The following is a 57,671-nucleotide window of genomic DNA, read 5'->3' on the forward strand; positions in this document are numbered from 1 at the left end:
CTCGGTGCTGTCGGCGTCCTACGGTTACACGAAGCCCTTCGTCATCGACACCAGCCGCAACGGCAACGACTCCAACGGCGAGTGGTGCAACCCCGCCGGGCGGAGGATCGGCGCCCTCAGCCAGACAGGCGGCGGAGCCGAGATGCTGCTGTGGCTGAAGACCCCCGGCGAGTCCGACGGCAACTGCGGAGTCGGCGCAGGCTCCGTGGCCGGTCAGTTCCTCCCGGAAGTCGCCTACAAGATGATCTACGGATACTGAAACCCGGCCGATGCGTCACTGTGGGCTGCTTCCTCCAGGTCGCAGCCCACAGCGCACAGCCCACAGTCATCGATCCCGTCCCGAGCTCGGCCGACGCGGCCCGATAAGTTGTGGCTCAGCTGGGGTTCTTGACCTTGTCGAGTTGGAAGTAGTCGAGGTTGAAGTTCTGGTACGCCTCGGAATCCAGGGTGAAGGTCATGTGGTGCCGACCGGCCTTGAAGTACTGCTTGATGCCCGAGGGCTGCAAGAAGAAGGCACTGTGGCTTGTGGTGTTCTGTACCGCGACGCCGTCGCTCGGGCTCCCGCCGTCGAAGGCCAGCCGATAGGTGCCTGCCGGCTGGTAGGGGGACGAGACGCGCGCGGACACCTCGTAGTATCCGGACTTGCGGATGTCGATGTCGTACGTGATCCACTCTCCACCGCGTATCCAGCACACGTCGACGGCGCCGTCCTGGTCGCACACATCGACGCCCTCGCTGAGCCGGGCGACATTGCCGCCCCGGTTCTGCGCGTCGAGGTCGTGGTAGGCGACGCCTTCCCCGCCCTGGCGGAAGTCCTCGCCCTGGACCCGGACACTGTCCGCGGGAAGTTTCTCCGCGCGGCCTGTCCTCAGCCAGGACTCAAGCGTCTCGACGTTGTCGGTCTGCAGCATGGAGGCGCCGAACGTGTCGACGAGGGCGCCCCAGCCCCGGGCGGGGTCGATCAGGGACCGCTCGTCGGTGTAGTGGTCGGCCAGGCCGAACCACATCGAATTGATCCACACGCGTCCGGTGGAGCGCATCCGGTCGAGGACCGGCTTGCGCACAATGGCGTCCTCGTCGCTGTCGAAGATGACCTCGTAGGCGACGGGCTGGTCGTCTCCGAATCCGTCGAGGTGGTCGATGTTGTCGTCCGAGACGACGTGCATGTAGAGGGCGTCAGGGTGCTTCGCCCGGAATGCCTGAACCTCCTCAACAGGCGCGCTGCTCTTGAACAGTCCGTTGCGGACGGTACGGGTCTCGGTGAGGACCTGGTACAGCTCCTCACGGATGTTCCAGCCCTTGTCCAGGTTGGCCAGGCCTCGGTTCTTGATGAGCGGCATGGCCTCGGCAAGGGTGGGGACGCGCTCGTCGGTGAGTGGGGCCTGAGCGCCGCCCAGTCCCTTCTTCAGGCGCAGTTCCTTGATCTGCGCCAGGGTGAGGTCGGCGACCTTGCCGCTGCCGCTGGTGGTGCGGTCCACCGTGTCGTCATGCATGAGGACGGGATGGCCGTCCTTGGTCAACTGGAGGTCGATCTCGACGACTTCGGCGCCGTGGTCGAAGGCGGCGGTGATGGCGGGGAGGCTGTTCTCAGGTGCCTCGCGCCACTGTGCGCGGTGGGCCACGGTCATGACCTTGGCGTCCGGGCCGTGATCCATCAGGTCCCGGTAGGCCCGGTCGGCCGCGGACACGTGCTGTGCGGCCACCGGCTGTGTGGCCACCACCTGTGCGGCCACCGGCTGTGCGGCGCCAACGCTTCCTGTCGCGAGGGTGAGTGCCAGGGCCGTCACGACGGGGCTGAGAAGGAGTTTTTTCACGAACCGAACGTGACGTTCCGGCATGACCAATGACTCCGCGATTCATGTATAGCGTCTGAACTATGAGCCTGGACCTGACTTCCAGGAGCCGGGGCAGCACTTGTCAGCGCAGTGTGATGTCGATCAGTCGCGCGCCCCGGTCGTCCCTCGCGTCGGTCGCCAGGGCGACGTAGCGCGCGGTGAAGTCCGTGGTGAGACGGCGGCTGCGCCCGTGCCCGCCGAGGTCCCCGGCGGTTACGTAGGTAAGGCCGTCGGTGCTGTACTCCAGTCGCAGTCCCGGCACGTGACCCCCCGTCCATTCGGTGCGGACGTCACGGACGCGGTGCTGGGCGCCGAGGTCCACGACGATGCGGCCGCGGGGACCGGGCGTCCACGCGGTGTCCGGGTCGCCGTCGACGGCTGCCGCGGGATTCACCATGCCGCGTGGGAGGGGGTTGGTCGGGAACACCACGCGGCCGAGCGCGAGGTTGTGCAAGGGGTGGGCAGTCGCACCGGGCAGGGTGATGGTCGTCGTACGGCCGGAGCGGACGACCGCCACTTCGCCGCGGCCCTGCCCGTCCACCCGGATACGGCAAGACGGGCCGGAGAGCCGGACGTTCGCGCCGTCGATCACCTCCACCGTCAGCCCGGTGGGCAGCCGCTCCCCGGTGAGGGGGCGCAGGGTCATCCGGGGCGGGAGCAAGCGTGCCGCCGCCGCGTCGAGGTGGGCCTCGTAGGAACTGCCCTGCCCCGTGAACACCTGGCGGCCTTCGAACACGACTGCCGTGGGGCCGGGTTGAGGGATGTCGACCGTGGTGGACACGGGGTCGGCGGACAGGTTGAACAGGCTGAGGTGGCTGTCGGTGAGCGCGGCGCGGACGGTGTCCGCGTCGGCGTGCGGCACGTCGGCGCCGGCCATGGCGCGCAGTGTGTCGGCGGTCGTGTCGGCGAAGCCCTCGACCAGGAGCGGCGCGGCTGGGCCGTCGGCCAGTACGACGGCGTCGCCGGACACGGTGATCGGCTGCTCGGAGCCGGTGACGCGCAGCCCGGCCCGGCCGTCGATCTCCAGCCAGTTGCCCCGGCTGGAGACATCGGGCGCCGGCCAGGCGACGAGGGTGTTCCAGGTCTGTCCGTCGGCCGACCCCTGCACGAGGTAGGCGCGGCCCGCCGCCGCCTCCCAGCGCAGGGTCACTCGGTCGACGGACTGGGCCGTACCGAGGTCGACGGCGAGCCAGCTGTCCGCCCTCGGGCGGTCGGTCCGCGACACGGCCCACCGTGACGTGTCGTCGCCGTCCACGGCGAGCGCCGGCTCTCTGCCGGTGTCGTACGAGGAGGCTGTCGCGGTGCGCCCCCGGGCGAGGTCGGTGCCATCCGCCCCGTCCCGGACCTGGAGGCTGAAGAGGGAGTATCCGTACGTCGGGTTCGGACGGACACCGAGCATGCGTATGTGGCGGACCTCGGTGCGTGCGAATGCCACCTCGTCGACGCGAGGGGTCGGAGCGGGCGGCCGGGAGTCCTGGGCGGTGACGGTGGTGCTGCCCTCGGCGTATCGGTAGGTCCGCGAGCCCGTCAGACCAGCGATGCCCGGCATGGTCAGATTGTGGACCTCCAGGCGCCCTTCACGCGCCGCGACGCCGGTCGAGGCGTAGACGACGGCTCCGGTCGGGAGGGTCGTCAGGCCGGCGTAGCCCGATGCCAGCCGCAACACGGTGGCGCTGCCGTCGAATCCGTCGCGGCGCCGGTCGTAGGCCCGAACGTACCGCCCTGTCACCTCGGTTGCGGTGCTGGGCAGGAACATGGGGGTGGATCCGCTGACCCGGAACAGCCAGTCGTCGTGGGCCGGCTGCCAGGCGAACTTCACCAGCCCCGGCTTGGTGACAACTCCTGCCCAGGCGGCCGTGGATTGGTGCGACAGCAGTCCTGGACCGGTTCCGAAGTCGGTCACTCCGGCGGCGTGGGCGAAGAGTTCGGCCTCGGTGAAGGGCCGGACGACGCGGCCGTTGCCGCTCGCCCAGCGGTGCAGCAGGTAGCTGATCGCCAGTTCGGCGCGCGCCTCGGGCTCGTACTTCGGCTCACCGGAGAACTTCGCGAGCCGGTACTGCGGCGGGTAGGCCTGATACGCCTCCAGCCGCTCGGCGAGTGCTGTCTCCGCGCGGGCAGCCGCGCGGTCGCCGCAGACCTGGGCGAGGAACGCGAGGGGGATGACATCGCGCCCGTAGAGATGCTCGCGGTCGTTGACCATGGGCATCAGCGGCTCGCCCGCGTCGCTCATCACGCTGAGGAGCGTGCGCCACAGGGCGTCGGCGTTGGGCTGATTCGTGAGGACCTCGGGCAGTGCACGGCCCGCGGTGATGAAGTGGGCGGCGTTGCGGCCGGACGTGCGCCACAGCTCTTGCTGGTAGTGCGGTCCGAACGAACCGTGGTTCTCGACGATGAAGGTGTCGTAGACGTTGTGGGCGGTGTTCTCGGAGACGCGGACGCCGTCCACGAGAGCCGGGTTCGCGAGGTCGGCCTGTGGCAGGCCCCCTTCGTTGCGGGACCAGGCGCCGAACGCCCGCGCCCACGTCGCGTGCCGCGCGTCGCCTGTGCCCCAGGCCAGCGCGGGGGCCAGAGCCTGTGCGTAGACACCCATCTCCTCCAGTTTGGTGTCCTCCTGGTGGCCTCCGAGCTGTCCGTTCGGTGTCCATCCGCCGGAGGCGGGGTCGTTGCCGGTGCCCAGGCCGGCTGTGTACGCGGCCTGCTCGCGGGTGATGGTGTCGATGTGCGCGCGGGTCGTGTCGTCGAGGTCGTCCCACAACAGCCGGGAAGCCAGCAGGAAGTAGAGCTGGAACGTGGTGTCGAAGAACAGCGTCCGGCCCCACTCGCTGCCGCCCACGAGCCGGTTGGTCGCGGCGAAGTGTCTGATCGTGGCGAGGGTTCGTGTCTTCAGGGTCCCCGCGTCCGTGCCGGCCCTGTCGCTGTCGTAGGTGCCGTGCGTGAGCAGAACAGCGTTGCCGAGTACAACGGCGAAGCCGAAGTCCTTGTTGGTGTAGTACCCGCGGGCCGCGTCCCACTGAGTCTCCGACCATCGGGTGTGGCTGAGCAGGACGCGGTAGTACGTCTCGGCCACGGGGTCCGGTGCCGCCGCGCCGGCCGCTTCCTGGGCCTGGACCACGCTGCCACCCGCGGTGACAGGGAGGGCCGCCAGACCGACGGCGGCGCCGAGAAGCTGGACGAAGCGGCGGCGGTCGACCTGATGTCTCGGGACCATTCGCGGGTGCCTCTCTCGGCTAGACAACGTTGTCAGCTGGAACGGCGCAATTCTTCGGGCTCGTTCCCGGGAGAGTCAAGAGCGTTGACGACCACGGCCACTGATTCACAGGAAAAAAATCCGGCCATGCGGAGGTGTTGACTCGAAGGCTCATTTGCCCGAGGCTGCATGGCACAGAACGCAAACCGGTTTGCAACAAGGGAGTCCACCGTGCCGAGGTCAAGGGAGCCGCGAAATGACTCTGGTGAGCAAACCGAGTTGCGTCCCGGAGAAGTCCGTTCCCCGGCGACGATCTCGGACGTGGCCCGTGTGGCCGGGGTGAGCAAGACGACCGTCTCGCACGTCCTCTCGGGCCGACGGCCGGTGTCCGACGCTACGCGGGCCAAGGTCAACCGGGTCATAGAGGAACTCAGCTTCCAGCAAAACTTCTTTGCCACCGGCTTGACCGGGCAGCGGACGAAAACGATCGCCCTGGTTGTCCAGGACCTGACCAACCCGTTCTATCCCGCCCTCGCGCGCGGGCTTCAGCAGGCGGTCGCGGAGCAGGGGTATGTCGTCCTGTTGGCCGATGTGGGGACGGGAGTCCCTCCGGTCGAGGCGTTCCTCAACGAGGCGGTTCAGCGCAGAGTCGACGGAGTCGTCGTGGCCGCGGTCGACGTGTCGGAGAACCAGCTCGAACCGCTTCGGGCGGCCGGGATCAGTGTCGTCACAGTGGGTGACCCCCACCACCGGACGTCCACTGACGTGATCTCCTCCGACGACGAGCAGATCGCCGAGGACGCCGTGCGGTACCTGTACAACCAGGGCCATCGCCGCTTCGGCGTCGTGTCCGGGCCGACGCACACCGCTCCCGGCGCACCCAGGCTCCACGGCTACCGCAACGCCCTGCGAGCCCGGGACCTGCCTGCGCTCAAGGCCGCGGAGCAGGTAGGTGACTGGACCCGTGAGTCGGGGACCAAGGCGATGACCGCTTTGATGGATCAGGCCGGCCGGCCGACGGCGGTGCTCTGCGCCAATGACCTCATGGCGATCGGCGCCCTCGACGCCGCGCGTGCACTGGGCCTCGCCGTGCCGGGTGATGTCGCCGTGGTCGGTGTGGACGACATCGACGCGGCGAGTCTGGTCAGCCCGGCCCTCACCACTGTCCGCGTGCCGGCACAGGACATCGGACTGGTCGCCGGTGAACAGCTGCTGGCCCGGATCAGCAACCCTGCCGGCCCTGCTCGCCGGGTGCTGGTCCAGCACAGCCTCGTTGTCCGTGAATCGGCCTGACGGCCCGGTTCTGAAGCGAACGTTCTAGGAGCACCACCGTGCACGACGTACTCGATCCCCGAGACCTCGTCCCCGACGAGGCGGAACAGCTGGTTCACTCCGGCTTCCCCGCGCGGGATCTGCTGGCCGAGGCGCGCAAGGCGTCACTTCTGTCCGACTTGGACACTCTCGCCGTGATCCGTGACCGGCTCGCCGCTCTCCAGCGCCCGGCGACATGGCCGTACGACGAGCCGTCCGCACCGCAGGACGTGTGGAACGCGATCCCGGCCGGTGCGGATCCCACGACCGTCGTGCCGGAGAGTGTGTCGGCCCGGATCAGCGGGGCCTGGCTGGGGCGCTGCGTCGGGAACACCATGGGCAAGCCCGTCGAGGGACTGACGCCTGCCGAGGTCGGGAAGTACCTCGAAGCGGTCGGCCAGCGGCCCCAGACCGGCTACCTGCCCCTGCTCGATCCGCTGCCCGAGGGTGTCAGCCATCTGCACGAGTCGGCGCCCTTCGCCTCCGCCGGACTCTTCGACGCGGTCCCTCGTGACGACGACATCGACTGGACGATTCTCGGGCTGCACATGCTGGAGACCTACGGCTCGGCCCTGTCCACGGCGGACATCGCCCGGGAGTGGCTGGACCGGATCCCCTTCACGCAGACCTTCACCGCCGAACGCGCGGCCTACCGCAACCTCGTCAGTGGTCTGAAGCCCCCGGCCACCGCCACCGCGAACAACCCCTACCGTGAGTGGATCGGCGCCCTGATCCGCACCGACATATACGGATACGTCCATCCCGGCCGCCCTCGGGCAGCGGCGCGCATGGCTCTGACCGATGCCGTACTCTCCCACACGGCAAACGGCATCTACGGTGCCATGTGGGCCGCCGCGCTGGTCTCCGAGGCCCTCGTCGCCTCCAGCGCCCCCCAGGCCCTGGAGGCCGCATCGCAAGTCCTGCCCCGGACCTCCCGGCTCTACGAATCGCAACAGCGTCTGCTCACCCTCGCCGACAGCGGCGCCGCGGCCGAGGACGCCCTGCAATGGATCGACACGGAGCTCGGTCACTACAACTGGGTCCACACCGTCAACAACGCGGCGATCATCACCACGGCACTGCTGTGGGGCGGGGGCGACTTCGTACGCAGTATCCGCCTCGCCGTCAGGGCCGGTAACGACACCGACTCCACGGCGGCGACGACCGGCAGCGTCATAGGTGCTCTGCACGGCGCCTCCGCCGTGCCCGAGCGTCTCGTCGAGCCCACCCACGGGCTCGTGCGCAGCGCGGTGCGCGGCTTCGACCGGATTGCCGTCACCGAGCTCGCCCAGCGCACCGACGCGGTCCGCCGGTCCCTTGAATCCGGTCTTTCCTCCACCCACACGACACCAGAACCGGAGGTGGCCTCGTGACTGCCGCCCGCCGCATCGTCATCGACACCGACCCCGGGCTCGGTGAGCCGGGATCCGACATCGACGACGGACTCGCCATCGCCCTCGCCCTGCGCTCGCCCGAACTGCACGTGGAGGCTCTCACTGTCGTCAACGGCAACGTCGACGTCGACGCGGGGGTGGACGTCGCCCGCCGCCTCACCGAGCGTATGGGGTATCCGGATCTGCCCGTGCTGCGCGGTGCGGACCGCCCTCTTCTGCGGGACATGGCGCCCGTGCGTGCCCTCTTCGACGATGTCATCCCCGACCGTCCCGTCGTCCAGGGGAATCTGTCCGAGCGCCGGGGGCCCACCGAGGCCCGGCACGCGGCGCAGTACCTCGTCGACATCACGGCCGCGCATCCCGGCGAGATCAGCGTGGTCGCCATCGGCCCGATGACCAACCTCGCTCTCGCCCTGCGCCTGGATCCGGCCTTCGCCCAGAACGTCGGCGAGATCATCATGATGGCCGGCTCGGCGACCGGCTACGCCCAGAACATCACCGTGGTCGGCGACTTCAACGCCTACGTCGACCCCGAAGCCCTCGCCATGGTTCTCGACAGCGGAGCGCGCCTGCGGATGGTCGGGATCGACCAGACCTCACAGGTGCGTCTCACCCGTGCCGACGCCGCCGTGCTCCAGAGCGGGGACGCGTTCGGGAAGTGGGCCGGAGAATGCGCCTTCGCGTGGATCGACTTCCTCGGCAACGCGTTTCCGCAGCGCGAGGAGCACCGTGACGCGTGTTTCCTCCATGACCCCCTGGTCGTGGCTGCGGTCATCGACCCCGACTTGCTGACCTGGGCCGACGCCCATGTCGCCACGGATCCGGGCAGTGAACTCGCCCGCGGTCTCGTCGTCGCGGACCGGGGCCTTGCGCTGGCCCGGCCGGCTCCGGCGAACGCCACGGTGGCCATCGCCACCGACACCGACGGTTTCGGCCGTCTCTTCCTCGACCGTGTGACCGGAGCCCCGGCCGCCGGATGACTCGTACCACCCATGACCGTCAGAGAGGACCGTCATGAAGAACTTCCCCACCACCCGAAGGCACCGCCTTCGGCCCGTCGCCGCCGCGGCGGTGACGGCCGCCCTCCTGGTCCTGACAGGCTGCGGATCCGGCTCCGACCCGGGCTCGGCCACGCCCTCCGGGCTCGTCCCCGAGAGCCGGCTCAAGGATCCCACCTCACCCGTGACCATCACCTACGCCGGCGCCGCGTACTCCGCCGACGACATGAAGCCGGTCCTGGACGCCTTCCACAAGGCCCACCCCAACATCACCGTGGAATACCAGGCGGTCCCCTTCGACCAGTTCAACAGCGTGCTCAGCACGCGCCTGAGCCGCAAGGACTCGACGCTGGACCTCTTCGACGTCGACATGCCGCGTACCGACGCCTATCAGGCCCGCGGATGGCTCACCGACCTCAGCTCCGCCTTCCCGGACACGTCCGGGAAGGTCGACAAGGCGTCGCTGGAGGCAGCGACCAGTGACGGCAAGCTCGTCACCATGCCCTACCAGACGTCCAGCCAGCTGCTCTACTACAACAAGGACCTGCTGAAGAAGGCCGGTATACCGTTCCCGTCCGCGGCGCCGGCGGCCCGTATGACCTGGGAACAGGTCACCGCCGACGGCAAGAAGGCCCAGAAGGCCGGAGCCGACTGGGGCCTGCTGTTCGACCAGGTCAACCGCTACTACCAGCTCCAGCCCCTGGCCGAGAGCCTGGGCGGTGGATCCGGTGTGACCGGCAAGGACAACCTGACCGCCGACGTGGAGAACGCGGGCTGGACCAAGGCCATGGACTGGTACGGCTCCCTGTACAAGGACAAGGTCTCACCTCGCGGCGTGCCGGTCGCCCAGACTCCTGACACGTTCGCCTCCGGACAGGTCGCGTTCTTCGCGGGCGGACCATGGTGGGCACCTCAGTTCACTGGCGAGAAGAAGCTCGACTTCGGGGTCGCCGCCTACCCGTACTTCGAAGGCGGAAAGGCCGTGACGCCCACGGGTGGCTGGTCCCTCGGCCTGAATCCTGCCGGCGAGCACGCGCAGGCCGCGGAGATCTTCATGAAGTTCATGGCGCTCGACAACGGCGGGTACGCCCAGTACATGTCCGGCCTTGCTGTGCCCCCTTCCAACATCGAGGGCGCCGAGACCTTCTACCAGCAGGCGGTCTTCCAGGATCCACGGATGGCGGGAGCCGCCGAGCTCACCAAGGACGAACTCAGGAACACGGCCGTCCTTCGCGCACGCACCGTGGGGTACGTCGAGTTCGAGGACGCGCTCGGCCGCGCCTTCGAGGACATCGCCAACGGGACGGCGCCTTCCAAAGCGCTCTCTTCCGCCACGAAGGACATCGACCAAGCGTGGGCCAAGTACAAGTAGCCGGCCCCGTAGCACTCCGGCGTGGACTTCGTCCCCGCTCCTCAGCCTGTAACGCCGACCGGTCCGGAAGGACGCTCCGGAAGGACCTCCGGACCGGTGGAGGGACATCAACCCCATGAGTATCACCCCAGCCAGGCCGGCCTCGGCGGCCCTGTCAGCCGGGCATGACGCGGACAGCACGCAGGGTCCGGCCGTCGCGGCGCGGCGGCAGGCCCTCGGCAAGGCCCGCCGGTCCAGGAAGCATCGCCGGGGGCCGCGCAATCTCATGGCAGCCGCCCTGTTCCTGCTGCCCGCGCTCACCCTCATCGTCATCCTGCGTCTGGTGCCGGTCATCCAGGCGGTCTCCGATGGCACGCACACGAGCCTGCCGGGGAGCGCGCTCGCACCGACGTGGGCGGGCCTCGACAACTTCACCGCTCTGTGGCATTCCGACACGTTCTGGACCTCGGTCCAGCAGACGCTGCTGTTCAACGTGATCGTCAACCCGCTCCAGGTCGTCATCGCCCTGGCTCTTGCGGTACTGCTGACCCAGAACCTGCCCGCCTCCGGGGTGTGGCGCACGCTGATCTTCCTGCCTGCCGCCGTTCCCATGACCGGCTCCGCGGTCGTCTGGGGTATCGCGCTCAGGCCCGACGGGCCGGCCAACGCTCTTCTCGGCAGTGCCGGCATCGACCCGCAGCCCTTCCTGACCGGTCCTCACCAAGTCGTCGCCAGCCTCATCCTGATCGCGAGCTGGATCGGCGTCGGCTATTGGATGATCTTCCTGATCGCAGGGCTCAACGACATTCCCCAGGTGTACTACGAGGCCGCGAAAGTGGACGGCGCCGGCCCGCTGCGGCGCTTCTGGTCCGTCACACTGCCCCAGCTCAAGCGCCCTCTGCTGTTCGTACTCGTGGCGGACACGGTCTCCAACTTCGTGCTCTTCGCGCCCATGCAGATCCTCACCAACGGAGGACCCGAGCAGAAGTCCAACTTCCTTATGTACGACATCTTCCACAACAGCTTCGAACTGTCCGACCCGCACACGGCCGCAGCCGAACTTCTCGTGCTCCTGGTCATCATGATCGTTATTGTCGCGGTCCAGTTCCGGCTGCTGGGCGAGGCGGAGGACTGACCCATGAGCCACACCACTACCACTGGCACCACTGGCACCACTGGTTCCTCGCGCATCCGTCGCGTGCTTCTCACAACGATCGCCGTCGTCGTCGCGGTCGCCTTCCTGCTGCCGGTCCTGTGGCTGCTCGCCAGCACCTTCCGTTCGTCCACGCAGACCTTCAGCGACAGCAGCTCACTCAACTGGCACATGTTCTGGCCGCGTGACTTCACCACCCGTAATCTCCAGGCCGCGTGGGACAACGAGTTCGCCCGCAACCTCGCCAACTCCGTGATCGTTGCCGCCGTGACGGTGGTCGTCGGTATCGTCATCTCCGCGATGGCCGCCTTCGCTCTCGCCGTCATCGACTTCCCGGGACGCAAGCTCGTCTTCGGTCTCGTGGTCCTGAGCTTCCTCGTCCCCTTCGAGGCCATCGCCATCCCGCTCGCCCGCACCTTCAGCGACTGGAACCTCACCAACAGCATCACCGCCCTCGTACTGCCCGGCCTGGGCAACGGACTCGCGGTGTTCATCCTCCGGCAGTTCTTCCTCGGCATCCCCGGCGAACTGGTCGAGGCCGCCCGTGTGGACGGGGCCGGGTGGCCGCGCATCTTCACGCGGATCTATCTGCCGCTGGCCCGGCCGGCCCTGATCGGCACCGGCCTCATCCTGTTCCTCTTCCAGTGGCAGGCCTACCTCTGGCCCATTCTCGTGACCACCAACGACCGCGACGACGTCGCCCCCGTCGCCATCGCCAAGACCTTCAACGCGTTCAGCAGCGACTACGGCCGCGTCTTCGCGGAGACCGCGGTCCTCGCCGTCATCCCGGCCGTGATCCTGCTCGCGCTCCAGCGGTACTTCGTCGCCTCGGTGGCCTCCACCGGAAGCAAGAACTGAGCCGGACGCCGCCCTCGGGCGACGGCGCTCCTTGGCAGTCCCATGAACTCCGTGCCGCGCAGAAGGGCTCACTCAGGCCCCGGCGCGCGGAACGGCCGCCCCCACCGATGTACGGAGTGATCCCACCGATCACGCGACCTGACAGAAGAGGAGCTTCGCCTTGCATCGCCATGCCCATGCCCATGCTCCACGACGCGTCATCCTCAGCCGCGCTACGAGACAGCTGTCGGCAGCCGTCGCCCTGCTTCTGGCCGCGACGGCCGTGAACCTCGCCGGAGGCACCGAGCCGGCCGCGGCCAAGACCCAGAGGAGCAACGCGGGACACGCATTCTACGTGGACACGCAGAACGGCAACGACCAAGCCGCCGGCACCAGCACCACGACCGCGTGGAAGAGCCTGAACAAACTCAGCTCGGTCACCTTCCAGGCCGGCGACACCATCTCGCTGCGCCGGGGCCAGACCTTCACGGGTCAGGCCGTCATCAACGGCACGGCAACGACCTCGTCACCCATCACCATCACCGCCTACGGCACGGGCAACGCTCCCACCCTGTCCAACCCGGGCGGCTTGAACATGCTCCAGGTGCAGGCGCCGAATGTGACGGTGGAGAACCTCCGATTCGCCGACGGCGTTGAGTTCGACGACGACGGCGGTGGCATCACCGGCGACAACTACAGGCTCAGCGGTGCCGTCGCGGTGACTGCCGCAGGCACCGGCGCCATCGTCCGCGACAACGAATTCACCCAGGTCGGCGTAGGAGTGAAGACCTACGCCACCGACTCCCTGGTCGAGAACAACAACTTCCACGACCTCCAGATCGCCTTCCGCGGCATGGACTCCGGCAGCGAGACGTCCTACGGAGCGATCGGAGTCTCCGTCAACAACAGCGACGTGCGGGTGACCGGCAACCGGTTCACCAACTGCCGTTCCACCGACAGCCCCTACGGCGCCGACGGCGGTGCCGTCGAGATCGAGGGCTTCGACCACGACAAGAACAACATCACCATCGACCACAACATCTCGACCGGGTCCCAGGGCTTCCTGGAGGTCACCGAGACCACCACGGCCGACGTCGACCTCCTCTACAACGTCAGCGACGACTACCAGCAGTTCCTCGCGTTCGACACCACCACCCATCCCGAGAACTACCTCGTCGCGCACAACACCATCCTGCGCAACCGCGGCGACGACCAGAAGCTCTTCGCCATCTACTTCTACCGGGAAGAGGGACCCGCACCGCAGGACTCCTGGCTCACGATCAGCGGAAACGTCATCGAGATGGACTCCGGGGTCGTCCTGTACGACTACCTCTGGCCTCACGACCACAACCTGATCAACGCCCCTCTGGGCGACGCTCCGGGCGTCGGCGACCTCCTGGCCGACCCGAAGCTGACCAATGCGGCCGGCGGCGACTACACACCTCAGGCCACCAGTCCCGCGGTCGACAACGGCGGGCCGGCCAACGCCACCACCGACCTGTTGGGCAACCCGTCCAACCGGGCCCTGGGGCCGGACATCGGGGCCGTCGAACGCCAGGACCAGCCCACCGCCGGGACCAACATCGTCCAGAACGGCGGATTCGAGCAGGCCACCACTCTCACCAGCACATCCACACCCTGGTACTCCGAAGGATCGCTGGCCTACGGCGTCGACAACGGCACCGGAACCGCGCACACCGGAACACGCGATGCCTGGATCAGCTCGACGCAGTCGGGTGTCTGGGGCGCAATCAAGCAGACGGTGACGGTCACCCCGAACAAGCGTTACCGCCTCACTGCCTGGGTGGAGAACTCAGGCAGCATCGAACAGGGCTGGCTCGGGGCAAAGACGACCGGTGGAACGGTGGTCGGCGAAGTCCACCATGGAACGGCCCCCACCTACGGTCGCGTCGTCCTCACTCTGGACAGCGGCAGCAACAGCACACTCGTCCTGCACAGCGGGTACTACTCACCAACCGGCGCCGCCTGGCAGCGCATCGACGACGTCTCTCTGCAACAGCTGTCCTGACGAAGACCGAACGAAGCGACTTCTCAATCCCTGACCTTGAGGAAGCGCATCCGGGTTGCGCCATTGCTGTCGGTGCCGCCGGCCTCGGCGTTGGAGATCTTGCCGCCGGTGAGGACGAACATCAGGTGCAGGCGGACCGTCCGGGGGCCGGAGGCGACCGCGTACTCGGTCATGATGTGTGTGGTTCCGCCTTGCTGCTCCTGCCTCGCCGCGTTGATCGCCGCGATCTGGGTGTAGCTCGTCAGGAGGGTGTCCGTGGTCTCGTCCCTGAGCCAGCCGATGATGTAGCCGCTGCCGCCGGTGGCGGAACCGAGCGCGTACCGTACATCGCTGTCGATGTGGTACACCCCGGCTTCCGGGAGCACGATGTCGGACTCGGGGATCGGCACGTCGGTACCTGCCCGGGCCAGGAGGTTGGCGTGCTGCGCCTCGGCGTTGAGGAACGCGCTCACCGGCGTGAGCCGGGCGCCGATCTCCCACCTTTCGGGGCAGCCGGTCGTCCCGGTGACGTCGATGTCCACCGACCGTTCGGTGCTGCTGTTGCCGCCGGGAGCGATACCCGTCAGATCGATCCGCGGCACGAGCAGCCCACCGGTCGTGTTCCGTGCGGCATTGCACGGGGACGGGTCCAGAGCAGGCGTGTCGGGCGCGTACAGACACCCGTCGCTGCCCCGGGTGATGGCGTTGCCCCGGTCCGTGGAGACGCACGGAGGGCGGGCGGTGGCGCATCCGTCCTGGCAGGAGGCGACCGGGATGACGGGCGGTACCGCGGCGTAGGGAGTCGAGCCGTCGAGGGTGTCGGTCGTGCAGGTGACCGCGCCGTCGCAGTTGCGGCAGGTCGTACGGAGGAACGGCCTGCCGCAGCCCGGGGCGGACGCCTGGACGGTGAGGACGAAGCTGTCGACGGTCCACTGCTTGGGGCCGACTCGGCAGGTGTCGTCGTTGCCTGTTTCCAGGTTGAGCTCGACGACGATCTTTCCCGCGAGGACGTCCGCGAGGGACACGGTGGTCGGTGGGATGACGCCGTTGTCGTCACCGCCCGCCGGCAGATCGGGTGGGCCCAGGAGATCGGTGCGGATCGGGGTCGTCCCGTTCCACAGGGCGAAGCGGCCGTAGAGCTGACAGGCCGTGTTCCTGCCGTCGTTGTGTACATGGACCGAGGCGCTGATGGTGACACTGGTGGGGTTGCCGCGCAGTGACGTGGGGTCGATGTGCACGACGCCGGCGAGCCAGGTGTGCTGGCCGTTGTGCGTCCCGTCGTCGGCCGGGAACGTGCCCGTGCCGCTGTTCAGGATGGTCTGGGCGACGACAGGGTCAAGTGCGGCATGGGTGTTGGCGATGGTGTAGTACGGCGTCGGGTCGGTGCTGCTCGCGGTCGCCGCGACCCGGTACGGCGCGGAGTCGCGCAGTGGCGTGGTCTCGCAGTGCTCGCACGGCTTGGAGCCGGAACAAGCAACGGGGGGACAGGCCGGCTTGGAGGGCTGACAGCCGCCGATGGCGATGGGGGACTGCCCGCAGCCGCATCCACTCATGGATCAACTCCTTTTGTGAGGTGGAGTGGTGGCAATGGCGGTGTGGTGTGCCCTGTGCGACGTTGGCGCGGTTGGGGCACGAGGGGGTGGTGGGGCGCCGGATCATCGGCCGAAACGGATGAAAGTCGAGAGGGCAGGCGGCGCGTTGAGGGATACCGGCGGACCGCTCGCCGGGTCCTGGCTGACATGACGTCGATCGTCATCCAGCTACGTGTTCCCGCAGCCGGCCATGTCCTTGGGGTGGGAATCAGAAGCGGCCGTGTCGGCCCCTCTTCGCGATTCTGCTACTGGCACTGGTACTGGGCTAACCGCGTTGGACGCTCGCGCAGAGGAACACCTGAAGCTCAGTCACTTGTCTTCTTCTGTCTTCTTCGCTGCCATTTCCAATGTACTGTCCCCTGACCCATCGGGCATTACCCCGTTAGGGTGGCCGACCGGCGCCGGGCCGAGAAGGTCCTGGACACCCTGCCGTCGCGCCCGTGGACGAGCGTCGCGGTCACCGAGCGCCTCGGAGTCATCGGTGGCGTCGACCACGCTGAAAGTAAGCCGAGTTGACAAATTTGCCAGGAGGGCGAGCGGCGACCCGCCGATCCGGCGCCCCGCACCACCCCTCTCAACTGCCACTCTTGTCAAGAACCTTGACCCGCCCGGCCCGTGCTCTTAATTTGTCCATCGACTCGCCAAATTACCCCGGCCGGCGGTTCGGACACCTTCGGCCACCGGATGTGCGGCGCCGTGGGACCCCGGACGGGGGTCTCGCGGAGCCATCACGGAACAGCACGGCGCCACCCCCGAACGCAGCACGCAGACGCGTATCCCTGTTCGCCAACTTGAGGTGCCCATGCCGTATTTGCCCCTTTCCGATCCCCACCGCTTCCAGCGTCTCCACCGGTTCCAGCGCTTGCGAAGAAGCGCCGCGCGCGTGGTGGCGGCCGTCCTGGCGCTGCTGCTGGTGACCGCCGGGGCAGCCGCCGCGCAGCCCGCGGCCCAGCCCGCGACCCAGCCCACCGCGCGGCCCGCCGCCAAGAAGACCGAGCCGTTCGACGCGCTGGTCTTCAGCAAGACCGCCGGATACCGGCACGGCGCCATCCCGGCCGGGATCGCCGCGATCGAGAAGCTCGGCGAGAAGAACGGCTTCTCCGTCACCGCCACTGAGGACGCGAGCGTCTTCACCGACGAGACGCTCGCCACGTACGAGGTGGTCGTCTTCCTGTCGACCACGGGCGATGTCCTGAACGCCGACCAGCAGGCCGCGTTCGAGCGCTACATCGAGGCCGGCGGCGGCTACGCCGGGGTCCACGCGGCCTCCGACACCGAGTACGACTGGGCCTGGTACGGCGATCTCGTCGGCGCCTACTTCAAGACCCACCCGGCGCCGCAGAGCGCGAGCGTCAAGGTGGAGGACCCCGCACACCCGTCCACGGCGAAACTGCCGGTGCGCTGGGAACGCACCGACGAGTGGTACGACTTCCGGGCGAACCCGCGCGGCAACGTGCACGTCCTGGCCTCGCTGGACGAGACCTCGTACACCGGCGGCACGATGGGCGCCGAGCACCCGATCGCCTGGTGCCAGAACTACGAGGGCGGCCGGTCCTGGTACACCGGCATGGGCCACGAGGTCGCCTCGTACACGGACGCGAAGTTCCTCTCGCATCTGCTGGGCGGCCTGCGGACCGCCGCGGGCGTGCTGCCCGCCGACTGCACGGCGTCGCTGACCAGCGGCTTCCAGAAGGTGCCGGTGGACGAGAACACCAGCAACCCGATGGAGCTGGTGATCTCCGAGGACGGCCGCGTCTTCTACATCGACCGGGGCGGCGAGATCCGCGTGGTCCGCACCGACGGCACGGTGGTCTCCGCGGGCAAGCTGGGGGTCTACACCGGCCAGGAGTTCGGCCTGCTGGGCATCGCGCTCGACCCGGACTTCGACAAGAACGGCTGGGTCTACCTCTACTACTCCCCCGCCGGAACCGAATCCGTCGACCGAGTCTCCCGCTTCGAGGTCAAGGACGACGACACCCTCGACCTGGCCGGTGAGAAGGTCCTCCTGAAGGTGGACGTGCAGCGCGAGCAGTGCTGCCACGCGGGCGGCGCGATGGAGTTCGACGGCGACGGCAACCTGTACATCGCCATCGGGGACAACACCAACCCCTTCGCCTCCGACGGCTACACCCCGATCGACGAGAGCGCGGGCCGCACGGCGTGGGACGCCCAGGCGACCTCCGCCAACAGCGCCGTCCTGAACGGCAAGGTGCTGCGCATCAAGCCGCGCAAGAACGGCACCTACAGCATCCCCAAGGGCAACCTCTTCCGCCCGGGGACCCCGGACACCCGTCCCGAGATCTACGCGATGGGCTTCCGCAACCCCTTCCGCATCGGCATCGACCCGGCCACCGACAATCTGTTCGTCGCCGACTACGGCCCCGACGCGGGCAGCGTCAGCCCGACCCGCGGCCCCGACGGCCGGATCGAGTGGAACATCGTCGACAAGCCCGGCTTCTACGGCTGGCCCTACTGCGTCGGCGCCAACACCCCCTATAACGACCACGACTTCGCGACCGGTACCTCGGGCGCCGCCTTCGACTGCTCCGCGCCGGTCAACGACTCCCCCAACAACACCGGCATCGAGCAGCTGCCCGCCGCCCAGCCCGCCGAGCTGTGGATGGGCAAGTCCACCACCGGCGTCCCGGAGATCGGCACCAGCGGAGCACCGCTGACCAGCGGGGCGTACGACTACGAGGCCAAGCTGGACTCCGAGCGCAAGTGGCCGGCGTACTTCGACGGCAAGGCGATCTACGGCGACTGGAACAACGGCCGGCTCTTCACCGTGCAGCCGGACCAGCGGCGCACCGGCGTATCGGATGTGAACGCCCTGCTGGACGGCATGGACTTCACCCGGCCGCATGCCATGCAGTTCGGTCCCGACGGGGCGCTGTACGTCATCGACTGGGGCAGCGGCTTCGGCGGCAACAACGCCGACTCCGGGGTCTACCGGGTGGACTACGTCCAGGGCAACCGCTCGCCCATCGCGCGTTTCACGCAGGACCGGACGTCGGGCCCGGCGCCGCTCACGGTCGCCTTCGACGCGGGTGAGTCCAACGACCCGGACGGCACGCCGATCTCGTACTCCTGGGACTTCGACGGTGACGGCACACAGGACAGCACGGCGCGGACGCCGTCGTTCACCTACACCGAGCCCGGCCTCTTCACCGCGCAGCTGACGGTGACCGATCCCGACGGGCGCACGGCGGTGGCCGGGGTGGACATCACCGCGGGCAACACCGCTCCCACCATCGAGGTCAAGGCGCCCGTGGACGGTGGGCTGTTCACCTTCGGGGACACCATCGCCTACGAGGTGACGGTCACCGACCCGGAGGACGGGCCGGTCGACTGCGAGGAGGTGATCGTGCAGCCTGGGCTCGGCCATGACGAACACGGGCACGGCTACGAGCAGCACCGCGGCTGCTCGGGCACCTTCCCGCTGCCCGGCGACGCCGGGCACACCGGCGCCAATATCTTCGGCACGGTGACGGTCACCTACACCGACCACGGCAACGGTGACGTGCCCGCGCTGACCAGCCAGGAGGTGCTGGTGCTCCAGACCAAGCACCGCGAGGCCGAGCACTTCGACAGCACCGGCCGGGTGCCGTCCGCGCCCGCCGGCGGCGACATCGGCGTGGGCGTCGGGCCCACCGGGGACACCGCGGGCGGCGGCCAGAACATCGGCTGGATCGAGAACGGCGACTACTGGTCCTGGGACCCGGTCAACCTCACCAACATCGACGAGATCAGCCTGCGGGCCGCCTCACCGACCTACGGCGCCACCGTCGAGGTCCGCACCGGTAACCCCGAAGGTCCGACCGTCGCCACCATCAAGACCACCCCGACCGGCGGCTGGCAGACGTACCAGAACTTCAAGGCCCCGGTCAGTGGTGCCAGTGCGACGGACAGCGGTCCGCTGTACTTCGTCAAGACCACCGGCGAACTCAATGTGAACTGGGTCGATTTCATCGGCCAGGGCATCACGGAGGAGGCGCCTTCGGCGTGACATCGCCCGATGTCTCGCGGCGCGTCTTCATCGCCGGTACCGCCGCCCTCGGCGCGGTACCGGCGGTGACCGGCCGGGCTCACGCCGCTCCGAGCGGCGTGGGCCCGGCCCCCGTCAAGGCCCCCCGCACGTACAGATGAGCAAGCGCGTCATCCTGTACGGGTGTCCAGCGATCTTGCGCGCGTCGGGACGCCAAGGCACCGCCCTCGCCCTGCCGCCCGCCTCAGCGGGGCGACGATGTCCTGGCGTGGAGGACCTCGTCGAGAGATTCCGCACGCCAGTGCCCGAGCAGTTCATGGAAGGCGGACGCGCTGTGGGGGTAGACGTATCCGTTGGGGCGGCCACGGCCCTCCCTGTTGTAGTAGCCGGGTGTGCATTCCGCATGGAACCACTCGTGGTCCGGGGCCTCCTCGGCCATGGTTTTGATCCAGACGTCCTCGGCCTCACGGGTGGGTTCGATGAGGGCGTCCTTGGCCTCGGCGGCCTCGATCAGGGCGGCGGCGTGAACAGCCTGTTCATCCAGGATGTGGGTGAAATTGACACTGACCGCGCCGTACGGGCCGCCCACCTGGATCAGGTTGGGGAAGCCGTTGCTGGTGAAGCCGTGCAGGGTGCGCGGGCCCTGCCGCCACGCGGTCAACAGATCGACGCCACCGCGGCCGCGCACCGGCAGCCGCCCTGACAGGACACCCGAGACACCGACGGAGAATCCCGTGGCGAAGATCAGGCAGTCGAGTGCGTATGCGGTGCCGGCGACGACGACTCCATGCTCGGTGATCCGCTCGATGCCGTGGGTGTCGGCCGTGTCCACCAAGGTGACGTTGTCCCGGTTGAACGCCGGGTAGTACAGGTCGGAGAAGGCGGGCCGCTTGCAGGCGTAGCGATACCAGGGTTTGAGCCGCTCGGCCGTCTCCGGGTCGGCGACGATGTCCTCGACCCGGGCGCGCAGTTCGTTCATCTTGGCGGCGTCGGCTGCTTCATAGGCGGCTTCGTACGTCCGGCGCGCGTCGGCATCGGTGCCCTGGCCGTCGATGGCCCGGCCGTCGCGGCGGTAGCTGGGCAGGAGCTTCTCCAGCAGCGGAGCCGACCGCGTCCAGCCGTCCGCCACGAAGTCGGTCTCCGAGCCGGCCTCCCCCGCCGCTCGCTCACCCGCGACGATGCGCAGGAAGTTCTCGCGGCGCTCGCGGGCCCAGCCGTCGCGGTGGGCGCCCACGTCCTCCGCGGTGGTGGGGCGGTTGCCGCGTACGTCCACGCTGGAGGGGGTGCGCTGGAAAACGTAGAGGTGCGCGGCGTCCTCGGCCAGCATCGGTATCGCCTGGATGCCGGTGGCGCCGGTGCCCACGATGCCTACGCGCTTGTCCGCCAGCCCGGTCAGGCCGCCGTCCGGGGTGCCGCCGGTATAGGCGTAGTCCCAGCGCGAGGTGTGGAAGGCATGCCCCTTGAAGTCCTCGATGCCCGGGATCCCGGGCAGCTTCGGGTCCGACAGCGTGCCGGTCGCGGTCACGACGTAGGTGGCACGGAAGGCATCCCCGCGGTCGGTGGCCACGGCCCAGGTCTCGGATGCCTCGTCCCAGGCCAGGGACGTGACCGTGGTGGAGAACAGCGCGTCCGCGTCGAGACCGAACTTCCGCGCGATGCGCATCGCGTGGTGGCGGATCTCCTCGCCGGGGGCGTACTTCCAGCGCGGCACATAACCCGTCTCGTCGAGCATCGGCAGATAGACGTGTGCCTCGACGTCGCAGTGGACTCCGGGGTATCGGTTCCAGTACCAGGTCCCGCCGAAGTCCCCGCCCCGTTCGACGATCCGGACGCGGCGCACCCCGCGCTGCCGCAACCGCGCACCGGCGAGAATTCCGCCGAACCCGCCACCGACGACGGCGACATCGACCCGGTCGCGCAGCGGTTCACGCTTCAGGGGCCCCTCGACGTACGGGTCGGCGGCGTAGGACGAGCCCGGCTCGGTCTCGGCGGCGCGGTACTGACGTATCCCATCGGGACGCACCCGCCGCTCGCGTTCCACGTGATAGCGGTCCCTGAGTGCGGCGAGTTCCTCGCCGGAGGGGTGACCGTCGTTCATGCCGGGGCCTCGATCCTGTCGCTGAAAGGTGAGCACGGCGGTGCGGATCGGGAGCCTTTCTCGCCGTGCATGTGCGAACGGTCCCTCCACACGAGCCTTCTGCGGTAGCGTAGCAACAACCGGACAGTGTTGTCCGGTTGCCTCCGGGGCGGCGCACGATGCCTGCGTCACAGCCGGCCGGGAGGACACCGCGGTGCCTCGGGCACCGCTCCGGGGCGCCCGAGGTTCGCGCCCGACGACCTGCAAACAGCGGAAAAGGAGATCGCCGCCATGCGACGACGGCCGACTCGACACCTCACCGTGCTCACCGCGATCGGTGCGCTGATGCTCGCCGGGTGCGGTACGACCCCCGGCGAACGCGACGACCCCGACGACCGGGGAGCCTCCGGCGCCGGCGGGAACGTCGTCGCGCGGGAGGTGATGCGTCTGACGACCGAGCACGAGGAGACGGGGATGACGCTGCTGGAGGGCCCCGTCTTCGACGAGGACGGTCATCTCCTCGTGGTGGACGTCACCGCCCCCGCCGACGAGCCGAAGGTGCTGCGCGTCGATGTCCGGAAGAAGACGTCGCGCCCCTTCTTCACCGACGAGCGGGGGGCCTACACATCGGCCCAGTTCAGCCCGTACGACGGACGCCTGTATCTGACCGACTTCGCCAATGGCGACATCGTCAGCCTCGACTCCGACGGCGGCGACCGGCGGACCTTCTTCGGCGGCGAGGTCGACGGTACACGGATGCATCCCGACGACATCGCGTTCGACCAGGACGGCAATCTGTACATCAGCGACTCGGGCACATACGGCCAGGAGAACCCTGAAGGACGGGTCATACGCATCGACCGTACCGGCGACCACGCCGCCGTCCTGGCGGACGAACTGGCCTCGGCCAACGGGATCTCCTTCGACGCCGACTACGACGGGCTCTGGTTCAGCGAACTCACCGAGAACCGGATCTCATACCTCCTGCTCGACGGCGACGGAAAGGTGGCATCACGGCACACCGCCATCCATGTCAACGGCGGCACGGCCCAGACGGACTCCATCGCCGTGGACGCCGACGGCAACCTCTACCAGGGGCTGCACGGCCGCCCCGGCATCGTCGTCTACAGCGCGAGCGGCGAGTTGCTGACCACCGTCGACGTTCCGTCCGCCCGGGCCGAAGGGCTGACCTCGGCGACGAATGTCGCGATCACGCCCGGTGGGACCAAGGCGTATATGACCGTCAGCGGACCGGCGGGCGGATATCTGTACGCCTTCGACGCCTTGGCGGAGGGGATCCGCCAGTCCAACGGGGGCTGAACCTCCGATCGTCAGCCGACCGGGTGGGGCGGCCGGACTCCGAACAACCGCACCGCTCCCACCTCGACGCCGAGCAGCCGCCAGGCGGCCAGTGCACGACGCTCCCGTACCTCATGGGTGGGGCCGACAGCGGCACCCGAGACCATGGCCACGGCAAGGACGAGGTCCTCCGCCGTGCCCAGTCGATGCCCGGGCGGCAGGTGCTGCTCCAGTGCCCGTCCGACCCTGCTGCCCAGATCCTCGACGTAGGCACGTCCGGTGTGGTGCTCTCCCACCCATTCGACTCGGAGCAGCGCGGTGAACGCGTCCGACTGCGCCACATGCCAGGTCAGCACACCGAGAAGCCCCTCCAGCGTCGCGCCCTCAGCCGCCGCGGCCTCCTCGATGTCCCGTACGTTCTCCTCCAGAACCGCGGACACGAGCGCGTCCCGGTTGGGAAAGTGCCGGTAGAGGACCCCTTGACCGACCCCGGCCCGGCGCGCGATCCCGGACAGGGCGACATCCAGGCCGCGTTCCGCGTAGATCTCCCGAGCCGCCGCGATGAGCGCGGCACGGTTACCCGCGGCGGCCCGGGGCCCCTCGTTCGCCCGGCGCGCGTCCGGTCTGTCTGCTTCGGTCATCCCGCCAGCGTATCGAGACCCCTGGGCGAACATAAGGCGAGGCTCCCCGCGCACGGATCGAGGCGGGGGCGTCCGCCCGGACGCCCCCGCCTCCACGGGGGATGACCGGTCGATCTTCGCGGGGCGAAGATCGACCGGCCAGGTCCTAGGCGTAGAAGGCGCCCCCGCCGTCGACGGACATGGTGGTTCCGGTGACGTAGGACGCGTCCGGCCCGGCGAGGAAGACCGCGGTGCGGCCCACGTCGCTCTCGGCGTCACCGGACCGGGGGATGGAGAGTGCCGCGGTGACGCCCTGATAGTCGTCCGGGTGCGCTTTGAAGTGGGCGTCGGCGGCCGGAGTGAGGACGAAGGGGGCGAGACAGTTCACCGTGATGCCGTCTTTGCCCCACTCACGGGCGGCCGAGCGCGTGAGGGCTCCGATCGCCCCCTTGGCCGCCACATAGGCCGAGTATCCCGCCATGCCCGTCAGCTCCGAGGCCGAGCGCAGGTTGATCACGCGTCCATAGCCGTCCTTCAGATACGGGTAGCACGCGCGCATGAAGAAGAAGGAGGCCAGCGGGCCGGTGCCGAACGCCAGGGCCAAGTCCTCGTCGGTGACCTCGGCCAGTGGGACGCCCGCACGTGCAGCCTGCGCGTTGTTGACCAGGATGTCGACCGTGCCGTAACGCTCGACGGCGGCAGCCACCGCGACCTCGACCGCGGCGGAGTCGCGGATGTCGGCAGTCAGGGCCAGACCGGACGCGCCGGCGGCTTCGATGGCAGCCACGGTCTCTTGTGCGGCGTCGCCGTTGATGTCGACGACGGCGACCGAGGCGCCTTCCTTGGCCAAGGCCAGGGAGATGCCGCGGCCCACCCCACCTCCCGCGCCGGTGACGATCGCGATCTTCCCGTCGAGTGTTCCCCCCTGAGCTGCGAAAATATCCGACATCACTGTCGGGACGACAGGATTTGAACCTGCGACCCCTTTGACCCCCAGAAGCGTGGGCCACCCGAATTATCTGCACATAAAAGACTTAATCCGGGTGCACATCGTGCGCGGAAGATCCTGCCGTGTGCTATCGCGCGCACCGTGTGGTCCCCAACTGGTCCCCAGGCGTTGCCCCTGCCGAAAACCTCATCCACCCTGAGGACGGCTCCACGGGCCGGGCGGGATGTCCCGTGACGTGCAGCAGGCGGGTCACGGCCTCTTGGCGGGCTTCGGCGGTGCCTCCATGGGCAGGCCCCGCGAGTTCATCATGGCTGATCACGGTCACCGCCGGGTGCCGCGCCAGCCATTGGCAGCGGCGGGCCTCCTCCATGCCGGGGAAGGCGAGGTCGGTCAGGGCGAGGGTGATTCTGCCGTCCATGGTGGGCAGGGCGCCGACGATGTCCCGGTAGATGAGGTGGTCGGGCAGGGATCCGACACGCTCCGCGGGTCCGGAGAGCAGTTGGATCTGGCTGATGATCCGGTCGCGTACGTCGCGGTGATGAAAGATGATCGGCGGCTGCCCATCCGCGTGCCAGGCGCGCAGGAGGCCGGCCTCAACCCGCTGGAGGTCGAGGGCGGTAACGTACCAGCAGCCCCGGCCCAGCAGAAGACGGTGCGGTTCGCCGCCCGGCACCCGGGCCAACCGTCCTTCGAGTGCGGGATCCACAAGTGAGGCGAGGGTGACCGGCTGGCTCAGGTGAGTCCACCACACCCGCCACACGGCGCTGACCGCTTCCTGGAACGCCGAGTTCAGCCCGTTCCGCTCTCCGTCCCGTCTGCGCAGCAGCTGTACGGCCCGGTCCTGACCGAAGGCGGCCGCCAGCAGGTGCTCCTGGGCTCCCCCGACCACCGCCCGCTCCCCAGCATCCGGGGCGTCGCAGGTCCGACAGGGGTACTGGATCAAGCTGGCGGTGGTCAGGACCGCGACGGCATCGCTCCTGCCCGGACAGAAGGCCGGCCTTGCTGTCCCGGGCAATCACGGACAACGGTCACCGGGCCGCACCGTTCCGGCGGCCGTCGCGGTCCCACGGTCCTGCTGTCAGGCCCAGGGGTCGAAGGGGATGCCGGACGGCTTGGAGGCGTTCAGGAGGTTCCGGAAGCGGTCGTCCTTGTCCGTGGTCTTGATGGTGGCCGACCCGAAGTCCGCGTTCATCAGACGGTCCCGCAGAGCGGTGCTGGGCCACCCGTTCCAGTCCACGATGGCGGGCTGGCGCCAGTTGTGGTAGTGGTTCTCCGGCGGCTCGTCGTTGCTGTTGGCGAGCCGGAAGAAGTGGGTGCCCAGACCCTCCTTGTGGTAGACGACCTTGGGGTGGGAACCGTCGAAGCGCACCTGCGAACGCGGGTAGGTCACCTGGCTGGAGTGCTGCGTGGTCGTGACGTACTCCACCTGGTTGGACGCCTGGCTGATCCAGGAGATCACGTGCTCGAAGTCATGGCGGTGACCACCGAGTCCGCTGCCGGGGAGGGCCTGGTCCTTCTCGAAGTAGCTGGCGTATACGACCGCGCACCACCCGTTGTTGCACTTCGAGCGGGCGTAGGTCTGGGTCCGGTCCAGGTCGGACTGGTCACGGCAGTTGCCGTTGACCGCGCCCGAGGTGTTCAGACCGGGATTGAGCGTTCCGTCGGGTGCGATGGCGGCGACGGGGTAGCAGCCGTCGCCGTCGTAGTCGTACGCGGGCGAGAAGGACGCCTCGTAACCCCCGGCGTTCTGGGGCAGGTTCGGCAGATTGTCGGCGTGAGCCACCGACGTCGGCAGTACCACACTCAGGACCGTGGCGCCGACCAGCGCCCCCAGCCAGGACCGCTTCCGCTTGAAGTACGCCGGAGTCGCCTTACCTGCTGCGGGCGATGACATTTTGTCCATGTCCGTCCTCTCGGATGACTCAGCGAGCAGCCGACGCGGTGCCGACGCGGCCGAGTGATGGCTGCCGAGAGCATCCCCTACGGGAGTGTCCATGACAGGCTCTTCTGAAGAGCACTCCGGTGAACCGCTCCTGAACAAGATCGATCCCCCCGCGACAGCCCCGATCCTCATACATCCAGGTACGGCTGGGCGGAACGAACTGCGTTACACCGCGGGACAGTCCCGCTCCCCGCGCCCGCGGGCACGGCACTTGGGTCGTCGTCTGCCTTGGAGCGTGGAGGGAGACGGATCAACTCGGCCGACTTCCGGACAGGTTGGGTGCCACGCTCCACCGCGTGACCGCGATTCGAACCCTGGCCGAGTTCGGCTCCACGGCGGCCATCGGCCCGCTCCACTGCGGCGCGGCCATCAACGACATCGCGGCGGCGCCCGGGCCGCCGTGGGACATCCGCCGGGTGAGCAAGCGGCGGCGCTGGCCGCATCTGTTCTCCTACGGAGACGTTGAGCTCTGCGTGTGCCGCTGCCGCCGCGTCACGCTGATCAGCGTGCAGACCTGGCGGGACGTCATCGAGCTTCCCGTCCCGGGGACAGGGACACTCGCCACGTTCACGGGGCCTCTCACGTACACGCGGGTCACGGCCGAGCTCAGCGCGATCGGCTGCCCCTTCACTTCCTTGACGCTCCCCCAACCTCCCGGACAGCTGACGGTGCAGGTCGATTCGACAGGCGTCACCTTCGCCTTCCGGGCCGACGCCGGCTCCGAGCCGCTCCTGGACAGCGCAGGCCACTGGATCAGCACGCACGAGTGCGCACCGCCGGAAGCCGGCGCCCCGGACGACGGCTTCGGCGCCTGATCGCACACGTCCGACGTCCCGATGAGCAACCGGACAAGCGACCTCGCCGCCGGCAAGGCGGACGGAGTCCTCTTCACCGACGACATCCGGTGCCCCGTGCACGTCGCCGACCTGGCCGCCGCCCTCCTGGAGCTCGGGTACTCCAGCGCGCACGGGATTCACCATCTCGCCGGAGCCGACGCTGTCAGTCGGCACACCCTCGGCGTCCTCATCGCTGAGCGTGACGGACTCGACGCTGCACGGCTGCCGACGGGCCTTCGGACCGAGAGCACGCTCCCTGGGCCGGTCGACGTCCGTCTCGACAGCAGCACCACCCAGCGCCACCTCACCACCAGGTTGCGCGGTGCTCGTCAGTTCCTTGCCGTCGGGGACTGAAGCAACGGCGCTCGCCGGCCCCGACCTGCCGGCCTCACGACCGCGGCCTCGGCCTCAGTCGACCATGGGCGGTCGGCGCCCCGCCCTGCGCCATCTCCGCCGGGCCGGACGGCCGGAACGCGCACCGCCCTCGTCGACACCTGCCCGTCCGACGGCGAACCCTCCGGACGCGCACTTCGCCGACGGCCGAGGCAGCTCGCCGTGCTGCGCTCACCCGTCGGCGGCCCGGCGCCTGGACGCGGGCCACCACCAGCGGCGTGCACGAGACGGCTGCGGCGCGGCGGCAAGGGCTCGCGCGGCGCGGCTGCGCGGTCGGGCACGAGGCCGATCTTGTCCGGGGGAACGCGGGTCGGCTCTCCAGCGCGGGTGTAGCGGTGGCCGTCGACCGGATCGAACGGCGCCTCCCGGCACGGCCGGTCGAAGACCACGAAGCGCTCGCGCGGCAGTCTCAGCGCGGGGCAGATCCCGCACAGGCCGTGTTCCGACTCAGGGTCGGTGTGGGGCGGCGGGCCCGTCATGCCCGGAGCGTCAACCGGTGAGCGGGGCGATCCGGCGTCCGAAAATGAGGTGGGTGGGCGGCGCGGCCACCATGTGTAGGGGCGCGCGGGCCCTGGGATGAAGGGGCGTTCCGCATGCCCACCCACCTCTTCCGTCCGGGCCGGGGGCGGGGGCCTTCACCGCGGCATCGCTCCCGGAGCGTGTGGCCTACCCGAACGGGGTGTTCGCGTCGGTGAGGTCTTCGACCACGCCGGGGTCGAGCTCTGCGGCACGATGCAGCAGGCGCATCCGCTGCGCGGGGGTCAGGCCCAGCACCGTGTTCAGCGACCGCCTCCCACACCCGTTGCGGGACCTGCCCGGCTTTCCCATCGGCATGCGCACCGACGAGAAGACCAAGCTCCGCGCCCGCTACGACCAGCGCGCCGCCTACGCCTTCACCCCGCACAGCCGCCCCGGCACCGACGGGTACCAGCGCTTCAAAGGCCCCGCGGTCGCCGGACGCCTGCGCTGCCCCGACCACCCCCGCTCCATGCGCCTCCCACACACCCGCCCCACCAGCGGCTGCCGGCCGGGCGACGACTGCGCGTGCGGCAAAACCCTCACCCTGGGACCGGACGTCATAGCCTGGATCCGGCAGCGCACCGTCTGGGGCACCACCGCCTGGGCTACCGACTACGGACGCCGCGCCGCAGTCGAATCCGGCAACGCCGAGATCAAAACCCACCGTCTCCACATGGACCGCGGCTTCACCCGCGTCCTCGGCACCACCAAGAACAGCATCCTCATCGCCTTTGCCCTCGCCGGCCTCAACCACACCCTCCTGCGCGCCTGGCACACCAAACGCGACCTCCCCGACCCCTGGGTCACCCTCACCGGCGAAGAGCCGGGTGAGCAGAGCATCCCCGGGCCGCGGAAGCGAGCTCGCCGCCGCGAAACCAGCCTCGACGCCCTCGTGAGCGGCACACCACCCGGCTGACGTTCACGGATACCGGCACCACCCACACCTGGCACCACAGACGGCCTCGCCATGCGCCCACGTCTGCCCATCAGAGGCCCGGCGAACCCGGGCAGGCCGACCCTCCGATGAGCACCAGTCGCATAACCAGGCAGAACCCGACCACAGAGCCTGCCAGCGCACTCCCACCGAACAAGATCCCGGACAAACCGAGAACTCCCAGCCCGGACGAATCCGTGCTGGGAGTTCTGTGAAGCCAACCTGAGGATTTGTGCGAAATACCCCTGGTCGGGACGACAGGATTTGAACCTGCGGCCCTTTGACCCCCAGCAATGCACTCGGCACCGTTTTGAAGACCTGAACAGCCATAGATCACCGTACGGCGCTGTCAAAGCTCTCACCACACATTACACGGCTGCCACAGTCACAATGGCGCTGGCCGAGGACGCACACCTCCATCGAGTAATCCGAAGCGCGGTCAAGAGATCCTGAGCACATCGGACGGGATTTTTGAAGGCGTTCGACCTCTACCTTCGTCGTGCACCTCTGCAGGCCGTTGGTAAGTCGATGACCTACGTGGATGAATTATCGGCACCCGCAGGCCAGGAGTTGCCAGGCCCGCTCGGTGACCAACGATCCGATCGCGGCGCCGGGACCCATCGGTTCGTAGCCGTCGCGCCGCGCCGTCCGGTCCCGATCTCGGCGTACTCGACGGCGTGCGGGAGGTTGCTGATGGCACTGGAGAAGAATCGGCTCCATCCGAACCGGACGCTCACTTCCCTGCTCGGATAGAGCCTCGGCGCCGATCCGCTTCTGGGATCAGTCATTGTACGGACTGTCCAACGCCATGACACTCAGGGCTTCCCGAGCAGCGGCCACAATCGATTCCCACGTATGCGAACGGATCATTCCGGCATCGTTCCCAGGAGTGGCTTGAGGACCGCCATTTCTGCCATTCACTCAACGGGATGTGAGGTTCGACCGGGTAGTCCCGAATTCTCCCGCCGCCGGAATTGATCACGACGTGATCGACTGGTCTGGCCCGCCTACACCGCTTGACAATGGCTGGTCACTTGATCTCTGCGCTACCGCAGACGAAGGCCGTGTCCTGGAGGTGGATCGGCATGAGGTGTTCTGCGAGAGGGAAAGCAACTGGAATGGCCAGGTCGGTATCGAGATCGTCAGTCGTGGTGGGATCTTCTCGGAACTCGAAGCCGAGGCGGCGGATGACATCCAGGAGCTCATCCGGATGGGATCCGTTGTGGTAGCCGGCCCTCGCAGGTCGAACTGAAGGCGCCGGTCCGGTGCACAAAGAGACGACACCGTCGCCGTCAGGCGCGCCGGCTGGGCGAAACGGCGCCTGCTCAACTCGGGCGGGTGAGCGGTCACGCGGATACGGTTCCTGGCAGAACGGAAGGACAACGTGGTCACATCGTGTTCCGGCCGTATCGGCGACGCGCGGAGGACTGCTGCGGCAGGTGACGGAACGCCGACCGCCGCAGGGGCGAACGCGTCGTGTGGGAGTCCACGCCGACTCCGGCATGATCAAGTCCATGGCGGACGCCGCCCTCTCCGTCGTCCCCGACTCCATGGGCAACCTCATCCCGCTGTTCACCGCCGTCCTCGCCCTGCCGCTCGGCTTCTTCATGTCCAACGACGGCTACTGGTTCGGCGTGGTCCCCGTCCTCGCCGAATCCGCCGCCCACTACGGCATCGACGCCAACGAGATCGCCCGCGCGGGCGCCATCGGCCAGATCCTCCACATGATGGGCCCCACCTCCGCGCCCCTGTAGGTCCTTCTCGGACTGGTCAAGGCCGAGTTGGGCGACTTCCAGAAGCACGCCCTGCGCTGGGGCATCCTGGTGTCCCCGCATACATCGTCTTCGCGGTCGTCACCAGTGCCATCAGCGTCACTTGAGCCACCGGGGCCGAGTCGCGAAGTGCGAGGGGTATTGACGCTTCCGCCGGGGCTTCTATCATCCCACTTGCCCGAAGCGCCGGTCCCTGTTCGATACGTCGAACGCGCGGCTCTCGAACCGTGACCGATCCGACGCGGTCTGTGCACATCATGGCACCGAGCAGGTCAGGCAGTTCCGCATGTCGTTCCTCAGGACCCGTCGGCGATTCAGGGGACTTTGTCGAAACGATTCACACCCTCACCCGCACCCGCACCCGCACCCGCACCCGACCGTACGAGGAGAGCCATGAATCCACGCATGCGACGCACTCGGTCCCGCGTCTCGGTATTAGGTCTGCTGACCGCCTCCACGCTGCTGGCGACCGGGGTCGCTGCCGCCGCGCCCGCGCCCGCGCCCGCCGCCGAGGTCGCGCCGATCCAGGCGAGCACACTGGGAGCCCAGGCAGCCCAGTCCGGACGGTACTTCGGAACCGCGGTGGCGGCCGGCAAACTGGGCGACGGAACGTACGCGACGATCCTGGACCGGGAGTTCAACTCGGTCACGCCCGAGAACGAGATGAAGTGGGACACCATCGAGCGGTCCCGTGGCTCGTTCAACTTCGTTCCCGCCGACCAGATCGTCGACCGCGCCTTGACGCGCGGCCAGCGCCTGCGTGGTCACACGCTGGTCTGGCACTCCCAACTGCCCAGCTGGGTCAGCTCCCTCACGGACGCGAACACACTGCGTGACGTGATGAACAACCACATCAGCACGGTGATGAACCACTACAAGGGCAAGGTCCAGGCCTGGGACGTGGTCAACGAGGCATTCGCCGACGGCGGCAGCGGCCAGCACCGCCCCTCGGTGTTCCAGAACCTGCTCGGCGACGGCTTCATCGAACAGGCCTTCCGCACCGCCCGGACGGCGGACCCGGCGGCCAAGCTCTGCTACAACGACTACAACATCGAGAACTGGAGCGACGCCAAGACCCAGGGCGTGTACCGCATGGTGCGCGACTTCAAGGCACGCGGCGTGCCCATCGACTGTGTCGGCTTCCAGGCGCACTTCGGCACCGGCGGCCCGCCGGCTACCTTCCAGACGACACTGTCGAGCTTCGCCGCCCTCGGTGTGGACGTACAGATCACCGAACTCGACATCGCCCAGGCGCCGGCGACCGCGTACGCGAACACCGTCCGGGCGTGCATGAACGTCTCGCGGTGCACCGGGATCACCGTGTGGGGCATCCGCGACATCGACTCCTGGCGCAGCGGGGAGAACCCGCTGCTGTTCGCTCGCGACGGCAACAAGAAACCGGCCTACGCGGCGACGTTGACCGCCCTCGGCGGCAGCGCGGTCCGATGACGGACGGGCCGAGGTGTACGGCTGAGCCGAGGCCGAACGTGGTCTGTGACACATCCTGTTGGCGTCGCGTCACCCGACCGCATCACGTCCACTCACGCACGAGACAGGGGCGTTTGCTGTCGAACTTCCAGTCGGGGACGAGGTAGCGCACCCCGATCGCGTCGTCACGCGCCCCCAGTGCCTTCTCCTGGTACAAGGCGTGTGCCGCGAGCAGGCGGTCCATGTCGATCCGGACTCCCAGACCGGGGGCGTCCGGTAGGGCGATCTCACCGTCGATGATGCGGGGCGGGGCGGTGGTCAGCCGCTCCCGTCCTTCCTGCCGGATCCAGTGTGTGTCCAGGGCGTTGTACTCACCCGGGGCGGTGGCTCGGCAGTGGGTCACCATGGCCAGGGAGATGTCGAAGTGGTTGTTCGAGTGGCATCCCCAGGTCAGGCCCATCGCATTGCAGAGCTGAGCCACTCGCATCGAGCCCTGCATGGTCCAGAAGTGCGGGTCGGCCAGCGGGATGGACACCGACTGGAGGGCCAGGGCGTGGGTCATCTGGCGCCAGTCGGTTCGCGGCGGTGGAGGACGCGCACGACCACAAACCCCGCCGTACGCGGGACGCCCCCGCTACGAACTCCGCGTCACCCGGCCACCCACCGATCGGGGCCGACGCCCCGCAGATCAGGGAGCCCTCTTCTGATGACCGCCGCTGTCCGGAGTAGGGCCCCGCCCCGCTCAATCCAAAGGTGGTTTAATTACTCCGCCGCAGTGGAGCGGGCAACCTCCGACCGGCCGCGCCTTCCACGGGCGCGACGCACCCCAGACAACAGATGACGGCCAGCGCACAAGGGCAACAAGGCGCTGGCCGTCGGTGTCTCTCACCAGAAAGACCACACCATGCTATGCGACCGACACTCCGACTGTCCCCAGCCCGGCGACCTCGCCCAGCTCACGAGCGGTAACAACATCGGTGCCGACCCCAACGACACCTTCATCATCGTCGAGGACTTCCCCCCGACCGGCCGGCACCTCGTGCTCAACCTCCCCGTCGACCACCCCGGCCGCGCCGACTGGGCAGCCGCCGTCCCCCTGGCCGACATAGCCACCCTCGCCCGGCTCGAACCGGCGGGCAGCCGTACTTGGACGCCCGCCCCGGACCCGAACGACATCCAATGACCGCGCCGAGCGGTCACGACCCCGACCAAGAACAGGAGACGACCGTGCCCCGCAAGACCGGCCGCACGCTCTACTCACGCGCGGACCTGCGCAAGGTCCACGGCATCAGCGAGCCCACGCTTCAGAACCTCTGGACCGACCGGGAGAACAATGGGCACCCACCCGTTGCGGAGACCATCGAGGGCGTCATGCACTGGGACGGCGACGTCTGGGTGAAGTGGCACTACGAGCTTCAGCGTCAGCGCGCCGCCGCGAACACCACCAATCCGCCCAAGCTCGACGGCGACCCCGAAGAGATGGTGGGTCCGGCCGAAGCGGCGAAGGTCTGCGGGTTCGCCGACTCCGCCACCGTCTCCCACTACGTCAAGAACCCGCCCGAGGGATGGCCGCCACCGGACGACTGGGACGAACTCCCGACCCGGCGGCGCCCGAAGTGGAAGCGCTGGAGGCTGTGGCAGTACCTCGCAGACCGGAAAGGCCGCGGTCATGCCGGCGGACGCCCCCCAGGCCGCCGCGGACTGGCCTACCCCTACCAGGGAGACGAGCGGCTGACCCTCGCACGGCGAGCCATCGCGGCGAACCCCGGCGCGACGAACGCCGAACTGATCCCGCAGCTTCAGGGGCAGACGGAGAAGACCTACTCCCGCCCGACTTGGAACTTCATCCTCAAGTCCGCTCGCGAGCACCCCGAGGAGTGACCCGTGCCCGACGCCCGCTGTCCGCGCTGCGGCGGCCCGATCGGCGATCGGCCCGCCCGTTCCCGGATCACTGTCGACCGTGACGTTCGGATCTGCTCCGCGTGTGGAACCGACGAAGCCGTTCGGAACGCTACCGGCAGACGCCGGTGCCGTTCGGCGACTGGCCGGTGAAGTAGACGGTGCATATGGGAAGGGGTCCCACCCTGCGCAGGGTGGGACCCCTTCCCATATGCACCTTGTCCGTTCAGGCTCGCGGGTTCAGCGGAGTGGCTGGCGGGGCGTCCGGGAGTTCGCCTGCGGTGGGCTCCGTCAGCCAGTGCCACAGCCGCCGCAGCGCGGTGACGACGCAGGTGCCACTCTGTGTGATCCAGTGCGGGAACTTCCCGCGCGTGTACCCGGGCGGGGTGACCTCTTCCTTAACGGTGAGCTGCGTGAGCATGTCGCGTGCGGCGGGGCGTTCACCGGCTCCGGCATGGACCGCACGGACGGCGGCGCGACAGACGGAGTGTGGGCGGAAGCGGGCGCCGCAGCAAGGGCGAGGCCGGCGAGGAGCGTTGACGCGGTGAGGACTGCGGTACGGCGTAGGTAATGAGTCATGCCGATCATGCTCGGGGGCGAGCCGTGCGCAGGAACGACCCAGTTCTTGCGGGATCACCCGATCGAGGAACGGTGGAGACAGCGCTGACCCGAGGCGCTTAGGTGTCGAACTGGATGGAAGATCTCGGTAGCGCACGATTCATTTCAGTTCGCCCTTCGGCGCGGCAGCGAACTCTCCAGTCGCGGCGGCCTGGAAGGTGAGGTCGGCAACTATCCCGCCGTGCTCGATCGTCCTACGGGTATGGCACACCCGAACCCCGAACCGTCCCCGAATCCGCCTGACTGGCCTTATTGCGGCCATGGCACTACCCCGGAGGACCCGGTCGGCTGCCGCGGCATCCACGTCCCTGGCCACAGCATGTGCCTGGCCCACCTAGCCGACGCCGACCGCGACGCCTACTTGGCCAGCCTGACACCAGGCGTCGGCATCGACCACCGAGGCACTCCCTTCACCGAACCCCTTCTTGATGCCCTTCTCGATGCCCTCCACGACCCCACCACCCGACAATCCCGCCTCGGCGACGCCTGGTTCACGTCGGCGGCCTTCGACGGCTTCGCCGGGTTCGATTCGGCGACCTTTCAGGGCTTCGCCGCGTTCGATTCGGCGACCTTCCGGGGCGACGCTGGGTTCACGTCGGCGACCTTCCAGGGCGACGCCTGGTTCGAGTCCGCGACCTTCGAGGGTGATGCTTCGTTCGATTCGGCGACCTTCCAGGGCAACGCCGGGTTCGCGTCGGCGGTTTTCGAGGGTGACGCTGGGTTCGCGTCGACGACCTTCCAAGGCGACGCCCGGTTCGCGTCGGCGACCTTCCAAGAGGTCGCCCGGTTCGCGTCGGCGACCTTCGAGCACGACGCAGGGTTCGAAGAGGCGGTCTTCAATCGAGCAGCCAGCTTTGGGCCGTTGGTGTGCGCCGGGCAGGTGAAGCTGTCCGGGGCAGTGTTCGGCGGCCCGGTGACCCTCTCGTTCGCCGCGCGCCGCGTGGAGTGCCGACGGACCCGCTGGTCGTCAACAGCCGAGTTGCGTCTGCGCTATGCCACTGTGGACTTCTCCCACGCGGTCTTCGAGTATCCCCTCACGATCGCGGCGGAGGCTGCCCCCTTCGTCCTTCCAGACGGACCGCCAGCGGAAGAACAGGCTTTTGCCGACGCGCCCGCATCAGTGCGGATGGCCTCGCTGCGTGGGGTGGACGCGGCCCATCTGGTCCTCGCCGATGTCGACCTGTCGGGATGCCTGTTCACCGGGACCGTGCATCTGGACCAGGTGCGGCTGGAGGGCACCTGCTCTTTCGGCAGAGTCCCGCCCCGCACTCACTGGCGGTATTGGCGCCCCATACGGTTCACGCAGCGCCGCACCCTCGCCGAAGAACAGCACTGGCGCGCGACCCTGCCGACAGCAGTGCCGGGCTGGAACGTGGCGGTCTTCGGTGCCGGAAACGTTGGACCGGCACAGCTGGAGCCGGTGTACCGGGCGCTGCGTAAGGCATTCGAGGACAGCAAGAACGAGCCGGGAGCGGCGGATTTCTACTACGGCGAGATGGAAATGCGCCGCCACGATCGCACCGGCACCACCCGCGCAGAACGCGGACTGCTGCATGGCTACTGGCTGCTGTCCGGCTACGGCCTGCGCGCCTCCCGGGCCCTGGGCTGGCTCGCCACCACCATGCTCATAACCATCGTGCTCCTGATGAGCTTCGGACTCCCCCAAGATGACCTCCAGCAGGAAGCGACCGGCACCGTGCCGCCCGGCGGAGGCAAGGTCACCTTCAAGATCGACAAAGATGACCCACGCAACCCCACCCGGAACAGGTTCACCGGCGAGCGCTTCGAGAAGGCCCTGAACGTCACCCTCAACTCCGTCGTCTTCCGCTCCAGCGGCCAGGACCTGACCACCGCTGGCACCTACATCGAGATGGCCTCCCGGGCGACCGAGCCGGTCCTTCTGGGCCTGGCGGTACTGGCCGTGCGTAACCGCGTCAAACGCTGACCCAGCGCCCCACGGCAGGAGTCAGTAGAACGCCGAAGGGTCTCCCCAGATACGACGAAGCCGCCCCTGCCCGGTCGAGGCCAGGGCAGGGGCGCACTGCGTGCAGTAGAGGGCGATCAGACCGTCGTACCACCCACCCGAGCGAGGACCGCGAGCGTGGGCCCCGGCCGGCGGGCTCACTTCAGCGTGTGGAGCCGGGACTCGGCTGGTGGGTGACCTGTCGCAGCGAAAGCTGAGCATTCTCACCGAAGTTTGAGTGGTCGGTACAGCAGTACGCGGCGGTAGTAGGTGCGGTGCAGGAAATCCCACAGCGTAGGGCGGGCCGGAGCGGATTCGCGGGCATCGGCGAACGGCTTCGGGTGGAGCGCGAGACCTCGGCCACCATCCGCCGGAGGCGCAGGACGCGCCGCACTGCACGATTCGCTTCGTCACCCCAGGGGTGCCGTTCACAAGCGACCCGCTCCCGGTGTCCGGATCGGGCGCGGCCGAGTGGTACAGGACCACGGCGCACGCGGCCTGCGTACGGGCGGAGCTGCGGTATGAGGCGGTTGTGGGCGGTCTTCCTCGGCGGGGCGTGAGCCGGGCGCCCGGGGAAGAAACGGCGGCTGAGCGTAGTTGATCTCCTGTCGTTGCACTATGCGGAGAAGGAGCAGTCATGGCGGGAGCGTTAATCATTGGGACCGGGCCGGGGATCGGGCAGGCGGTGGCCCGGCGGTTCGCCCGGGAGGGGCTGCCGGTCGCCCTGATCGCGCGGACGAAGGAAACAGTGACGGCGGCGGCCGAGTTCATCGGCTCCCTGGGTGTGAGGGCGGTGCCCCTCACCGCCGACGCCGCCGACGAGACTGCCCTGCGTGCAGCCCTCGACACCGCGGCCGGTGAACTCGGCGAACCTGACATCGTGGTCTACAACGCGGCCGTCATCCGGCCCGACACCGTTGGCGAACTCCCGCTCCGCGACCACTTGGACACCTACGCGGTCAACGTCCTCGGCGCCCTCACCGCCGCCGCACACACCCTGCCAGGGATGGCACGGCGCGGACGGGGAACCTTCATCGTCACCGGCGGGATGCCCGAGATGAAGTCGCAGTACGTGAGTCTGTCGCTGGGCAAAGCCGGGGTGCGGGCTCTGGTCGAACTGCTTGACGCGGAGTACGGGCCGTCGGGTGTGCACGTCGCCACGGTCACCGTCGGCGGAGTGGTCGCGCCCGGGACGGCGTACGACCCCGACGACATCGCCGAGCACTACTGGCGTCTGCACACCCAGCCACGTGGGCAGTGGGAGCGTGAACTCCTCCACTGAGCGAACCTTGGGCCGTCGGTCGCGTGGGGTCGGCGGCTCTCACCCCGGCCACGCGCATGCCTACAACTCGCTGTAGGCGTGCGCGTGTACGAGCCGACGTCCCAGCCCACCTCATTCTTGAAGCCGCCGAACGGCGCCTCCAGTTTGCGGCCGACGGTGTTCACGTCGGCGCCGGCCGCTCACAGCCGACGCGGCTGCCGAAGGATACCCACCAGGCGCTCGGCAGCGCCCGTCTCGCGGTCGCACCGCGCGGCGAACGCCTCCGCAGTCCGCTCGTCGACCCCGCGGGTGCGGCCTCGGCCAACCGTGGGAAGAGGCAGGCGCTTGCCGCCGCCGCTTCCCCAAAGACCAGACCTCAGCGGCTACTCAACCTTCGCCGAGAAAACCTGGCGATCACCAAACTTCGCTGACAATGCTCAACCTTCGTCGCGGCAGATCAGTGGGTGAATATGGCGTGGTGTGTCGGCAGCCCTAGAATCGAACGTATACCCGATGAACCATTGCCGCGTCTCGCGGCGCTCCGCTTCCTGGAGCGCGTCCAGCTCCGGGACCTGGAGCGCACGCGACACTGGATTGCCGCAGAGGAAGGACGGGCAGCCGAGACCGCCACCACCCAACCGCAGCCACCACCTCCGGAGTGGGTCGTGGACCGGAAGATCGTCCACTCCGGAGACTGCTGGGCAGCGGACAAGCGATCCCAGGCGATCACTCGGAAACAGGCCATCGAGGCCCTGACCCAGCACCAGAAGCAGCCGTGCGACGTCTGCCGGCCGGACACTTCCCTCAGCGTGCTCGACTGATCGGCCACGCGCGTATGACGAAAACGCCCCTGTCCGGCCCTTCGAAGGGCCGGACAGGGGCACGACGTTTGCAAGTCAGCGGTAGAGGGCGATCACCACGGCGACCACGGCCGCGAGCGCAATGATCGTGGGCAGGAGTCCTGGCCTTCTGCTGCCATCACCGGGACACCACCCGGACCTACGTGTAGCCAATCCATCTCAAGATCGGCGCATCAGTGTATTCCCGGACGGTGTGGAGGTAGTAGCTGTCGTTGGTGAGGAAGTTGCCGTTCTGGTTCTGGAGGCGCTTGTCGTCGGCAGTCCAGAACTGTCCGGAGCGGTTTCCGCAGGGGGCCAACCAGACGGCGTTCAGCTCTGTCTTATCGTCCGTGGTTAGGCAGGCGCCGGTGGCGACATTCACCAGTCGCTTCATCGTGTGGCCTTGCCAGCTATTCGACTCCGAGCCCCAGTACCACCTTTGTTGATTATTTCTGGGGTTGCAGTCAAACGTCGTGACTTTGTCTCCGTTCGTCATTGCGGAGAGGCACATGGAGGTGTGTCCGGACGCATAGGACCAGTGGGTGGCTGCGGACGCGGGGGTCAGGGCACCCGAGGCGGCGAGCATGAGGGCGCTAAGCCCCAAGGGCACGGCAAATCTGAGCTTGCCTCTCAAAGATTTCATGACTGAAACAATCACACGCCTGCGCCGTGGGGGCGTTGATGCTGCGTCTGCACTCCTTGACGATGCGTCTACACCTGCGTTCGGGGTCGCACCCCCGACTTCCGTATCAACATGCGAAACCGCGCCCCTCCATCAGTCGGTCGGATGGAGGGGCGCGGTACGTGCGAGTCAACGGTAGAGGGCGATCAGGCCGGACGCCGTACCGGCCACACTCGCGAGAGCGGCGACAGTAGGCAGGGGCCATCGGGCACGCTCCAGCGTGCGGAGACGGGACTCGTGGTCGGCGACATCGCCGCGGATGTCGGCGGTCTCCCGCAGGACTTCATCGAGCTTGATTTCGATGCGGTCGACGGCGCGCCCCAGCTTCTGTACCTCCTGGTAGGTCTGGGTGGAGCTGATGTAGACGCCTGGGTCGGCCGGTGGGGTGGTCACCGGCGGTCCCGTACGGTCTCGGTCAGGCCCGGGCCCTCGGTTCCGCCGGAGGTGGCTATGCCGGTGAGGACCGCCAGGAGCGCGGCGCCCGCGGCGAGGGACAGACCGTCACCCCAGTCCGCGTGGACCACGCCGACTGTGTCGAGTCCGAGCGTCGCGACCAGGGTCTGCGCGGCGGTGCGAACGGCCCGCTCGCTGGTGGCCTTCCGGAATGCCTTGGTGAACACGGAGCTTCCTCTCATCAGGAGTTGGGGACTCTGAGGCGGTCCAGGAGGTCTTGCCGGGGATGCCGTCGGCGGCGCTCCCCGAGTAGCCGAGCTTGCGTTGCCAGGCCGCGTACGAGGCGCGGTCGGCCTCGGTCCACTCCGGGCCGGGTCCGACCGTGTAGCGGCCACAGCCCTCGGCCACCAGTCGCTTGCCCATGGCCGTGATGACGGTGCTGCGGCGGCCCGCCCGGAAGAACGCGGCCCCGGGGAAGGGCTCGTTGCTCTTCGCCGGAGGCTTCGGGGCGGGCTTGGCCGGGGGCTTGGGCTGCGCTTCGGCCAGGCGCTCGCCGATCCGGGCACACATCGACTCCATCGTGAAGCCGCGCGGATCGACCTTCCCCGGCTGCCACTCGCCCAGCGCGGCGAGCAGCCGATCAGCGGTCAGCGGCGTGGCCATGTCAGTCCTCCGGTCGGTCGTGCCGCGCGACGGCGGCGTTGGCGTTCATGACCGCCTCGTCGATGTGCGTGATCGCGCGGCTCAGCTCGGGCGAGGACCGGCACAGCTCTGCGAGCAGCTGGGCCAGGACGAGGCCGCCGGTGCGGATCTGCTCGTATCGCTCGGCCTGGCCGGGCTGCGGGGGGGTAGGTGAAGCGGTTCTCAAGGTCGAGGTCACACGACATGCGGTCCTCCGGAAATGACGAGAGCCCCGGCCGAAGCGACGCGGGGCTGGTTGTGCGGTGGATCGATTAGGCGTCGGACTCGGTGATCTCGTACTTCCAGGCCACTACAGCGCCGACGTTCGGTTGGGCCTCGAAGTACGCCTTCATCGCGTTGACGATGTCCTCCGTTGACGGCAGGGAATACGGCCTTGAGATGCGCATCTCGACGAACGCCACCTGTTCCGGGTCATCGGTGTGCTCTGCCCTGACGAGGTAATGCGGGTACTCCTGCATGGTGACCTCCGCGGGTCAGCTAGTGATGAACGGCAAATCGTATCGGCCATGTGCTCGAATCCCTGGTCGTTCAAGGGGTCTTCTCCCAGGGCTTCGGCAAAGTCGCGTGATGCCCATTTTGTGATCACGAGGCCAACCAGCGGAGTGCCCAGGAACGGCTAGTCTTCGGTTGGTGCCGCGCGATCGAGCCAGACTGCGCCGAGGTCTGTCAGATGCCACCGGGGGCCGGTTCCCTGTGGCTCGGTGTCGTCTTCCTGAATCAGGTGCTGATCTGCGAGGCGACGCAGGTCGGCGAGGATGCCGGTCTGGATGCGGGCGCCACGTCTTCCAAGTTCCAGGTCGATTGACCGCGTATCCCAGCGGCCGGCCCCATCGCGGACGACTTCCAGGATTGAACGGGTCGGGATACCGTTCACCCCTGTCACCCTAGGCTGCTGGGCTTGGATGCAGGGAGGTAACTTCGGAACCTCGGACAGTCGCTCCAGCAGGCTGGGGAGTTCCTGCGGTGTGAGCTCGCAATGCTCGTGGAGTGGGCCAAGCTGGCACACCGTCACGAGCCAAACGACCTACGCCGAGCTCCATTTCGGCGCGTACCGCGCGCATGGCGACACCCCGCCGAATGTCCACGGCATGATTTCCCGTCAGGTGGTTCACGGGAAAAGACCGACGAGCCGGGTCAACTCCGCACGAAAGCGCTTCAACTCTGCGGATGTGTTCTTGGATCCTTCAACGAGCTCCCGCGCTTTGCGCTCCTGCTCCCTAAGGCAGGCCAAGGTGGCGACGGAGTACTCTCCGCCGTTCTTCATCGCTTGCTCTGCAGACTGGAGCACAGCCTCGCTGCTGGAGGGGTCCATGTAGGTCATCTCCGGGATCTCGATGCGGGTCTTGTCATCGAGGTGGAGGGTGATAGTGAACGTGTAGACCTGGGGCAGACTACCGCTGGAGACCGATTCCGGTCCGACCGTGAAGGCCACCCGTTCCTGCTCGTGGGGCGGAAGGGTGTATTTCATCTTGCGAACCTGCTTGAAGGGCGCCTTCGCCTCCCTAGGCACTTTGACGTCGTACCGAGCTTTCACCTCGGTGCCCCCTGCCCCGTAAGGACACCCCACCTCGGTGACCGAACTGAAGCGGAACTCCGCTTGAGACACCAGGGCGGGGTTGTCGCCGCTGTTTCTGAGAATCACTGTGACCAGCGACGCCTTCCAGTCCTTCATCACCCCCGAGTCGATGCTATCTCCAGTGACATCCTCGCCAACTGTCCAGTCCGCCTGAATCTCCTCCTCCCTCTCAAGATCGAAATCCACCAGCTCCCCCCCCGGCACGGGATCGGGCTTGGGCTTTGGCTGAGAGTCCGGACGCAGCAGGAACACCAGCCCCAGGATTCCAGCGAAAATGCCCACCGCGCCGCCGACAACCGCGATTACCACTTGAGAACGCTGTAAGAAGGGACGTTCGCCTCCGGGTAAGCCGTCTGCTCCAGCAGGCGAGCCGGGACCCCGTGAACTGTTCTGATTGCCCGTCATAACAACTCCATCCCCAGGAGCGCCTGCCACCGAACCCGCCTACCCCGAGAGCGCGACATCCCGTGCATTCTCCAGAGGTCCGCTGAGTTCCTTCACCAGGATGGCGCGGGGCGGTGGTGAGTGGATCGGGTCAGAAGCGCCGGATCAGGCGCAAGGTCGTGGCGTAGGTGCCGGAGCCGTCCAGGGTGGACGGGCCGCCGAGGTCGCCGAACGTCGGGCCCTGCGGGGTCCTTCGCGGGTTGATGAACCGTGGATGCCCGCCGCTGTCGATGCCGAGGTAGATCCCGTTGTGGTCGACCTGGCCGGGTACGGGGTCGGAGGTGTCGGCGTCGAAGTGCGGGACGTCACCGATCTGCATGCCCGTCAGCGGCGGGGCGGCGTCTGCGGCCTGGGCGACGATGATGCCTGGCCCCGAAGGGCCGATGTCCTTCGTCATCCGGGGCAGCACCGTGCCGTCGATGTCGTCCACGCGCACCATGGGGATGCCCATGTGGTGGCCGTAGACCATCCGCACATACCCGGAGCAGTCCATACAGCCGGCCTCGCCAGCCCCTGCGGACTGCGTCTCACCGTTGGGGAATGCCCAGGCGAGGCCCATGTAGTCGTGGAAGTCGGCGCCCTCGACCGGCACGCCCGCGCTGTCGGGCGGGCCGTACCGGGACTGCCCGGCGATCTGCGCGCCATCCAGCGCGGGGCTGGTGACGGCCGGGGCTCCGGTGGCATACATCATCGCGTAGGCGAGGACGTCGGGGCGGGTGTCGACAGCCCAGGCCCGGACCTGGGTGGCGAGGGACGGCGTCCACTCCCCGGTGAACGGCCGGTGCAGGGTGCGTACCCAGGTGGTGTGCGTGACCGTTGGCGGGGTCGGCCAGACCCCCGAGTACAGCTGGAAATCGTGCACGCGGACGGTGAAGGGCGTCGCGGTCGACCCGGACGCGGCCAGGGCCAGGACGCCGATCCGTCCCGCGCCCAGCGTGGCGTCTACCACCTCGTGTACCCAGGTCGTCGGCTCGCTGGTGCCGTTCTTCCAGGCCCGGCAGCGCAGTGTCGTGCCCTTTCGCTGGGCGCGGATGTGCCACACGTCTCCGACGGCGTAGCCGCTGCCCACGGTGGTGAGGGCACCGATGGCCGTGTTGGTCTCGGAAGCCTCCCGCTCCAGGGCGAGTTGCACGGTCCCTGAGGGGAGCACGGACAGCCGCGCCCGGTACTGGCTTGTCGTCGCGGTGTAGGCGAAGCTGAGGCCGATGCTGGGACGCGTTGCCGGTGGGCATGACGTCCAGTGCCCAGGACAGCCGGGCGTCCAGGTCGGTGAGGGTGTCGACGAGGCTGGCGTGGCGGGGGGGCTCCGGCGGCCGTTATGGGGATGATGCTGTGCCGCCGGACACGGAGTAGTCGCCGTCGCCCCCGGTGGACCAGTTCCCGCCTCCGCCCGAGGTACCCCATCCGCTGATCGTCGTCCGGTCGAACCCGTCAGTGAAGGGCCGCTTGTTCTCAGCGAATGTCCTGCTCGCCCCGCGTACCGTCACGTTGCGGGCTCCGACGGTGAGGGTGGCGAGGACGCCAGCCGCATCGGAGACGCGCAGCAGGTGGAGCGGGCCGGGGAGAGGTTTGGGTGGTGAGCGGTCGGGGCGCCTGCTGGTAGGGCAGACGGTCGTTCAACACGGTGAGCACAGCCACGGTCACACCCCCTGTACATCGACCTGGACCGTGACCGCGGCCGGGCTGCCGGTGACGGAGCGGACGGCGACGGAGAGAGTGTCCCCGGCGTTGAAGGTCGCGTTCTGCACTGACGGTCCGGACAGCCACGTTGCTGGTGTCGACAGGGGCAGATCTGTGGCAAGGAGATCCGCCACGTTCTTCTGCGCGTTGATCGACGCTCCGCTGCCGCCGACCCGGTAGCCGCGCACGGCCGTGACTGTGCATGCCTTGGGCGCCCGCCAGATCACGTAAGTGGCGGCGCCGGCCGGGGCCGTGATGACCAGCCCTTTGGACGATGTCGCCACGGGGGGCGTCCGAACCGGGGCGTCGGTCGGCCCGGTCGCCTCGGTGACACCTGCACCGATCACCAGAGTTCCGGTGCTCGTGGAGTACAGGCCCTGCGTCGCGGCGTGCAGGTAGGCGTCATCGACCTGCACCAGGGTCGCGGCGCCGGTGACGGCCAGCTCGTACTGGGGGCTGGAGGTCTGACTGCCGTTGTCGTCAGTGCCTGGGTAGCACGTCATGTTCGATACCAGGACAGGCGTCGTCGCGGCGGCGATGCCGAGGCCGCCGTTGCGGCCGTCCCGGCGGGTGTGCAGTCCGCTGATCTGGATGGGAGGGGTGCCGGCCGCGTCCACGCATACGCCGTGCCAGCCGTTGCGGTCGGTCGAGCGGCCGGACAGGAGGATGCCGCCCGCGCCCGTACCGTCCGCCCAGTCCCCGGTGATGTGGATGCCGTGGTTCCCGTTCCACTCGGCGCGGCACATGCTGGCCAGGCTGTTGGCGGCGTTGACGATGCTGAAGCCGCTCGCCCAGTTGCCGATGGCCCGGCAGTCGCCCATGGTCAGGTCGGTCATCACTTGGACGCTGAGCCCGTGGCCGCAGTTGTTGTCGAGCATCACCCGGTGCAGCCGCCACGAGTAGGGGTTGATTCCCTCGTTCTCGCCGCAGTAGATCCCGTTCCCCGTGCACTGCCGCACTGTGAAGTCCCTCAGCCCGACGTTCTGGATGTTGCCCTTGGCGCTCAGCCCGTCGACCGGGGGCAAGGCTGGCAGGTCCTGCCCGTCGATCATCACGTTCAGGATGCGGTGCTCGGCGGAGATGGTGGAATAGCCACCGGCCGCGGCGTCCAGCAGCAGGATCAACGCCGCGCCCGCGAAGGACGGCAGCGGCTTGATGTAGCACGGCGGGTCGGTCAGGCCGGGCACCGTCATCAAGTTGGTGTGGGTGCCCATGAGCGTGACGGCGGGCGGGATCGTCAGCGGTGCGCTGGTGCGGTAGGCGCCTGCGGGGAGGTAGACGATGCCGCCCATCGGAGCCGTGGCGAGCGCGGCTTGGATCGCGGCGGTGTCGTCGGTGCCGCCGTCGCCCTGGGCGCCGAAGTCGTGGACGTTGAGCCAGTCCCGTACCGAGCCTGCCGTCGACTCTCCGCTAGCTAGCCGTGACGCCGCCGAAGACGGGGCCGAAATGCGCGTCCGGGACGGCCGCGAGGAGCGCCCTACTGCCACCAACGGCGACCTCCCACTGGCCAAGTCAACCCATACGACGCCCCACTCCCCCACCAGCACCACCCGCCACCTGCCCACATCCCACTCGGCGCGTTCAAAATCTGGAGGGAGTGTGCACCGAGACGGGGAGCACTCGTGGTCAAGGGGTCGCCGGAAACAGTCAAGGGGTCGGGCGGGAGCACGACCCCTTGATGAACCTTGGACAAGGGGTCGAAAAGCCGAGCACTTGACCAGCAAAGCAGCGCCGAACGGCAGAGATCTTCACCGGGAGCGACACCATCGGGCGACACACGTTCAACCGTAGATTGACGTCACTCCCAGCTTCCGGCGGCTTGGGAGCGAGTGGGAGCGGCCCGTGCCCCCACTCGCTCCCGAAGCGCTCCCGTGAAACGTCTCAGGGGCCATCCGAAGATGGCCCCTGAGCTGCGAAAATATCCGACATCACTGTCGGGACGACAGGATTTGAACCTGCGACCCCTTGACCCCCAGCAATGCGCTCCGCACCGCGTTGAAGACCTGAACAGCCACACCCCGCTGTAATGCGCCGAACAACGCAGTCAATGCATGTACCGCACGCTACACAGCCGTCAGAGTCACCATGGCGCAGGCCGAGGACGCACGCCTCCATCGAGTGACCCGAAGCGCGGTCCAGCGATCTTGAGCGCACTCTGTAAACCCTCGGTGAGTCGATGACCTGAGCGGATGAAGTAGCGGCACCCACAGGACCGAGCCCAGGCCGCTTTCTCCACCTTGGAGCACTACGCGTACTGTCACCCAGCCCGTCCGAGCGGCCGAAGCCGATGTTGAAACAGTCACGCTGTCCCGAACCGGCGGCCTCCGTCTCGATCTCGGCCCACACAAGGCTGAGCCGCGGGTCGGTGACCAGCGCCCGGCGCCACATACTGCAGACGAATCTCCGACACAGGACACCATGAACACCGTCGCCTGTGGTCTGCTGACGGCACCTGGGAACGTCTTCTCCAGCAAGCCCAGGCCGCGGCCGACTCGGCAGGTGAGATCGACTGACATCTCGGTGAACTCTACGATCGTCCGCGCGCACCGGCATTCGACCGGTGCCCGAACCGGTCCACCGCCGGCATTTGTTTAAGGAACTCCTAACAAAGTGACAGGTCTTTCAGTCGTCGCCAGCAGATGATGCCGCAGGCCAGGCTGAGGAAGGCTTCGTGGATGTCGTCGCGGATCCCCAGCGAATGCGTAACCGGCGGAACCAGTGCAGCAGTACGAAGCTCTGCTCAACCACCCATCGGTGCACGCCCAGCCCCGATCCGTTTTGGATGCTACGCCGTGCGATGACCGGGGTGATTCCGGCGGCCCGGACCTGCTTGCGGTACTTGTCGTGGTCGTATCCGCGGGTCGGCGTAAAGGGTGTCCGGCCGTCGGCGGGGCCGTCCGCGTCAGCCCCGCACCGGCGGGACGGCCTCGACCAAGGGCATGAGCCGGGTGACGTCATTGTGGTTTCCGCCGGTCAGTGACACCGCCGGCGGAATGCCGTGCGCTTCGGTGATCAGATGGTGCTTCGAGCCTGTTCGGGCACGGTCGACCGGGCTCGGTCCGGCTTTGGGCCGCCCTTCACGGCCCGCACATGGGAGCCGTCGATCACCGCCCTGGACCAGTCCAGCGCGCCGACGGCGTGCAACTCGGCCAGCAGCGACTCGTGCAGACGCTGCCAGACTCCCGCGTCGTTCCAGTCGCGCAGGCGACGCCAGCAGGTCATCCCCGAACCGAAGCCCAGCCCCTGCAGCAGGAACTCCCACGGAATGCCGGTGCAGAGCACGAACAGAATGCCGGACAGGACCTTCCGGTCATCCAGACGCCTGCGGCCCGGATGATCCGGTCGGCGCGGCACGACCGGCAGCAACGGTTCAATCCGTATCCACAGCTCATCCGGCACGATCCACGGCGGCTGCTGCCCCCTCCTCATGCACCAGTCAACAACCTCACAACACCCCACATTCCAGGGCCACTTTGTTAGGAGTTCTAAGAACGAAGGGAGATCAAGAGGGCGGTCCAACAACGCGACACACGTTCGGTGATCTCGGCCAGCTCGAAGGCGCGATGACTGCGGCCGGAGTCCTCGAACCCACAACACCCACCCCCGACGCCGCCCGCTCCCAGCTCACCTCCGCTCGCGCGGAGAGCACCCCGCCTTGGTGTCGTGCAAAATGAAACCGTCCGGTTCACCCCCGCTCGCGCAAAGAGCACGAAGGCGTAGGTCACCGGGCGCCCTCGGCCATCGGTTCACCTCCGCTCGCGCAGAGAGCACGTCCATCAGCTGCATGGCCCGCTCAATCTCCCCGGTTCACCTCCGCTCGCGCAGAGAGCACGCCTGAGTTGCCGCGCCGGCCGGGGGCGAGTTCGGTTCACCTCCGCTCGCGCAGAGAGCACTCTTCATTCCGCCACCTGACGTGCACTACTGCCGGTTCACCTCCGCTCGCGCAGAGAGCACGGAGACTTCGGCTTCGCCGGAGAGCGACACTGCGGTTCACCTCCGCTCGCGCAGAGAGCACCGCGGCAGGCTGGCCGCCGTCACCGCCGGGGGCGGTTCACCTCCGCTCGAGCAGAGAGCACACGCTGGCGGGCAACGGCTTGTCGACTACCGTCGGTTCACCTCCGCTCGCGCAGAGAGCACGTCCCCGGCACCGGTCTGCCGGGCCTGCCCGACGGTTCACCTCCGCTCGCGCAGAGAGCACGCTGTGAGCCGACCCGGAGACGTGACGAATGACGGTTCACCTCCGCTCGCGCAGAGAGCACAGACGCCATGAACCCCAGCGAGCGGGATTCTCCGGTTCACCTCCGCTCGCGCAGAGAGCACGTTGCTGCTCGCCCTGGTGACCGCCGTGGAAGCGGTTCACCTCCGCTCGCGCAGAGAGCACTCGACCTGGACCTGCGCCCGGCGGTGCCGCACCGGTTCACCTCCGCTCGCGCAGAGAGCACCCGGCCAGGACCGTCCAGCGCATTCCCTGGCACGGTTAACCTCCGCTCGCGCAGAGAGCACTGCGCAGCGGCCTTCCGGATATCGCCGATGTACGGTTCACCTCCGCTCGCGCAGAGAGCACGACCTGGGCCTCGACGCGCGGCACCCGATGAGCGGTTCACCTCCGCTCGCGCAGAGAGCACGGACGGTGCGTGCCTGGCGAAGTCAACGGTCTCGGTTCACCTCCGCTCGCGCAGAGAGCACCCCGGCCTCGGCCTCAGGGTTCTCCTTGTTGACGGTTCACCTCCGCTCGCGCAGAGAGCACATCTGGTCCTGGTCCAACAACCGACTGAAAGACGGTTCACCTCCGCTCGCGCAGAGAGCACTTGTAGCGCAGCAGCAGCCACCCCAGATCCAGCGGTTCACCTCCGCTCGCGCAGAGAGCACACCTGCGCAGCGAGCTACCCCGCCCAGGCCACCGGTTCACCTCCGCTCGCGCAGAGAGCACGCCGCCAAGCGCCTGAAGGTGCCCGTATCGGCCGGTTCACCTCCGCTCGCGCAGAGAGCACCCCAACTACGCCACCACCGGCGCGTTCGTGAACGGTTCACCTCCGCTCGCGCAGAGAGCACCGGCAGATCACCGACGCCGCCGTGGCCCGCCGCGGTTCACCTCCGCTCGCGCAGAGAGCACGTCGTCACTGCCACCCAGAGCCACACCATCGCCGGTTCACCTCCGCTCGCGCAGAGAGCACGTCGACATAGTCCATCTCGATCGACCCGGTGACGGTTCACCTCCGCTCGCGCAGAGAGCACGACTCCCACGACGCCGCCCGCCTCATCGACGCCGGTTCACCTCCGCTCGCGCAGAGAGCACACGAACGGCCGGGTCACTGCGCCAGCCGCCGCCGGTTCACCTCCGCTCGCGCAGAGAGCACGTTGATCGGCATGTCGCTCCTGTTCGTTCAGGCGGTTCACCTCCGCTCGCGCAGAGAGCACGTGATTCCGCGCCGACAATGTAGCGGGGCTCAAGGTTCACCTCCGCTCGCGCAGAGAGCACATCCGAAGAGCCTCCGCGGCCGCCTCCTCCGCCGGTTCACCTCCGCTCGCGCAGAGAGCACCCGCCGCCCGACCGGCAATGACGAACGGCACGCGGTTCACCTCCGCTCGCGCAGAGAGCACGCACCCTGACCGGCGGTGACGTCGTGGACTTCCGGTTCACCTCCGCTCGCGCAGAGAGCACCATCCGGGTGAGCTGCTTACGCACGGTCGTACCGGTTCACCTCCGCTCGCGCAGAGAGCACACCGCAGGAGGCTTCTACGGCCTCCTCCTCGCCGGTTCACCTCCGCTCGCGCAGAGAGCACACCACCAAGGCCGGGGAGATCATCGACAACGGCGGTTCACCTCCGCTCGCGCAGAGAGCACCGGGCGCGGGCGATCAAGATGTATCCCTCGGACGGTTCACCTCCGCTCGCGCAGAGAGCACCCCCGCGAGTGTCGTACTCATCGTGTCGTGCCCGGTTCACCTCCGCTCGCGCAGAGAGCACAGCTCGCGCTCAGCGCGGTGAACCGCCGCCGTCGGTTCACCTCCGCTCGCGCAGAGAGCACCAGACCGCGTCCGCCATCGGTGCCACGGTGGCGGACGGTTCACCTCCGCTCGCGCAGAGAGCACACCGAGGACTGCGAGTCCATCCAGGCCAGGGTCGGTTCACCTCCGCTCGCGCAGAGAGCACACAAGGACAATCTTGGCATTCGGCGCACGGTCCGGTTCACCTCCGCTCGCGCAGAGAGCACACGTTCGCGCGGTTCCTGCTGCCGCAGATCTTCGGTTCACCTCCGCTCGCGCAGAGAGCACCCCTAAGCGGGACGCTGCTTCCTGCTGGTCTTCGGTTCACCTCCGCTCGCGCAGAGAGCACCCCAGTCGGGAGCCTCCACGCGCACGCTGCGCTGGTTCACCTCCGCTCGCGCAGAGAGCACACCATGCGCGCCCACAAAAGCCGCCGCGACGACGGTTCACCTCCGCTCGCGCAGAGAGCACTGCCCACCTGGCTCGATGAGCAGATCGAGCACCGGTTCACCTCCGCTCGCGCAGAGAGCACTACTACCTGTCGCCGAACGTCACCGCGCAGGACGGTTCACCTCCGCTCGCGCAGAGAGCACCCTTCGCGACCTGCAGCGTTTCTAGCCCTTTGCAACTCCTTTGCCGCAATGCTGGTCAGCGTTCGAGGAGTACGGCGCGGGGGCCGACAGGCACAAGAGCATGGGACCCGAGTCTAGGCGAGAAGGGATGTCGGCGGCAGTTTGCAGGCGGTTGTCAGTGGCTGCTGCTATCTCTGGACGCATGATGCGAGATGCCGTGGGAGCGGACAACTGGTCTGTGGATGGGCGGTTTTGGGGGAAGGAGAGAGGTCTCAAGCGCCCGTATCCGGTGGTCTGTCACCTGTTGGACACGGCGGCTGTGTGCCTTGTGCTGTGGGACGGGCTTCTGGGTTCTGGTTTCCGGGGACGCCTCGCCGCTGCGCTCGGGCTCTCTGAGGAGGAGGCCCGGACGGTCGTGGCTTTCTGGGCCGGGCTGCATGATCTGGGGAAAATCTCCCCGCCCTTCCAGGCGCAGGTTCCCTCGGCGTTCGCGTCAGTGAGGGATGTGCCATCGTATGTCTTCGCTCCAGGAGCGGACAAGGAGCGCGCCTTCCGGCATGAAATGGCGACCCATTGGGCGCTGTCGGTACTGCTGGACGAGGCCGGCTATCCGGGAGCCACTCGCCTGCGGCGGGCGGTAAGCCATCAGGTGGCTCAGTTGCTCGGCGGTCATCACGGCTGTTTCGGCAGGGTCTTGAAAGCGCGGGAGCTGGCTGCGGGCAGTGCTTACCAGCACGGTCTCGGTGAGGAGGGCTGGGCCGGGCAGCGGCGAGCTCATTTCGAGGAGTTGCGGCGGGTGATCGGTGCGCAGGCTGTGCCGGCAGGCGGGTTGCCGGCAGAGTTGGCTGTGGTGGTGACGGGGCTGGTGGTGGTGTCCGACTGGCTGGCCAGTCAGGTGGAGGCCGTCGCGTCGTTGCTGCCTCCAGTAGGGTGGAGGGCCGCACCTGAGGCGCTGGATGCCCATTGGGAGCGCTCGCGGGCCGCGGCGCCGGATCTGGTCCATCGCGCGCGGCTGGGGCGGGCCCGTTTCGCGGCTCAGGAGTTCGGTGACATGTTCCCGTTCTCGCCTAATCCGCTGCAGCGAGATCTAGTGGAGCGCCTGCCAGGGCTGGTGGCAGAACGCGGTTCGGGGCTGCTGCTGGTGACGGCGCCGACAGGGGACGGCAAGACTGAGGCGGCGCTGTTCGCGGCGTCGGTGCTGGGGCGCTCTGCCGAAGCCAGGGGCCTGTACTTCGCGTTGCCGACCATGGCCACGGCTGATGGCATGTTCCCCCGTGTGGAGAGGTTCGCGCGGGAGGCGTTGGAGGGGGAGCGCGCGTTGGCCCTTCTGCACTCCATGGCCTGGCTCAGCCCGGTTTATGCCGGCCCGGCCCAGGAGGCGGCGGGTGCGGTGAGCGCGGAGGGGGCCACGGCGACGGAGGCTGGTGCCTGGCTGCGGGGACCGAAACGGGGGCTGCTCGCTCCTTTGGCGGCGGGCACCATTGACCAGGCGCTGGCGGCTGTGTTGCCGTTGCGCTACAACGCGCTGCGATTGTTCGGGTTGTCGGACAAGGTGTTCGTGGTGGATGAGGCGCACGCGTACGGCCCGTGGATGCACAGTCTGCTGACGCGGTTACTGGAGTGGCTGGGGGTGTTTGGTGCCCCCGTGGTGCTGTTGTCAGCAACGCTGACGGGGCGTAGTGCGGGTTCTTTGGTGGATGCCTACCGGCGGGGGGCTGGGTTCGGGGAGGCATCGCGGATCGAGCCTGTTTATCCGGGGTGGCTATTCACTGACGCGGGCAGCGGCCGGGTCTCGTCTCCCCGGGAGACGGGCAGTGGGCGAGAACGGGACCTGGACGTCTCCCTGCGTCGGGTGGGGTGGGACAGTAGCGAGGCTCCTGAGATTGCGGTGAGAGCGGGCGGGCGGCGCGAGGTGCTGCGGGAGACGCTGGCCGTGGTGGCGGGCGAAGGCGGGACCGCGCTGGTGTGCTGTACGACGGTGACCGAGGCGCAGTTGACGTTTCGTGACCTGTGTGTGGCGTTTCCTGAGCTGGCCGGGCGGACCGGAGGGCTGCGGCTGTTGCACTCAAGGTACCCGGCGGGTGTGCGCCAGAAGATTACCGCCGAGTGTGAAGCGGCTTATGGAAAGCCGCTCTCGGCGGGGGACACGGCGCGGCCGCGTCCAGCGTCGATTCTGGTGGCCACACAGGTGGTTGAGCAGTCCCTGGACTTCGACTTCGACTTGATCGTGAGTAATTTGGCCCCTCTGGCGCAGTTGCTGCAGCGGGCAGGCCGTGGGCGGCGTCATGAACGAGGCCGGAGCGGGCGCCCTGGATGGGCCTGGCCGGAGGACCGGCCCCGGATGGTGGTGCTGGAGCCAGTGGACGAGAACGGGGACTTCGAGGTTCCTCGTGGGTGGGGAACGGTTTACGACCGCGGGCTGCTGCGACGGACGGCGTTTTTGCTGCACGAGGAGGCTGGCCGGGGCATCAAGGTCCCGGGGGATGTACAGCGTCTGGTGGATGACGTGTACGCACCGGACTTTGTCGATCGGCTGGACACGGCGGCGAAGCAGGAACTCGTGCGGATGGACGCGGAGCGCGAGGCGCAGGAGATGGCTGAGACCCATATGGCGTCGGTAGTGAGCATTTGCTCCCCGGCGGATGTCGCGGGCGACCTGTCCCGGCTCAGCGACCTGCAGCCGGGCGTCACCGAGGAGTTGCTGACTACCCGTCTGGGGGCCGACACCGGGCGGGTGCTGTGCCTGTATGAGCAGCCCGGCGGGCGGCTGACGCTCGATGAGGACGGCGGGATGCCGTTGGCCGGGCCGGGGCGGAGTTCCGGGCTGTCGGTGCGCGAGGTGTCGGTGGTGATGTCGCGGGTGGCACCGGTGCCCGGTGCGTGGCTTCGGGGCGGTGAAGGGCATCCCCTGCCAGAGGGGTGGGAGGAGCAGTCGGCGCTGGGGGACCTGGTGCTGCTGCGCATGGCCCGTGAACTGCGTAGTGAGCGGTGGGTCTGCCGTCACGGGAACCGAACCATCTCCATCTCCCCGGTCGGCCTCGAAGCGATGTGAAGCACTTCAGCTGAAACAGCTTCACGAACTCCTCCCTTCCTCTAACTTGAGAGTCCGGTTGGCCACGGTATTCCGTGTTCATCCGGTGCGTCCGCTTGCGCGGACAAAAGAGTCCCAGAGTGATGTTCTCCCGAACGCCTCCTGGTTCACCTCCGCTCGCGCGGAGAGCGCTGACCTTCCCCATTGTGGCCCGTCGACAGGAGCCTGATGCCCGGCCGTTCGCACAACCTGATCGAAGAGCCGTTATTTCCTGTCCGATGGCGGAGCGGTGCCCGGCTGCCGGGGACGGCTCAGTTACTCCCGGACCGGGTCGGCTTACGCCAGCTGCTCCTGCGCAGTCATGACATCGCTGGTCTGGCAATCGCGGAGCCGCCCGCCCATTCCGCTGTGCTGCGGATCCTGTACGCGCTGACTGCCCGGGTGACGGGACTCGATGAGCGCGGGCCCGGTGACTGGAGCGAGCGCCGGGAAGAGGTGGTGGAGGAAACCCAGTTCGATGAGAGTGGCATCGATGCCTATTTCGACCGGTGGGCCGAGCGGTTCTTCCTGTTCGACGAAGATGGTGGCCGGCCCTGGATGCAGGATGCCCGTCTGGTGCAGCAGTGTGACACCGGCAACACCGCCGGGGTGAACAAGCTGATCGTGACCCGCCCCGCAGGGCAGAATCATTCCTGGTTGTTCCATGCCAGTGACCGGAGTCCTGACCGGCCGACGGTGTCGGAGGCGGTGCTGCATCTTCTGGTGTGGCACTACTACGGTCCGGCGGGGCGCTGTTCGTCCCGCGAGGTGGGCGGTGTCAAGAGTGCGAGCGTGAAGGCGGGGCCGCTGCGTGCCGCTCTTTCCTATCACCCTGAAGGGGACAGCCTTTTCCAGACACTCCTCGCCGGCCTCCCGCAGCCGGACGACATTGTGCGGCGCGGAAGCGACCTGTGCCCGTGGGAATGGGATGAACTGCCCGATCCCGATGCGGCACCACCCAAGCCAAGTGGCCCCTGTTCGCGGCTGACTGCCTGCTCGCAGCACGCGCTGCTGCTGGTGCCCGACGAGGACAACCCCGCCTTGGTCCGGGATGCGTTCATCACCTGGGCCTACCGCAATGGACTCATCCCCCGCGACGACCCCTACCTGATCTGGCAGATCAGCCAGCAGGGCAATCCGTACGCGCGCCCCGCCAACTCGAACCGGGCGCTGTGGCGGGACGTCGACGCGGTGCTCGGTGACGCGGGTGGCAGTACCCAGGCCCGCAGGCCGGCGGTATTCCGCACGGCCTACGAGGTGTCGGAGACGCTGCGGGTGCGGGCACTGGGTTTCGAGCAGGATCGCGCACAGGCCAAGGACACCCAGTTCGTCGACGCCTCAACTCCGCCCGTACTGGGACGCGTCGAAGAGGACCTGCCGCGGACGGCAGCCGCGGTCAAACGCTTGCGCCAGCTCGGTGAGCTTTACGGGCAGCGCCTGGACCGCGCCGTGAGACGGGCGTGGGCCCTGCACGTCGCTGACGCCAAGGCCGACGGCAGCACGTGGGCCGGCTCGGCCGGTGCCCGTTACTGGCCCCTGGCCGAGGCCGAGTTCTGGGACCGCTTCCGGCGCCTGGACCGCGCACCCGACGCCCTAGACGTCGGACTGGAAGTGAACGACGCCCGCCAGGCGTTTCTTCGGTCGGCGGAGCAAACGTACGAGGCCGTCACCACGTCCGTTACCCACACCAAGCGGGGCGCCAGGGCCGTCAGCACCGCACGGATCGAGCTGTACGGCGGGCGGCGCCAGAAGCCCTCGGCCAAGTCGAAGGAGACAACGGCATGACGGAGAACACCGCCCGCCCCGCACCCGCGGACAGCTCTGCGGCCAAGCCCGCGCACTTCCGCGCCTTCACTCGATGGGTGACAGGAGTGTGCTCCGACCCCGGTGCCCGGGCAGCCCTGCGCACAGGAGTACGCCGCGACCTCGATCACGTCCGGCCCATGCACCGTCTCGTGGCCCCTTGGCTGCCGACGGGCCGGCATCTCCCCGAATCCGAGGAGCGGGCCTACTACCTCATCGCCGCGATGATCGCCGACCAGCCCCGGCACTCTTTCGCCGCCGGCCCGGATGACGATGGCCTCGACGAGGACGGTGAGCTGGTAATGACGAACGGTCAGCACCCCCTGCCCGAGGACACGCCGAACGCCCAGGCCCTCCAGCAGGACCGCAGACAGGGCACCAGCCTCGGAGCCGCGTTCGCCCAGGCCGTTGTCAAGTCGCCCGGCCGCGAAGGGGAGATGCGTGAATCTTCGGCCGAGACGCGCCTGAACCTCCTCACCCGACAGAGCGTCAACGGGCTGTTCCGGCACCTGCCCGGATCAGTGCGCTACCTGCGCCAAACAGACACCGACATCGACTTCGCGCAGCTCCTCAACGACCTCATCGCCTGGCCGGCGCGCTCCGGACGCATCTCGCGCCGCTGGCTGCAGGACTACTACCAGCAGCTCAGCAGATCCCAACGCGAGCAGACAGACAAACAGGACGCCGAAGAACTCCTGGGTACCGCCCCCAGCGCTTAGCCCGCAGGAACGGCCCCTGTCCCCGCCACCCACCACTCCCGCAGCTCCACACCGAAGGAACCCTTCATGACCTCCGCACCCGCCCGCTTCATCGACGTCCACATCCTGCACTGTGTCCCGTACGCCAACCTCAACCGGGACGACACAAACTCCGTCAAAACCGTGCAGTACGGCAACGTGATGCGCACCCGCGTCAGTAGCCAGTGCTGGAAGCGGGCCACCCGCGAGGAGTTCCAGCAGCGCATCGGCCAAGCCGCCCTGCGTACCCGCCGTATCGGCGAACGCGTCGCCAGGGCGCTGGAGGGCCGCGGCTGGCCCGCGGGCCTCGCCCTGCGCGCCGGCGGACACATCGCTGCGGGCAGCAGCATCAAATTCGAGCTCGCGAAAGACAAGAAAGACACCAAGCAGATCGTCCCGAACCAGGTCCTGACCAACGCCATGGTCTACGTCCCCGAACCGGCCGTCACCGAACTCGCCGACCTCGCCGAGGAACACCGCGAGGTCCTGGAAGCGGCCAAGGACATCAAAAAGCCCTCCGACAAGAGCGCACTGCCCCAGGACCGGATCGAGGCGATCCTGCGCACCCGCAACGGTGTGATCAATCTCTTCGGCCGGATGCTGGCCGAGGTCGACAACGCCGGCGTCGACGGCGCCGTCCAGGTCGCCCACGCGCTCACCACACACGCCACCGATGTCGAACTCGACTACTTCAGCGCGGTGGACGACATCACCGCCGCCTGGCAGGACTCCACCGGCAGCGGCCACATGGGACACACGGAATACAGCTCCGGCACCTTCTACCGCTACGCCACCGTCGACCTGCGCGACCTCGCACTCAACATCGGCGACGACCCCAAAGCCGCTCACGAACTGACCAGTGCCTTCCTCGCCGCATTCATCGAATCCCTCCCCCAGGCCAAGAAGAACTCCACCGCACCCCACACCCCGCCGAGCCTCGTCCACCTCGCCGTGCGAACCGACCGCCCACTCTCTTACGCCGGAGCGTTCGAACAGCCCGTCCGCGCCGGCACCGAAGGCGGCTT

At 68.1% G+C, this 57,671-nt stretch carries 43 protein-coding genes, 6 pseudogenes and 1 CRISPR repeat array (1 of these 50 running past the window's edge); of the genes and pseudogenes, 27 read left to right on the plus strand and 22 right to left on the minus strand.

Annotation, left to right across the window (positions count from 1 at the left end):
• Nucleotides 1-259 (plus strand): glycoside hydrolase family 6 protein (locus tag M1203_RS35440; RefSeq protein ID WP_249953971.1); only part of this gene is annotated, 259 nt, incomplete at its 5' end.
• 115 nt (nucleotides 260-374) lie between these two features.
• On the opposite strand, the gene M1203_RS35445 is transcribed toward M1203_RS35440, so the two are convergent.
• Together M1203_RS35445 and M1203_RS35450 are read right to left on the minus strand one after the other, a co-directional pair.
• Nucleotides 375-1,814, minus strand: coding sequence for a glycerophosphodiester phosphodiesterase family protein (locus M1203_RS35445; RefSeq protein WP_249953972.1), 1,440 nt, complete (start codon nucleotides 1,812-1,814; stop codon nucleotides 375-377).
• Nucleotides 1,815-1,917: 103 nt separating this feature from the next.
• Complete coding sequence (locus M1203_RS35450; RefSeq protein ID WP_249953973.1) at nucleotides 1,918-5,043, minus strand: discoidin domain-containing protein; 3,126 nt, start codon at nucleotides 5,041-5,043, stop codon at nucleotides 1,918-1,920.
• A 300-nt stretch (nucleotides 5,044-5,343) separates the two neighbouring features.
• Here M1203_RS35450 and M1203_RS35455 point away from each other — a divergent pair, with 300 nt between their 5' ends.
• The 7 genes from M1203_RS35455 (at nucleotide 5,344) to M1203_RS39125 (ending at nucleotide 14,095) form a co-directional block, all read left to right on the plus strand.
• Nucleotides 5,344-6,315 (plus strand): LacI family DNA-binding transcriptional regulator, encoded by a 972-nt coding sequence (locus M1203_RS35455; RefSeq protein WP_249953974.1) that lies wholly within the window; start codon nucleotides 5,344-5,346, stop codon nucleotides 6,313-6,315.
• A gap of 38 nt (nucleotides 6,316-6,353) precedes the next feature.
• A complete protein-coding gene (locus tag M1203_RS35460; protein WP_249953975.1) occupies nucleotides 6,354-7,706 on the plus strand; it encodes an ADP-ribosylglycohydrolase family protein in 1,353 nt (450 codons plus the stop codon).
• Nucleotides 7,703-8,707 (plus strand): nucleoside hydrolase, encoded by a 1,005-nt coding sequence (locus M1203_RS35465; protein ID WP_249953976.1) that lies wholly within the window; start codon nucleotides 7,703-7,705, stop codon nucleotides 8,705-8,707. The genes M1203_RS35460 and M1203_RS35465 overlap by 4 nt, the downstream gene beginning before the upstream one ends.
• 34 nt (nucleotides 8,708-8,741) lie before the next feature.
• Nucleotides 8,742-10,097 (plus strand): sugar ABC transporter substrate-binding protein, encoded by a 1,356-nt coding sequence (locus M1203_RS35470; protein WP_249953977.1) that lies wholly within the window; start codon nucleotides 8,742-8,744, stop codon nucleotides 10,095-10,097.
• A 115-nt stretch (nucleotides 10,098-10,212) separates the two neighbouring features.
• Nucleotides 10,213-11,211 (plus strand): carbohydrate ABC transporter permease, encoded by a 999-nt coding sequence (locus M1203_RS35475; protein ID WP_249953978.1) that lies wholly within the window; start codon nucleotides 10,213-10,215, stop codon nucleotides 11,209-11,211.
• 3 nt (nucleotides 11,212-11,214) lie between these two features.
• The gene (locus M1203_RS35480; protein ID WP_249953979.1) at nucleotides 11,215-12,087 is read left to right on the plus strand and encodes a carbohydrate ABC transporter permease; all 873 of its coding nucleotides are present in this window, start codon (nucleotides 11,215-11,217) and stop codon (nucleotides 12,085-12,087) included.
• A gap of 334 nt (nucleotides 12,088-12,421) precedes the next feature.
• The gene (locus M1203_RS39125; RefSeq protein WP_249953980.1) at nucleotides 12,422-14,095 is read left to right on the plus strand and encodes a choice-of-anchor Q domain-containing protein; all 1,674 of its coding nucleotides are present in this window, start codon (nucleotides 12,422-12,424) and stop codon (nucleotides 14,093-14,095) included.
• Between the two features lie 23 nt (nucleotides 14,096-14,118).
• On the opposite strand, the gene M1203_RS35490 is transcribed toward M1203_RS39125, so the two are convergent.
• On the minus strand, nucleotides 14,119-15,627 hold the full coding sequence (locus M1203_RS35490) for a hypothetical protein (protein ID WP_249953981.1): 1,509 nt from the start codon (nucleotides 15,625-15,627) through the stop codon (nucleotides 14,119-14,121).
• A gap of 426 nt (nucleotides 15,628-16,053) precedes the next feature.
• Between M1203_RS35490 and M1203_RS38880 the strand changes: the two genes are divergently transcribed.
• The 3 genes from M1203_RS38880 to M1203_RS35500 all read left to right on the plus strand — a co-directional run bounded on the left by M1203_RS38880 (nucleotide 16,054) and on the right by M1203_RS35500 (nucleotide 19,812).
• Entirely contained in the window at nucleotides 16,054-16,182 is a 129-nt protein-coding gene (locus tag M1203_RS38880) for a hypothetical protein (RefSeq protein ID WP_283959397.1), read from the plus strand.
• A 286-nt stretch (nucleotides 16,183-16,468) separates the two neighbouring features.
• Nucleotides 16,469-19,672: a ThuA domain-containing protein gene (locus M1203_RS35495; protein WP_249953982.1), complete on the plus strand. Its 3,204-nt coding sequence runs from the start codon at nucleotides 16,469-16,471 to the stop codon at nucleotides 19,670-19,672.
• Nucleotides 19,669-19,812 (plus strand): hypothetical protein, encoded by a 144-nt coding sequence (locus M1203_RS35500; RefSeq protein ID WP_249953983.1) that lies wholly within the window; start codon nucleotides 19,669-19,671, stop codon nucleotides 19,810-19,812. The genes M1203_RS35495 and M1203_RS35500 overlap by 4 nt, the downstream gene beginning before the upstream one ends.
• A gap of 83 nt (nucleotides 19,813-19,895) precedes the next feature.
• Here M1203_RS35500 and M1203_RS35505 read toward each other — a convergent pair whose 3' ends face one another.
• Nucleotides 19,896-21,749: an NAD(P)/FAD-dependent oxidoreductase gene (locus M1203_RS35505; protein WP_249953984.1), complete on the minus strand. Its 1,854-nt coding sequence runs from the start codon at nucleotides 21,747-21,749 to the stop codon at nucleotides 19,896-19,898.
• A gap of 270 nt (nucleotides 21,750-22,019) precedes the next feature.
• On the opposite strand from M1203_RS35505, the gene M1203_RS35510 reads away from it, so the two are divergent.
• Complete coding sequence (locus M1203_RS35510) at nucleotides 22,020-23,048, plus strand: SMP-30/gluconolactonase/LRE family protein (RefSeq protein WP_249953985.1); 1,029 nt, start codon at nucleotides 22,020-22,022, stop codon at nucleotides 23,046-23,048.
• Nucleotides 23,049-23,059: 11 nt separating this feature from the next.
• Here the strand turns inward: M1203_RS35510 and M1203_RS35515 are convergent, their stop codons facing one another.
• From M1203_RS35515 to M1203_RS35530, 4 genes are all read right to left on the minus strand, one after another.
• Nucleotides 23,060-23,668, minus strand: a complete 609-nt coding sequence (locus M1203_RS35515) for a TetR/AcrR family transcriptional regulator (protein ID WP_249953986.1) — start codon at nucleotides 23,666-23,668, stop codon at nucleotides 23,060-23,062.
• Between the two features lie 145 nt (nucleotides 23,669-23,813).
• Entirely contained in the window at nucleotides 23,814-24,596 is a 783-nt protein-coding gene (locus M1203_RS35520) for an SDR family NAD(P)-dependent oxidoreductase (protein ID WP_249953987.1), read from the minus strand.
• Between the two features lie 127 nt (nucleotides 24,597-24,723).
• A complete protein-coding gene (locus tag M1203_RS35525) occupies nucleotides 24,724-25,485 on the minus strand; it encodes a hypothetical protein (RefSeq protein ID WP_249953988.1) in 762 nt (253 codons plus the stop codon).
• A gap of 189 nt (nucleotides 25,486-25,674) precedes the next feature.
• Complete coding sequence (locus tag M1203_RS35530; RefSeq protein WP_249953989.1) at nucleotides 25,675-26,499, minus strand: NPP1 family protein; 825 nt, start codon at nucleotides 26,497-26,499, stop codon at nucleotides 25,675-25,677.
• Nucleotides 26,500-26,834: 335 nt separating this feature from the next.
• Here M1203_RS35530 and M1203_RS35535 point away from each other — a divergent pair, with 335 nt between their 5' ends.
• From M1203_RS35535 to M1203_RS38885, 3 genes and pseudogenes are all read left to right on the plus strand, one after another.
• On the plus strand, nucleotides 26,835-27,353 hold the full coding sequence (locus tag M1203_RS35535; protein WP_249953990.1) for a hypothetical protein: 519 nt from the start codon (nucleotides 26,835-26,837) through the stop codon (nucleotides 27,351-27,353).
• Nucleotides 27,354-27,392: 39 nt separating this feature from the next.
• A pseudogene (locus tag M1203_RS35540) lies at nucleotides 27,393-27,728 on the plus strand (dTDP-4-dehydrorhamnose reductase); the annotation flags it as partial.
• 814 nt (nucleotides 27,729-28,542) lie between these two features.
• On the plus strand, nucleotides 28,543-29,202 hold the full coding sequence (locus M1203_RS38885) for a hypothetical protein (RefSeq protein WP_283959399.1): 660 nt from the start codon (nucleotides 28,543-28,545) through the stop codon (nucleotides 29,200-29,202).
• Nucleotides 29,203-30,250: 1,048 nt separating this feature from the next.
• Here the strand turns inward: M1203_RS38885 and M1203_RS39340 are convergent.
• Entirely contained in the window at nucleotides 30,251-30,829 is a 579-nt protein-coding gene (locus tag M1203_RS39340) for a DUF6461 domain-containing protein (RefSeq protein WP_374404776.1), read from the minus strand.
• Between M1203_RS39340 and M1203_RS35555 the strand changes: the two genes are divergently transcribed.
• Nucleotides 30,735-30,974, plus strand: coding sequence for a hypothetical protein (locus M1203_RS35555; RefSeq protein WP_249953992.1), 240 nt, complete (start codon nucleotides 30,735-30,737; stop codon nucleotides 30,972-30,974). The two genes, M1203_RS39340 and M1203_RS35555, sit on opposite strands and share 95 nt — an antisense overlap.
• A gap of 411 nt (nucleotides 30,975-31,385) precedes the next feature.
• Nucleotides 31,386-32,429, plus strand: a pseudogene (locus M1203_RS35560) (endo-1,4-beta-xylanase); the annotation flags it as partial.
• A gap of 94 nt (nucleotides 32,430-32,523) precedes the next feature.
• Here M1203_RS35560 and M1203_RS35565 read toward each other — a convergent pair.
• Nucleotides 32,524-32,997: pseudogene (locus M1203_RS35565) on the minus strand (enolase C-terminal domain-like protein); the annotation flags it as partial.
• Between the two features lie 327 nt (nucleotides 32,998-33,324).
• On the opposite strand from M1203_RS35565, the gene M1203_RS35570 reads away from it, so the two are divergent.
• Together M1203_RS35570 and M1203_RS35575 are read left to right on the plus strand one after the other, a co-directional pair.
• A complete protein-coding gene (locus M1203_RS35570; protein ID WP_249953993.1) occupies nucleotides 33,325-33,603 on the plus strand; it encodes a DUF6211 family protein in 279 nt (92 codons plus the stop codon).
• The gene (locus M1203_RS35575; RefSeq protein ID WP_249953994.1) at nucleotides 33,600-34,301 is read left to right on the plus strand and encodes a hypothetical protein; all 702 of its coding nucleotides are present in this window, start codon (nucleotides 33,600-33,602) and stop codon (nucleotides 34,299-34,301) included. Before M1203_RS35570 ends, M1203_RS35575 begins: the two co-directional genes overlap by 4 nt.
• 244 nt (nucleotides 34,302-34,545) lie before the next feature.
• Here the strand turns inward: M1203_RS35575 and M1203_RS35580 are convergent, their stop codons facing one another.
• Nucleotides 34,546-34,740 (minus strand): hypothetical protein, encoded by a 195-nt coding sequence (locus M1203_RS35580; RefSeq protein ID WP_249953995.1) that lies wholly within the window; start codon nucleotides 34,738-34,740, stop codon nucleotides 34,546-34,548.
• Nucleotides 34,741-35,139: 399 nt separating this feature from the next.
• Between M1203_RS35580 and M1203_RS35585 the strand changes: the two genes are divergently transcribed.
• The 3 genes from M1203_RS35585 to M1203_RS35600 all read left to right on the plus strand — a co-directional run bounded on the left by M1203_RS35585 (nucleotide 35,140) and on the right by M1203_RS35600 (nucleotide 38,982).
• Nucleotides 35,140-36,882, plus strand: a complete 1,743-nt coding sequence (locus M1203_RS35585) for a pentapeptide repeat-containing protein (protein WP_249953996.1) — start codon at nucleotides 35,140-35,142, stop codon at nucleotides 36,880-36,882.
• A gap of 655 nt (nucleotides 36,883-37,537) precedes the next feature.
• Nucleotides 37,538-38,182, plus strand: coding sequence for an SDR family NAD(P)-dependent oxidoreductase (locus M1203_RS35595; protein ID WP_249953997.1), 645 nt, complete (start codon nucleotides 37,538-37,540; stop codon nucleotides 38,180-38,182).
• Nucleotides 38,183-38,682: 500 nt separating this feature from the next.
• Nucleotides 38,683-38,982 carry a DUF6233 domain-containing protein gene (locus M1203_RS35600; RefSeq protein WP_249953998.1) on the plus strand — a complete coding sequence of 100 codons (300 nt, stop codon included), beginning with the start codon at nucleotides 38,683-38,685 and terminating at the stop codon, nucleotides 38,980-38,982.
• 178 nt (nucleotides 38,983-39,160) lie between these two features.
• On the opposite strand, the gene M1203_RS35605 is transcribed toward M1203_RS35600, so the two are convergent.
• From M1203_RS35605 to M1203_RS35650, 10 genes and pseudogenes are all read right to left on the minus strand, one after another.
• Nucleotides 39,161-39,643, minus strand: a complete 483-nt coding sequence (locus M1203_RS35605) for an RICIN domain-containing protein (RefSeq protein WP_249953999.1) — start codon at nucleotides 39,641-39,643, stop codon at nucleotides 39,161-39,163.
• Between the two features lie 168 nt (nucleotides 39,644-39,811).
• Complete coding sequence (locus M1203_RS35610; RefSeq protein WP_249954000.1) at nucleotides 39,812-40,075, minus strand: hypothetical protein; 264 nt, start codon at nucleotides 40,073-40,075, stop codon at nucleotides 39,812-39,814.
• Nucleotides 40,072-40,317 carry a holin gene (locus tag M1203_RS35615; protein WP_249954001.1) on the minus strand — a complete coding sequence of 82 codons (246 nt, stop codon included), beginning with the start codon at nucleotides 40,315-40,317 and terminating at the stop codon, nucleotides 40,072-40,074. The genes M1203_RS35610 and M1203_RS35615 overlap by 4 nt, the downstream gene beginning before the upstream one ends.
• A pseudogene (locus tag M1203_RS35620) lies at nucleotides 40,317-40,693 on the minus strand (peptidoglycan-binding protein); the annotation flags it as partial. The gene M1203_RS35615 and the pseudogene M1203_RS35620, both read right to left, overlap by 1 nt.
• 46 nt (nucleotides 40,694-40,739) lie before the next feature.
• On the minus strand, nucleotides 40,740-40,955 hold the full coding sequence (locus tag M1203_RS35625) for a hypothetical protein (RefSeq protein WP_249954002.1): 216 nt from the start codon (nucleotides 40,953-40,955) through the stop codon (nucleotides 40,740-40,742).
• Nucleotides 40,956-41,028: 73 nt separating this feature from the next.
• Nucleotides 41,029-41,235: a hypothetical protein gene (locus tag M1203_RS35630; RefSeq protein ID WP_249954003.1), complete on the minus strand. Its 207-nt coding sequence runs from the start codon at nucleotides 41,233-41,235 to the stop codon at nucleotides 41,029-41,031.
• A gap of 158 nt (nucleotides 41,236-41,393) precedes the next feature.
• Nucleotides 41,394-41,651: a hypothetical protein gene (locus tag M1203_RS35635; RefSeq protein WP_249954004.1), complete on the minus strand. Its 258-nt coding sequence runs from the start codon at nucleotides 41,649-41,651 to the stop codon at nucleotides 41,394-41,396.
• Nucleotides 41,652-41,885: 234 nt separating this feature from the next.
• Nucleotides 41,886-42,662, minus strand: a complete 777-nt coding sequence (locus M1203_RS35640; protein ID WP_249954005.1) for a hypothetical protein — start codon at nucleotides 42,660-42,662, stop codon at nucleotides 41,886-41,888.
• Between the two features lie 226 nt (nucleotides 42,663-42,888).
• Nucleotides 42,889-43,929, minus strand: a complete 1,041-nt coding sequence (locus tag M1203_RS35645; protein WP_249954006.1) for a hypothetical protein — start codon at nucleotides 43,927-43,929, stop codon at nucleotides 42,889-42,891.
• Between the two features lie 508 nt (nucleotides 43,930-44,437).
• The gene (locus tag M1203_RS35650; protein ID WP_249954007.1) at nucleotides 44,438-45,964 is read right to left on the minus strand and encodes a right-handed parallel beta-helix repeat-containing protein; all 1,527 of its coding nucleotides are present in this window, start codon (nucleotides 45,962-45,964) and stop codon (nucleotides 44,438-44,440) included.
• Nucleotides 45,965-46,885: 921 nt separating this feature from the next.
• Between M1203_RS35650 and M1203_RS35655 the strand changes: the two are divergent.
• Nucleotides 46,886-47,057, plus strand: a pseudogene (locus M1203_RS35655) (IS5/IS1182 family transposase); the annotation flags it as partial.
• A gap of 22 nt (nucleotides 47,058-47,079) precedes the next feature.
• Here the strand turns inward: M1203_RS35655 and M1203_RS35660 are convergent.
• Nucleotides 47,080-47,906 (minus strand): annotated as a pseudogene (locus M1203_RS35660) (IS5 family transposase).
• Between the two features lie 191 nt (nucleotides 47,907-48,097).
• Nucleotides 48,098-51,057: a CRISPR direct-repeat array (repeat unit 29 nt; unit sequence CGGTTCACCTCCGCTCGCGCAGAGAGCAC).
• Between the two features lie 181 nt (nucleotides 51,058-51,238).
• Here M1203_RS35660 and cas3 point away from each other — a divergent pair.
• From cas3 to cas7e, 4 genes are all read left to right on the plus strand, one after another.
• Nucleotides 51,239-54,088 carry a CRISPR-associated helicase Cas3' gene (cas3, locus tag M1203_RS35665; RefSeq protein WP_249954008.1) on the plus strand — a complete coding sequence of 950 codons (2,850 nt, stop codon included), beginning with the start codon at nucleotides 51,239-51,241 and terminating at the stop codon, nucleotides 54,086-54,088.
• A 207-nt stretch (nucleotides 54,089-54,295) separates the two neighbouring features.
• On the plus strand, nucleotides 54,296-55,891 hold the full coding sequence (gene casA, locus M1203_RS35670; RefSeq protein ID WP_249954009.1) for a type I-E CRISPR-associated protein Cse1/CasA: 1,596 nt from the start codon (nucleotides 54,296-54,298) through the stop codon (nucleotides 55,889-55,891).
• The gene (gene casB, locus M1203_RS35675; RefSeq protein WP_249954010.1) at nucleotides 55,888-56,628 is read left to right on the plus strand and encodes a type I-E CRISPR-associated protein Cse2/CasB; all 741 of its coding nucleotides are present in this window, start codon (nucleotides 55,888-55,890) and stop codon (nucleotides 56,626-56,628) included. Before casA ends, casB begins: the two co-directional genes overlap by 4 nt.
• 66 nt (nucleotides 56,629-56,694) lie before the next feature.
• Nucleotides 56,695-57,671, plus strand: partial view of a type I-E CRISPR-associated protein Cas7/Cse4/CasC gene (gene cas7e, locus M1203_RS35680; protein WP_249954011.1) — the 5' portion only. 208 nt of this gene lie beyond the right edge of the window; the window shows 977 of its 1,185 coding nt (coding positions 1-977); the start codon lies at nucleotides 56,695-56,697; the stop codon falls past the right edge of the window.

This window comes from Streptomyces sp. 35G-GA-8, from assembly GCF_023534745.1.
Lineage (GTDB): Bacteria > Actinomycetota > Actinomycetes > Streptomycetales > Streptomycetaceae > Streptomyces.

Coding starts and splice junctions, on each gene's coding strand:
- M1203_RS35480 (WP_249953979.1), top strand. CDS start 11,215: ATGAGCCACACCACTACCACTGGCACCACTGGCACCACTGGTTCCTCG.
- M1203_RS35615 (WP_249954001.1), bottom strand. CDS start 40,317: ATGAGAGGAAGCTCCGTGTTCACCAAGGCATTCCGGAAGGCCACCAGC.
- M1203_RS35515 (WP_249953986.1), bottom strand. CDS start 23,668: ATGACCGAAGCAGACAGACCGGACGCGCGCCGGGCGAACGAGGGGCCC.
- casB (WP_249954010.1), top strand. CDS start 55,888: ATGACGGAGAACACCGCCCGCCCCGCACCCGCGGACAGCTCTGCGGCC.
- M1203_RS35580 (WP_249953995.1), bottom strand. CDS start 34,740: ATGCTCACGCAGCTCACCGTTAAGGAAGAGGTCACCCCGCCCGGGTAC.
- M1203_RS35450 (WP_249953973.1), bottom strand. CDS start 5,043: ATGGTCCCGAGACATCAGGTCGACCGCCGCCGCTTCGTCCAGCTTCTC.
- M1203_RS35505 (WP_249953984.1), bottom strand. CDS start 21,749: ATGAACGACGGTCACCCCTCCGGCGAGGAACTCGCCGCACTCAGGGAC.
- casA (WP_249954009.1), top strand. CDS start 54,296: ATGCCCGGCCGTTCGCACAACCTGATCGAAGAGCCGTTATTTCCTGTC.
- M1203_RS35595 (WP_249953997.1), top strand. CDS start 37,538: ATGGCGGGAGCGTTAATCATTGGGACCGGGCCGGGGATCGGGCAGGCG.
- M1203_RS35490 (WP_249953981.1), bottom strand. CDS start 15,627: ATGAGTGGATGCGGCTGCGGGCAGTCCCCCATCGCCATCGGCGGCTGT.
- M1203_RS35475 (WP_249953978.1), top strand. CDS start 10,213: ATGAGTATCACCCCAGCCAGGCCGGCCTCGGCGGCCCTGTCAGCCGGG.
- M1203_RS35530 (WP_249953989.1), bottom strand. CDS start 26,499: ATGGACAAAATGTCATCGCCCGCAGCAGGTAAGGCGACTCCGGCGTAC.
- M1203_RS39340 (WP_374404776.1), bottom strand. CDS start 30,829: ATGAAGAAGCCGAGCGGCAGGGCGAGGACGGCGGTGAACAGCGGGATG.
- M1203_RS35470 (WP_249953977.1), top strand. CDS start 8,742: ATGAAGAACTTCCCCACCACCCGAAGGCACCGCCTTCGGCCCGTCGCC.
- M1203_RS35520 (WP_249953987.1), bottom strand. CDS start 24,596: ATGTCGGATATTTTCGCAGCTCAGGGGGGAACACTCGACGGGAAGATC.
- M1203_RS35555 (WP_249953992.1), top strand. CDS start 30,735: ATGGCGGACGCCGCCCTCTCCGTCGTCCCCGACTCCATGGGCAACCTC.
- M1203_RS35585 (WP_249953996.1), top strand. CDS start 35,140: ATGGCACACCCGAACCCCGAACCGTCCCCGAATCCGCCTGACTGGCCT.
- M1203_RS35570 (WP_249953993.1), top strand. CDS start 33,325: ATGCTATGCGACCGACACTCCGACTGTCCCCAGCCCGGCGACCTCGCC.
- M1203_RS35575 (WP_249953994.1), top strand. CDS start 33,600: ATGACCGCGCCGAGCGGTCACGACCCCGACCAAGAACAGGAGACGACC.
- M1203_RS35630 (WP_249954003.1), bottom strand. CDS start 41,235: ATGCAGGAGTACCCGCATTACCTCGTCAGGGCAGAGCACACCGATGAC.
- M1203_RS35510 (WP_249953985.1), top strand. CDS start 22,020: ATGCGACGACGGCCGACTCGACACCTCACCGTGCTCACCGCGATCGGT.
- M1203_RS35605 (WP_249953999.1), bottom strand. CDS start 39,643: ATGAAATCTTTGAGAGGCAAGCTCAGATTTGCCGTGCCCTTGGGGCTT.
- M1203_RS35495 (WP_249953982.1), top strand. CDS start 16,469: ATGCCGTATTTGCCCCTTTCCGATCCCCACCGCTTCCAGCGTCTCCAC.
- cas3 (WP_249954008.1), top strand. CDS start 51,239: ATGATGCGAGATGCCGTGGGAGCGGACAACTGGTCTGTGGATGGGCGG.